Here is a 57,671-nt window from a genome sequence, read left to right as displayed (position 1 = left end):
CTGTCAGTATTTTCGCCAAGCGAACCTGTCTTCTTTCTGAACACTAAAGCAAAATTTGGAACCGAAGATGCATCGGCGACCGAAAATGTGTACGAAGATAAATTCAGATTGGTTAGTGATCCGGAGTCATCTTTGATATAAACGACCAAAGTTGAGTCTTTCTCCGGCAACGTAATCGTATAATCGCCTTTAGCGGGAACACTAACCTGCAGGGGAATTTCCACTGAATTGCCGGTAAATGGAAGCATGTTGATCCCTAGCCCCAAAGAACTTCCTTCCGCAAAAGTATTCAGTACAATGTTCGAGCCGTTTGACGTCGCAGACCAGTTTGGAGAATCTTCCACTTCCACCTGAGACGCATGAGCATTCGGATGGAACAGTACATATGTATTTCCTGCTTTATTGTTTCCGGAGGCATGCAAATGAAACAACATAGGTTTTGATGTGTCAGCCGTTATCTGAGGGGCGTCTGAGAAACTCTTTACTTTTAGCGGATTTGAACTGGATGCCAGTTGTTTGAATTGAATATTTCCAATATTGGCTCCGTTTTTAATAAAACATCCGGCAAAGGGGGCAAGTCCCCTGGTGTAAAAGCTGGTAAGAGGGATAATGTCATAAGTATCAATGTCTGTATCGTAAGTATAAACCCCTCCTCCATATGCGTTCACCGACGGATCTGTAGTACCGCTGCTGTTTAATGGCCAATAGTTGCTGGTACTATACTCAATGGTTGCAATTTGAGGAAATGGATTAGATATAAAGTTCCACCCCCAATCGAACCATGACGTATTTGCGTTGGTATCATATTCCAGTGTTCTGCTAAATATATCTCCATTGGAAAATGTAACAGCACCAGCAGATGGGAAGATAACAATATTTCCATAATAAGGATCGCCGTCCACAATTTTATTATTTAACTGAAGCGCATATCCTGTTCCCCTGTGCATTGTACTGTTTGATGTATTCAGTCTTGTTGTCCATGCACTTTTATTAGCTCCATAGTCGGCTCTGGTTTTTTCGGTATAGGGTTCGATCCTGGCTGTATTTTCAATTATAGCTCCATCAATATTATTGACATTAACGTCATAGGGTACACCAAAGAATGTCCAGGCCTGACTTCCATCAGGTCTTAGTTTCTTGAACTTACGCATATAAAAAGCTTTGTTCGCAGTCAAAGAGCCTGAAGCTGCACAGGTTATTATTGGCGATGTTGTGTTATCATCGTATATAGTAAGGATTGATGGTGTAATTGTTCCTGATATGTTCAATGTGGTTCCCGGATTAAGCATAACTTCCGAATTATTCAGATCAGACAGGCTTGCCGCAGTACCATCAGAATATTTCGTAATTGATCCTCCACTACCATTCACCTTGTATCCATCCCATTTCTGGAAAGCTCCAATATCAATAGATGTTCCATTCTTGCGAGGATTCCCGTTTGCATCCTTAGTGGTAGGGTTAGAACTTGCCAATCCTTTCCCCAAACATGGTGAAATCAGCAGTAGAGAATAGTCGCCATTTGCAGGATCTTTGAAATTGGGAGAACGATGATACAGCTCAAAATTATGAGTTGTTGCCGTATTCGCATTCCAGATATTACTTGTATATCCACTGGCATAATTTGAACTGGCAGCGCTGTAAGTTATGTTTGGAAGAGTACCGGCGACATTGTCCGAATTATTCCACAAAACAGTATTGGTGACTGTCGCAGTTGCTGAACCTGAATTGATCGCAACACCGGCATTATTAGCAATGGTAGCATTTATAAGATTGGCATTACCGGAAAGGTTAATTCCACACACCTTGGTAGCCGTATTATCTGTGTTGTCTGCAATTACAACATTGTAAGCTGTACCCGCAAGATTCAGACCACTGGTCGCATTTCCTCTGATCTTACAATTTTGAATAATGGCATTTGCCGGAATCGTAGCCGTGTAGTAACTTACGCCTCCAGTCGTCCCCGTCAAAGTAAATCCGTCTATAATTGCATTGTTTGCAGTCGTGTTATAACTGATCAACGCGTTGCTTATATTGTTACCTGATAAAACCGGAGTGTTATTCAAGAGAACACGGCCATTTATTTTGGTTGCAATGTCACCATAATTCGAAGGTTCCGTGCCTGAAGTTCCCGAGAATCCACCATATATTGACATGTTATCTTTTAGTATGAATAAGGCGTCTGCTCCGGTAGATGAGGAACCACTCGCATTCCTTGATGGCGTGTAATTTCCGGAACCCTTCGCAACCCATATCTGAGGATAATCGTTAGAATCGCACTGATCCAATGCAGCCTGAAGCGTTTTATAAGGAGTCGTCCAGTTACGCCCATTAGCATTGGCGTTTGCTGATGCATTATTAACATAATAGATTCTGGGTGCTTGTTCGTAACAGCCCAAATCTGGAGTAGCATCACGAAATACCCCGCGAATATCCATCCCATTTACCAATGAATAATTAGTCACAGATCCGGAACCTTTATTTATCAAAGCAGACCCTGAGGCCAGTCGAAAATCTTCGCTACCGGAAGTCACATTAACAAACCCAGCAGGATTCGTCCCGGAACCTAACGTAAAGCTATTTGCACCGGTTCCTGTGTAACCATTAGGCCAGGCATTGTAGTTTTCTGTTGTCGTTCCAGCCTGAAAAGTAACAGCATTTCCCCAAACAACGTTATTGTATAAATAAGTAGTGGCTGATTCTGTAGCAAACATCTGAATCCCGGATGCACTTGTATTTGGTGATGTATTATTTGCTATAGTATTATTTATTATATAATTAGGATTTGTACCGCTATATGCAGCAAGTGCGATCGCACCACCACCCATGTTTGCACTATTTTTATATATCAGACAGTTTACTATCTTAGCTCCACTATAATGAATATTAATAGCTCCACCTGCTGCCCAGGTACCGCTAACGGAGTTGTTTCGAATGATGCAGTTATACAATGCCCCACCGTACATTTCAGCACCAGCCCCATCATTGGTATTACTATCTGTACACTTATTGTTTTCAATAATACAATGATTAAGTGTTGCATTAGGAACTAAAAACGCACCCGCACCACAATCGTCATCACCACCTCCGTTATTAGTGGCCATTTTTGCTCCCGTTATAGTAAATCCATCCCAAGTCGTGGATGTTGTAAATCCTGATCCTAACCCAAGAAGTGGGGTAACAGAATAGGCCGGTCCAACAACTCTGACATCAGTATTTCCATTCAACGTTGTTGTATAAAGAGAACTTCCGGATGTCAATGTAACACGATCATTGAATCCTGCACTATTGTTATCTGTTGTATTATTTTCCGGGAATGCACCATAGACGCTAACTCCATCCCGCATTACAAAGGCATTCGCCCATCCATTCCAATTACCTGATGAATAGGTCGCATAATCTCCGTTTGTGTAGTATCGGGAATAGCTACCGGCAGCCACATAAACCGGCAATAGTGCCGGTAATCCAGATGAAGTTTCGACAGCCTGTTGGATATAAGGCATAGCATTCGACCATGTTGTGCCATCTTGGGTTCCGTATCCATTTTGACGAACATAAACGGCATCTTTATATGCTGCTCCTGTAAGCGATATTGTTTTATCTGCAGCTCCGGAAGATGATAATGTGACAGTGGCCACCACACTGGACTGTATGGCTACCGGAACATATCGCACATAGAGCGTTCCTCCTGCAGTTGTCAGGCTAGTATTATTCCCCCACGTTGAGTTATCATTACTAACCTGATAATTAGAAGGAGCCGAGATGGTTATGCTCGCCGTCAGTTTTTTCGTAGTAACAACAAATGACTGTGAAGAAGAATTGTACCCTACGACGCCAGAAAATGAAGCACTTGTTGGGGCAACCAGTATTGTAGGAACGGTAGCTGCAAGCACAAAGTAACGGTTGGAACCAATAGGATCCGAATTTGAAACACTATAGGTTGATCCTGTACCATTAAGACTGACATATGTACCGCTAAGAAGCGCACTGCCGGCAATGGCATTATTAGGAGTAATGGCTGTCTGACGGGTTGCAGCGACAGAGCTACCCGTAAAATTAGAACCGGTAACCAATGACCAATACTCTGTATTACTAATCGCAGTAATTGTGGTGCCGTCAGCGAGGCCTCCACACCCGGCATTAAATGCTTGTACCTGAGCGGAAGATGTCCCCGATGTTATTGGATTTACCAATACAAAGGGCAGGTAGGTCGTATTTCCAATCGGAAACATATACGTTGATCCGGAAGTGAGATTTGCCGGTAGCACCCATTTTATCGGGCCATTTACATATGATGCCGTAGAACCACCCGCAATTGCAGTAGTCGCTGTATTGGCAATAGTTAGAAGATTGCTTGTGGTCGTTGATAAAACTCCACTACTTAAGGACAATGTGTTACTTACTGTAACAGCTCCCTGTAAAGCTTTCGCTCCACCGCCTGAAATAGTCAGGCTTTGATAATTGGGTGATGCAAACACCTGCTGAGTTCCAGCACCTGTATATCCGTAATTTACTATACTATTATAGCTATCAGTAGTCAAAGTTCCGATACTGTTGTTTTGCCCTTTTAAGTTAAGTATATGAGCTTGTTGGGTCATATCAATTGTTCCGGTACCGGATAAATTTCCTGATACGGTTACCGTTTTAACCGGCCAGTTTGTAAAAACAAGAGAACCATTGTCAATCAACTGACCTCCGATGGTCGTTGTTGTTCCTGTAAATCCTAAGCTCAAAGTTGTGTTAGCGTTAATGGTCAAATTACCATTGACAGTCAAATCTCCTGAAGCAACACATGCCATTCCTGAATTACATGCGATTATTAAGTTACCATAGTTTGGAGATGAAGAGAAACTATTATGGTATCCTCCATAATATATGACAGTACTTGTTGGGTCTAAGGAAATGTGCGCTTTGGTGAAGTTTGTTGGAAAATCGGTTGTATCCCATTGTCCATTACGACCAATAGTGAGAGTCGTTCCCGGATCCATAGTCATTGTACCGGTTGAGTTGCCTGTTATTTGGTATTGGTCACAATTTAACGTTGTTCCGGATGTCAGCACTGAGAGATTGCCCGAAACTGTCACGTTACTGCTCAGGGTAACACCGGCAGGATTGGTTACCGTGAGATTATTGGCATTGGCAAGCAAGGTGCCGGTAACTTGAGCAGATGTTCCATCAAAAATATAATTGGCAGATGCATTCAAATTCTTCGTGGTAGTGGCAGATGGTATGGTTCCGTTTACCCCGTTAGTGTTTGCGGTAATTAAAGTACCGCCTGAATTGAGGTTAAATTGCGTTGCTCCTGACGTCGTTCCAGTATCAGTAATAGTGTAAGATCCGACATCAAGAGTGCCATTTACTGTTATTTGCCCATAAAAGCCGGAAGAATTGGATCCATTTAATGTTATGTTTGAAAGCAATTGAACATTGCTCCCCGGATTAATGGTATATGTTGTCCAGGTTGCTGCATCAGAGGTCGGCATATTCAACGTTTGATTGGTTCCGTTAAATATAAAGTTTCCATTAGGAGCTCCACTCCCGGTGGTAGTTATTGAATTTGAACCGGCAGTGTTACTAAAATTACCGCTTACTGAAACATTTGAAGTTCCGAAAGTCCCCTTATTAAAATCGAAAACTCCTCCGGTTTGAATATAATTACCGCCTATGGTTAAGGAATAAGCTGTCGAACTATTAAGAGTAAACGTTCCGGCATTTAAGGTAAAGTCACCATTAACTATCAGATTATTAACAAATGACGGGTTGCCGGTTTGCCCTGTACAGTTCCATGTAAAGTTCCCAAATGATTGCGACAAGCCTAAAGGAATCGTACTTGTTATACCTGTCATTAAGCAGGTTGAACTTACATCCCATGTGGCCGTAGGGATTGTTCCTCCGTTTTGGGCATGCTGATATATAGCACCCGTTTGAAAAAGTAGCTTAGATGCGGTAGTGCAGGTGACAGTTCCGCTATTATTGATTGACCCATTTACAGTTGTTACTACATTCGTCCCGTTCGTAGTAAACGTTCTACCACTTCCAACATTCAACGTCCCGTTAATCGTTGCAGTACTATTATTTGCGAGCGTAATATTTATATTCGTAATGGTCAACACAGCTCCACTTGCAACTAAGAAATCCACCCCTGTATTACCACCTAATGTAAACGTTCGCGTAGTTCCTACTAACGTGACACTTCCCTGATTGATAGAGAGAGAATTGTATGAGATATTTCCCGGCAAGGACGAAAATGTGATAGTCCCGGCTGTGTTAAAAACAACATCATCGTTAGTCGCTGGTACACCACTGGGAAGCCAGTTGGATGCCGTATTCCAATTTTTATTTGTACCGGTTCCGCCATTCCATGTTTTTGTGGCAGCACTTATAGTAGACGATGTAATAAGCAGAATGAGTAATACACATACCACGTGTAGATTGCTTTTTATATTTGAATTTCTTTGGCCCATAAGAAAGTATTTTTCTCGCAAGGATTAAAGAGTTTAAAATTTGAATCTTTTATGGTTGACCGAAAAAAAGCATTTATTCAGATACAAAACCCCATAAAGACACAAAGTTATGAATAAAAGTGATTTATAGCTAATAATCTTTGATCTGTTAACTAAATTTTAATTTATTCACACTCAAACCAAAACATCTAAAAATGAGACTGATATAAAAACTACACACATGAATTAGCACGAAGCATTAATATGTTGTTAAATAATAAGTAAGCAATCTATCCAATGCTACTAAAGTTAGGTGGCACGAAGTGTTTTTAGTGATATCTACAGAATTGAATAGATTGAATTTTAGTTAAAAAGAAGCGTTTCTATTTATATTTTTTAATCAAAAGCAAAAACAAGACAAATAGTGTCATTGTTTTAAATAAACTCAGATTGGCATTTAAAACAGAAGAAACACCTATTGACTAGTTATGAACTTATTATCGCCACAAAAAGTCAGATTTTCATAAAAAAAATCGCAGGTGATAACAAGCCAGGGAATCGTAAAAAAGCCGCCTATTCATAATAGAAATAGACGGCTTTTCGAAGTTTCGTATCCGATACTGTTGCTTATTGGCAAACTATCTTTTTGTTTATCGTTCCTTGATCTGCAATGATTTTCATAATATAAGAACCGGCAGCCGGCAGATTAAATTGAATAGAAGTTCCGCTATTTGTAAACGCTTGGATAAGTTGACCCTGCATTGTAAAAACATATATCTTATTAAGATTCTGATTGCTTATGACGGTAATCGTTTCTTTGTTTTGAGAAACAAGGATATCTGAATTTAACGGAGATCCACTTTGAGGTGCAGCAACCTTGCTACGATCAAACAACAACGTGTAATTAAGTGTAGTTTCTTTGTCTGTTGTGATCGTAAATGTATCTTTGTCAAGGTTATGTTCCGTTCCATTTGATTCAATAATCTTGACGGAGGTAGAATCGTCGCCTTCCGGCAATGATAGGGTGTATGATCCGCCTTCCGGTATTGTTACAGATACCGGCACTTCCATCCTGGTTCCGATAAATGGCATGGCATTCACAGCTAAAGCGGTAGAACTCCCGTTCGCGTTTGTGGCAATACCCAATGAATTTGTATTAACATCTTCCAACGACGGCGTATCCTCATTATCGACGCCTTCCGAATGCGTTCCGTTGGCAAAAATGACATAGGCCGTGCTACGCCCGTTTTGATTTGCAATTTGCAACCTGAATACGCTTTTACTATCTGGTTGTTTGAACTGGCTGACCCGCATCGGAGAACTCAGTGGTGAAGTTTGCAACTGACATTGTGTATTAACACTAGCTTTAATGAAAGCCGTACTAAATGCAGAAAGTCCCTGTGCATTGAAATTGTTTAGCAAAATTACGTCGTACATGTTGTATTCAGGCAGATACATATAAACCGGCGTAAAGTCACTATTCGATGGCCAATAGCCGGGATTGTCGGCAAAGGTAGCCGTTTGATAGAATGGATTGGCAACAAAGTTCCACCCTTCTTCTCCCCAACCATGAGTCAACACCGTCCTGGTTATCGGGATCGAAATAATATTGGGCGAATCAGTTATTATGGTACCTTTTTGTGCCGGTACAATAAGCGTGTTGCAAACTAAATTGTTAGGAACTTTTGAATTTACTGCAGCCATATAACCCCGTCCGGAAACAAAATAACTTAAAGAATTGTTGGTCCAGTCTGTTCCCAGATAAGGTTTCCAGGCATCTTTTGTCATTCCGGTACGGGCGCGAGTTGGTTCGTCGTATTGCTCTATTCTGACGCTGTTTTCTATTTTCATACCGTCCAGCTTGTCAAGTTTGAATGACGTGAATGGGATGCCGAATGGATTCCACATCAAAGTAATCCCATTTGAACAATATTTTGTAAACGAGCGGACATACAGTATACTATCGGCAGTCATTGTTCCTTTTACTAAAGGTGCCTTGATATTGTTGTCCTGCAACATTAGCAATTTTGGCGTAGGTGAATAGCCGGTTACATCCAGAGTAGCCGCAGGCGTTACCAACACTTCTGATCCTGTCAAAGATGAGATGGTTGGAATGGTTAGCGACGAACGAAAATAAGCAAATGCATTGTTGCCTGTCACAATAATGCCGTCGCTAGGCTGTTTTTGATACGCTCCCATGTCAATAGTGGTGGTACTGCCGTAATAGTAACGATCTTTTCCCCTAACGTCTATTCCTGTCGTATTTTGTGTAATATCTCCCATATCCAGACAAGGAGAAATAAGCGACAACTCATAGTTATACTTTCCAGGTTCCTTAAAATTGGGAGATCTGTGATACAGATCAATGTTATTATTGCTTTTTCCAAACGTGACCCATTTTCCGCCCAAATCAGGAGCACCGGATAATGCTGAATATTTGACGACTATTTTAGCCGTATCGCCGGAAGCATAGAAATTGCTACTGTTTCCCCAAAGGATCGAATTCGTCACTATTGGTTTCAGAGTACCACTAACTGCAATTGCCGGGCCGCTGTTGTATGCGATAGTCGCATTAACCAACTTGGCTGTATCTGCCATGGCAACGACGGCGTTGGTTACATTGTTGTTGTTTGCGATCAGAATATTTACCGCTTTTGACCTATTGAACAGATTCAATGCATTATTATTGCCTTTCAACACAGCATTTAACAACCACCCTTTCCCGGGAATTGTAGCTGCATATCCGGACGTTGTGCAGCCTGTCAGAGAGAAACCATCCCAGGTCGTATATTTCTTATAATCGACAGAGTCAGGAGCCAAAACAGAACGGGTAGCGCTTCCATTCAAAACTGAATATCCGCTGGCAAAGCGCGTGTCCATACCAGCATACCCATTGTTTAAAGTGCTATCTTCTTTGAAACTTCCGTAAACATCTACCCCTCCGGACATTCTGAAGTTTTCGCCGGTAGCATACGGATATGATGCATTGTAATTATAATTGCCGGCAGCAACACATACCAAAAATTTTGGTGTTTGCATTTTTGCCTTCTCAACAGCATATTGTACAGTCTTGAATGCTTTAGCCCATGTTTTTCCATCATGATACAGTCCGGTTCCATCTGTTCCATCATCTACTCCGCTATAGGCTCTGACAAAATAGGCTTTTGTCTGATTTATATGAACAAAGTACGGTTTGATTCTCCCGGCTCCATCGGTAGCCTGATAATTATAATTTCCGTTTAAGATAGGAATCATTGTCTCAACGCCACTGGAAGTGTTAAAAGCTAAAGCCCCTTTATCTCCGCCTCTTGGGTTACCATCCCATGTTAAATATGCGCTTGTTATCGGAGATGTCGTTAGTGGAGCCGTGATTGCATTTGCCACATTGATACTTTTATCCGGATCGGTAAAGAATTCAGGTGTTGAGGATAAAGAAGACCATGCTGTTTGTTCTGCTGTTGGAGTTAGTGCCGGGACCGTAATCGCAGGAGAAGTAGAGGTGTAACCACCACTCCCGGTCTTAAAGCTTGTCAGTTCGGGATAATATCCGTTAGTAAACGTCCAAACACCTGTTCCGTAATCAGCATTGTCGAGATATCCAGATACAACAGAAGCTGTAGTAATTTCGCTGGTAGACAACCCATAAAGGCTGTATTTTTGATTATCCTGTCCTGAACCTCTCCCAATACCTACCGTTGTTCCGGTGCCCTGTATATCAAAGTAGCAATGGATAAATGTGGGATTCCCATTTGTAGAACCGACAAACCCTCCGTTTTTAGTAAATCCATACACACTGCCGGTAGCAAAGCAATTTACTACATTTGATTTATTGCTTATATTACCGACGAATGCTCCGCCATATCCACCAGTTGTTGTATTATAATTATAGAACAAAACAGGTCCTGTTGCGTAGCAGTTAACGATATCACCGGTAAATGACGGACTATCTCCGTCCATTGAGCCAATAAATCCGCCGCAATATCCGGTGGACGTTACATATCCGGTCGAGTAGCAATTGATGAATGTTGTAGCAGAAGAGCTGGTTTTGTAGATACTACCAACAAATCCACCGGCCACACTGGCAGCTCCCGGGCTTAAAACGTTACAGGAAGAAAAGCTGTTCTTCACCACTCCGTCCTGCGAATAACCAATTAAGCCACCCGCATAATTTACATTGGCTGTGACGCTACCATTAACCGCAGAACAATTGATTATGGAAATATTATCTCCAGTGCAACCAACCAGACTACCTGCATAAGATGACCCCAAAACAGCAACTCCGGATAAAAAAGTATTCGAAATAGAAGCATTATTTCCGATATATCCGAATAAACCAGCATAACTGTTTGCCGAATTATTGACATTCAGGTTGTAGACTGTGCGTGACTGACCATTGAAATTGCCCAAAAACGGACGGCTGTTATTACCGATTGGTGTCCAGCTATAGTTGGCAAGATTCAGATCGTCTCCTAAAACGATTGTGTAACCGGCAAAAGAATTGCCTCCATTTACCTGATCGGCGAGCCATGCAAGCTCTCTACATCGAGTAATCGTATAAGTATTTCCACTTAAGGCGGGAGCGGGGCCTCTTTGACTACCATTCCAGGTATCAAGAGCAAGACAGTCAATATTGCAAAGAAAGATAGATAAAACTAACAATAAGCCTTGCAATTTATATCTTGTAGAAAAAGTAAAATTTCCCATAAATATTCAATTTAGAAAGTTGAATTATATGTTCTTTTCGATAAACGTTAAAAACACTATTAGCATAACAAAGATATAATGTGATTGCTAAAAAGGTGTTGCAAATAAGCTATTTAACGTTTAAAACAACAAAAGAGTCTCTCGAGTTAAACAATTCATAATTTCATTTTAACCCGACTGACCCTTTTGCAAATTAAAAAAATTATTGTTCAATTTTCAGGGTTAATGCTTCACTACAATTCGGGAAAAAGTTCCTTTTTCGGTCGTAACTTTTACAAGATAGGCTCCCGGAAATGGCAACTGAAACTGAAAATTAGTGCCGCAATTCGCCATAGCACGAATCAATTGTTGATTCATGCGGAATAAATATACCCGCAATAGAGGATCTTTGCTGGTAATAACTACTTTACCATTGCTCTCGTAGATGTGTATTCCCCATTTTTCTAACACATCCTCTTTGTCGTGGCTTTCGTCTTTTTTCTCAAATATCAGTTTGTAGCTAAACGAACCCGTAGAATCTATATTGGCACTATAATTCCCTTTGGAAATATTGTGCGAAGTACCGGCCGGATCAACGAGGTAAACCGTCTTAAATTTGCTACTTTCCTGCAAAGAAAACGTGTAGCTTCCTTTTTGCTGAATAGTAACACTAAGGGGTATTTCCATTGATGTTCCTGTAAATGGCAGCGTATTTACTGAAAGCGCAAGATCACTGCCTGTCGCATAAGTACTCATTTGAATACTATTTCCAGACAGGCCTCCCATTGTGGGCGCATCTTCGATGGCTGCAGCTTCTGCACGAGCGCTGTCATTAAAAATCACATATGTGTTGTATTTCAAATTATTCCCTTCAAGGTGTAATCTGAATACTTCTGGCTTAGTTTCGGATGTTGTCGAAAATGGGAACGCTCTTGTGCGTAAAGGAGCTGTCCCATTCCCGCTTGTACTGATTTCTGCGGTTGAAGTTGTTGTTGCCGTGCCGTATGTCTGAATAAAAAAGGTTCCATAGGCAGACAATCCATTGTCGGTATAGTACGACGATACGGTAGGTATTACATCGTAAGTATCCTGATCTGCAATGTAGAGCCAAATAGAGCCGGATGTGTACGGATTTGCATTCCACAATGGTACTGAACCGAATTTTGCCGTACGTGCAAATGGGTTTGCTATCAGGTTCCATCCTTTGTCATACCAGGGACGTGACGTCTCAGTATAGCTGACAGGATCCGTTAATGTTGCTGCGGCATCCGAGATTGTAGATCCTTTCTGAGCCGGAACAATAAGGGTAGTACTTACAGGTTGATCCGGCACTTTGGCATTTAATGATGCGGCATACCCTCTGCCGGGCACGAACCATTTCAGATTTGGATCTGTCAGGTTGGTACCCATGTAGGGCTTCCATGCCGATTTGTTCGCCCCGTTAATGGCACGAATGGATTCGGTATATTGGTCGGACCTTACGCTATTTTCGATTTTCAACCCATCAATACTATCCAACCGTGCCGATGTAAAAGGAAAGCCCATAAAAGTCCAGTAAGCGAGTCCGCTCGATCTGTATTTTGTCAGCTTTCGGAGATACAAAGTAGAGTCGGCCTTAATGCTTCCATTATAAATAATTGGAGCCGTAGTGTTGTCGTCCTGAATAAAAAGCACTTTAGGCTTAACAGTTGTAGAGCCTCCCAAATTAATCACCGAAACGGGTTTTGCCAACACTTCCTGCCCCGTAAGATTAGAAAGAGAAGGTGTGCCAGAAGCCCTGAAATAAGAAAACGTATTGGTCCCGCTGTTTGCATAAATACCATCACCGGATTGTTTCTGAATTGCACCCATATCAATTTTTCCACCATAACTTCTGGGCTGCCCGTACACGTCAATCGGCTGACTGTTAGCCGAAAGCAATCCGGCATCAAGACAGGGAGAAATGAGTTGAAGCTCATAATTTCCTTTGCGTTTTTTGAAGTTGGGAGACCTGTGAAACAAATTTATGTTACCTGTTCCGTTTGAGAAAGATATCCATTTATTAAGAGGAGTATCGTTGGAGGCAGAGGCTGTAGACAAAGCCGTGTAAGTAGCCGTTATTTTTGCTGTATCGGCAAGCGCATCAAAGTTTGCCTTATTTCCCCATATAATCGAGTTAGTAAGCGTTGCGGAGCCCGTTCCTCCCGGAATAGAAATAGCGTAGCTTCCATTATTGGCTATTGTTGCGTTGGTAACTATCGCATTAGTTCCTCTTAATGTAACTGCATTACCGACATTGTCGGTGAGCAACGCATTGGATACGGAGGATGCCGTCCCTGCCGACAATGCATCTCCCAAATTGGAAATGATTTGGCAATTGCGAAGAGTAGCGCTGTCAGGTAGGGAAACGGCGCTGCTACCAGCAACTGTTCCGCTTATGGTAAAACCATCAATGGTTGCCCCCGCCCATGTTGGACTACCGGTGCCGTTTATATATGTTTCGGTAGCTGCCGGATTGTAACTTACAATTGAAGTGGCATTTAGGCTTAACAGTCGTACCTTGTTTGTGATGAGATCTGTTCGCTGTGTTGGTTTTGTGAAAATTTCGTTGTAATTACCGGGAAATTCCGATGCTTGTGTCCCCGTAAATCCACCGATAAGAGACAGGTTAGTTCTTAAAATGAACGTTGCCGTCGCATCAGAGACATTCGCTCCTGTCGCATTTTTAGTTGGAATAAATCCGGTGCTGCTTTTTGCAACCCAAACCTGAGGAAAGTCATACTGGTCATATTGATCCAATCCAAATTGCAATGACGCGTAAGGATATGTCCAGTTTCTGCCTCTGCATTTCTCATCCAGTTTATTGCCGGCAGCATCATTCACATAAAAAATACGGGGAGTTACTTCATAACAACCGATATCAGGAACTCCTGAGCCTGAATTTTTCCGGTATAAATCCCGTAAATCAGAAGTGGGAGGTGTTGGCGCTCCGACGGGGTATCCTACTGGAACAATGGCAGTTCCATTATTGCAAAGAGTTGAAAAATTGCCCTGTAGTCTGTAGTCTGCAACCGGATCTGATGTGCCGGGATTGACAAAATATGGTGCATTGGAGGAACCTGTGTTGGTCGTTCCGAATAAAAACGAGCCTGTACCTAATGATCCGGCAGCAGTGTTAGCGTTTTTAGGAGGAATATACCCGGATTTGAATGTATTGTATGCCTCTCTGAACGGTGGGTATGTTGAACTGCTTGCTGCGCTTGTAAGCCCATCCCACAAAGCATTGTTGTAAACATAACACCTTATGGTTGTATAGTCTCCGTTATCATCGGCTGCTGCCGAAGCATATTTGATACGCAGACCCGGACCATCAGTAGATGAATTATTGGCAATGGTATTATTGACAATATAACTTGGGACGTAAGTGCCGGTGTTCATTTTGACCAAAGAAAGATTGATCGCGCCACCTTTTTCTGCGGTGTTGTCATAAATCAAACAATTGATGACTTTGGCATTACCCCGAATCATTCGTATGGCACCTCCAGAACAATTGCCGGAACCATCAAAATATGCCTTATTATGACGGATAATGCAATTCAAAAGATTTCCGCCTCCAAGCATAAGTGCGCCGGCACCGTCATCTTTTGGTCCTCCGGCAATGTTGTTTTCTATTATACAATGACTTATGATGCTATTATTGACCATAAATACTCCGGCACCACAACACTCATCATATTGAGTAGCTGTAGCCGAAGGACGTATCATGTTTGCTCCGGTTATGGTAAATCCGTCCCATGTGGTTGAATTCGTAAATCCTGTCAAAAGAGCAGCGTCATAATTAACCGCGCCACTGTTCCAGACTAATGAATAAAGAGGTCCTAAAACCCTTTGCTTGTCTCCTCCATGAAGAACTGTAGCATAATTGGGGTCGTTTGAAAGCAGCAGCCTATCCTGAAATCCGGCACTATTATTGTCGGCAGTTCTGTATTCACGAAATCCACCATAGACATCAACACCATCTCTCATCAAAAAATTATTCGACCACTCATACCATAAGTACCCCGTAGATGAAGTGTATGTCTGATAACCATCTGTCAGATCATAACCTGAGTCATGATAATAATCACCGGCCGCCACGCAAACCATACCCTTCGGTGTTTGAGCATTGGCTGTTTCAACGGCTTTTTGAACAGTCGCAAATGCCTGAGACCATGAAAGTCCCGTATTGCTATTATTTCCATTATAAGCACGTACATAGTAGATTGGCCTAGGCTGAACGACTACAGTTGTATACGATTTGCATCCGGAGATATCTTTTGCATAAACGGTATAGGTCCCTGCCGACAGTCCACTAAAAGTATTTCCCGACTGGTAAGTTATATCATCCAAACTGTATGTATAGGAAGTTCCGCCGGCAGCAGTAGCGGTTATGGTTCCTGTGCTTCCACCTGAATAGGTAGCTGTCGCAGATGCCGATACCGTTATCCATGTAAATATAATTTGTCCATTAGCTCCAAAACCACCATTTCTGGTTGAACTCGAGGTTCTATATGCTCCACCGCCGCCACCACCGGGAATACTACCCGAGCTACCATCACCCTGCGTACTGCTACGACCACTTCCTCCGGCGCCACCACCTGTAGGTGCCGTTGCTCCTGTTGCACCAGATGCACTATTTCCGTTTGATGCATTTCCGGCAGAAGAGCCACCGCCACCGCCGTATGTTCCGCTACCAGCAGCACCAGAGCCGCCATTGTATCTGACAGTTCCAACACCGCTACTTGCAGCTCCTCCGTTTGCTCCCGACGTTGAGTTATCAACAACACTATTACCTCCTTTTGCCAACAAGGTTAAAGCATCTATGAAGTACGAATCGCCACCGGAAGATGTTGAAGTTGCGCCTGCTCCAACTACGTAATTATAATTATAACCAGGAGTTACGGAAATAATACTTTGGCTATAGGCTCCACCGCCGCCTCCGCCTCCACTCCCGTTAGTTGTTCTGGAACCGCCTTTGCCTCCACCGCCCCAAGCTTCCACTTTGAGGGATGTAACTCCTGTTGGCACTGTAAAACTACCACTGGATGTGAATGTTTGAGTGGTTTGAGCAAAAACAGCTGGACATACCGTTAGAAATATAAAACAAACCGCCAAACATACAGACGTATATATGCTTGTGCGTGTCATCTTACTCTGAAAATCCCTACCGGGAATGTCCGGTTTTGTTTCTGTCTTTGAAACATTATCGGAGCTTACTTTTTGTGGAAAACGTGGTTTAGAACTTTGTTGACCGAAGATCTGGGACATGTTTTTTTGGTGCATAAGTATAGTGTTATATTCACGGATTATCAGTATTAGTATGGCGCTCCTGTTTTGGTTCAGAAAAAAGAGTGCTAAAATTGCAAACAGAATAAAACTTTGGTGAATTCTTCTCAGATCTGGTTGGTGAATAGGCCCATAAAATAAATTAGCAAGAATCTGCCTGAGCTATTCAGAAGAAAATGATGTAGCTGCTTTAAAGCGAAGTTGCACTTTAAATAGATTTTGCAAATGTATGCGATTCTTAATATACAGGCAAATTTAATAATATTAATACAACACATTGAATAGTTAATACATGTTAATATATACGGTCATTTATTCAAAAACCCAGAAATTGTCAAATCACAACAAGAAGAGATGACACCATGAGATGCCGTGTCAGAGGTATTCTGAAAAATTCGACAACTCATTTCGTCATCAACAAAACAAATTTATTTCTCAATTCCAAAATGAATCACTATCTTTGCGGGCTCAAAAGTAAAACTCAACTAAATTAATTATAACACAACAATGAAAGCAGGAATTCATCCGGAAAGCTATCGACCCGTAGCGTTCAGAGATATGTCGAATGGCGATACATTTATCACCCGCTCGACTATTGCTACGAAAGAAACCGTTGAAATTGACGGGGTAACTTATCCTTTGGTAAAGCTCGAAATCTCTAGTTCTTCACACCCGTTCTATACCGGCAAACAAAAGCTGGTGGATACAGCAGGTCGTGTGGACAAGTTTATGAACCGTTACCAAAAGCACTTGGAAAACAAGAAGAAATAAGTTCGTCACTTTCATATTTAAACCTTACAAAGCCGTTTCAATCCAATTTGGGTTGGTACGGCTTTTTTGCTGACTACCTTAATCCGGGAAAGGCTTTCAAATTGCGCTAATTTGCTAACTTTGCATCACATCTCCGTTCTCTAAAAAAATCAATATCGATATGAAGTGGTTAAAATGGATTCGTGTTATTCTGGCTATCGTCCTGACGATACCTGTTTTTTTGTTGTTTATCGACTTTTTTCATCTTTTGCCACATGATGCGGCAAAACTGGCGCACCTTCAGTTAGTACCGGCGCTACTGGGTGGATTTTGGGGCGCTGCACTTTTTGTAGTTCTGCTGACGCTGATTTTCGGACGTTTGTACTGTTCGGTTATTTGTCCGGCCGGGGTGTTACAGGATGTATTTAACCGACTCACATCAAGAGGAGTAAAAAAGAACCGTGCAAAACGTTATTTCAAATACACAAAACCAAACAACTGGCTACGCTATTCTATTCTGGTTCTTACGGTAGTCGCGTTTGCAGTAGGTAGTTCATTCCTTGTAATACTACTCGATCCGTATAGCAACATAGGTCGTATGATGACCGACCTGGTTCGCCCGGCCTTGATTCCGCTCAACAACCTGATGGTGCCGGCTAACGCATCCGACAACAATTTTTTCCACCATATCAATTCTCTTGGTTTTGCTTTAGTTCCGGTAGCTATTGCAACCCTCTTTCTGATTACAATTGCCGTAATGTCGCTTTGGCGAGGACGCTTGTATTGCAACACGATTTGTCCCGTGGGAACATTCCTCGGTCTCTTTTCCCGTTTTGCTCCTTTCAAAGTGGTGGTAGACCATTCTGCATGTAATCACTGTGGCGTTTGTGCCCGTTCGTGCAAATCGCAATGTATCGACTCAAAAAACAGCGCAATCGATCATTCGCGTTGTGTTGATTGTTTCAATTGCCTTTCAACCTGCTCGCAGAGCGCTCTTAGCTATCGGTTTCAGTTGCCTGCAAAGAAAGCCGATACTGTTTCAGACACAGTCAAAAACAGTTCCCGTCGCAACTTCCTGATTGCAGGAGCAACTGCAGTAGCCACGGCTCCTGTTGCCATTGCACAAAACAAACTGGGGGTAAAGAAGGCTGAACCGATTATGCCTCCGGGTGCCGGAACGCGCGACAATTTCAATACAAAATGTACGGCTTGTCACCTGTGCGTGTCGGAGTGCCCCACACAAGTATTGCATCCAACAGCATTCGACTACGGTATCATGGGTATGATGCAGCCGAAAATGGCATTTAATAAAGGATTTTGCCAACCCGATTGTACGCATTGCTCCAACGTCTGTCCCTCGGGCGCACTTGTTCCGTTGACCCGTGAGCAAAAGCACATAACCCAGGTGGGCATTGCGCATTTTACACAGACCAGTTGTATCGTTTACAAGGAACATACCGACTGCGGTGCCTGTTCTGAACATTGTCCGACACAGGCAGTAAGCATGGTTGCCTATGTAGACGGTCTGCGAATCCCACATGTGGAGGATGCAATATGTGTAGGATGCGGCGGTTGTGAATATATTTGCCCGGCAACGCCGAAAGCGATAGTGGTTCACGCTAACATTGACCAGAAAATAGCAAAGCCCATTCCCAAAGGAGAAGCCAAAGAACAAAAGATAGAAAGTTTCGGCTTTTAATCTGTACTTTTAATAAGAAAAAACAAAGTGACCCTGAAAGTTTTTCACCTGACTTTTGGGGTCATTCCTTTTTCGCCCTGACAAACTTTTTATACCTTCCCGCACTCATGGTTTTCTACATATTATAACGTACCTTTGATTTATCAATTAATCACAACAGAATTTTCTGCAATTATCACACAAACAAGCCTTCTCTCTGAATTCTCAGGAATAGGCTCATAACACATATAAGAATGAAGGACAAAACTCCTAAAACCGAAGGCCGGATGCGAAAAGCTGACCTCAAACGCTCCGTTACCAATTTATTTAACCAGGAACCCAACCGTTCATTCAATTACAAACAGGTTTCTCATATACTGGGACTGACCAAGACTCCCCTGAAACAAATGGCCACCGAAATCCTAAGCGAACTTTCGGACAACGGCACCCTCATTGAGATTGAAAGAGGGAAATTCCGACTCAATATCAGAGGTGGAAATATCACCGGAACTATCGACCGCACATCGCGTAAAACTTACCTGATACCCGACGACGGCGGAGCTCCTATTTTCATTTCGGAACGAAACCTCAATCGCGCCATGGACAAGGACTATGTAAAGGCATTTCTCTATGCCGGACGTAAAGGTCGTCAGCCCGAAGCCGAAGTATTGGAAGTGGTAAAGCGTGCCAAAGAAACCTTTGTGGGGGTACTCGATATTACGGGATCTTACGCTTTTTTGGTCGTTAATAAGAAATATCTGTCGAATGATATTTTCATTCCCGCCGACAAGCTAAAAGGGGGAAAGAACGGACAAAAGGCATTGGTTAAAATGGTTCGCTGGGAGGAACAAGACAAGAATCCGGTGGGAGAAGTCATTGATATTCTTGGAGATCAGGGCGACAATAACACCGAAATGCACGCCATTCTGGCCGAATTCGGATTACCATACAAATATCCGGAAAAAGTAGAAGCAGAGGCCGAAAAGATCGATGCCGGAATCACAGCAGAGGAGATTGCCAAACGTATTGATTGCCGCGACATCGTCACCTTCACCATCGACCCGCGCGATGCCAAGGACTTTGACGACGCCCTATCGTTGCGCAAACTCGATAATGGATTCTGGGAAGTGGGAATCCACATCGCCGACGTAACACATTACGTGAAGCCCAAAACTATCATCAACGAAGAAGCCGAAAACCGCGCAACTTCTATCTATTTAGTCGACCGCACGATACCGATGTTACCCGAAAAGCTCTCTAACGGGCTCTGTTCATTACGCCCTAACGAGGAAAAACTCACTTACTCTGTGTTGGTACAAATGGACGACGAGGCGAATATTCATGATTACAAAATCGGGCGTACCGTTATCGAATCCGACCGGCGCTTTACCTACGAAGAGGCGCAGCAGATTATAGAAACCGGCGAGGGCGATTACAAAGAAGAAATGTTGCAACTCGACAAGCTGGCAAAAATATTACGTGAACGCCGTTTCAAAGCTGGAGCCATCGCTTTCGACCGGGTAGAAGTGCGCTTCGAGATCGACGAAAAAGGCAAACCTACCAGCGTATTCTTCAAAGAAGCGAAAGACTCCAATAAACTGGTGGAAGAATTTATGCTATTGGCCAACAAAACAGTGGCTACACATATCGGCAAACCCGGCAAAGGGCGCAAGGGAAAAACCTTTGTTTACCGTATCCACGACGAGCCGAACCCCGAAAAATTACAAAATTTCGCGCAGTTCATCCACCGCTTCGGGTACAAACTGAAGACGTCGGGCAAAAAGAGCGAAGTATCGTCCGCTGTCAACCACTTACTGGACGAGGTACAGGGCAAAAAAGAGCAAAACCTGATTGAAACGCTGGCTGTACGCTCAATGGCAAAGGCCGTTTACAGTACCGAAAATATCGGGCACTACGGACTGGCTTTCGACTACTATACTCACTTCACTTCGCCTATCCGTCGTTATCCAGATATGATGGTGCATCGCCTGCTGACCCGTTATGCCGAAGATAAACCGAGCGTGAATGCTTCGGAATGGGAAGGACGCTGCCAGCACAGCAGCGATATGGAACAACTGGCCGCCAATGCCGAACGTGCTTCCATCAAATACAAACAGGTGGAATTTATGAGCGAACGGCTTGGACAGGTATTCGACGGGGTGATCTCCGGCGTAAGTGAATGGGGCATTTACGTGGAACTGAACGAAAACAAGTGCGAGGGCATGATTCCCATCCGCGATCTGGACGACGATTTCTATATCTTCGACGAAAAAAACTATTGTCTTGAAGGACATCGTTTCCGTAAAAAATTCCAGTTAGGCGATGCCATCACCGTGCAGGTAGCCCGCGCTAACCTCGACAAAAAACAGCTCGATTTTGCTCTGGTACACGAAGGTGAAGAAAAACCTACCGTCTCAACCACCTATCCTTCGGCACGCAAAGAGAGCAGAAGCAAGGGAAAAAGTAGCGGAACAAAGAAAGGGGGAAGAAGGAGAAGGTAAAATTAAAGTTGAACTATGAACATTATACCATGACAATTGAGATTGTTTCATATTACCACGGATTATCAGATGCTTTGCGTCTAAATCTAACAAGCAATATTATAAACAGTTCCAAATCTGATTTATTATTGTTTAGTGGGCATACTATCGGATTTGTAAATGATATCGAAGTTCTAAAAGATCTAATCACCAACAAGACAATTGAAGTTGTCTTCGAATTAGAAAATATTAATACGGATAAAATTCGCAATTGTCTTTATCGCATCACAAAAGGACAGTTAATAAACCTCTATACAAATCAAATTCTAACACAATCTTCCGACATAGAGGGCAACTATCAATTAGCAGATAGGCTTTTACATGAATTTGAAACCAATAGAACTTTTAGTATAAATGGAATTTCTGTCTTGATAATTCAATGCGGAGAAATAAATATTTTAAAAAACATACAAAGTGAAGACAATCGAGTTGAATTTAGGTTATCAGACGATAAATCCTTACTTGAAAGATTCAATGACATCTTAAGCAAAACAAAAATCATACTAAACCCAATTCATACTCCAATGGGAAACCAAGGAAAGATGTTAAAAAGAAGAGAATTTTTATCTCAGAATAAACGGTATTACTTTTCTTCATGTAACACAAAGGAAAATTCGCATAATATAGATATCAAGAGTCTTCAATATGCTTTTTTTAATAGTACGTTACTGACTAATGTTGATATACAAAGAACTGAATATTCAATAAGTAGAATTTACGAGATTTAAATTAACTGATCAAGCAAATAATTTCCACCAAAATCAGCACAAAAAGAACAAATTTCACTCTACAAAATATCAGAATAACACAATTTTCCAAACATAAAAAATTCAACCATTAAGGCATTGAACATTCAGATTTATCTTTATGTTCAATGCCTTAATGGCAAAATAGCCTAATCTATGCGAGCGCGAATTGCCGCTTTCCCTCCCACTCTGCCGGCTGCCACGAGCCGTTGATCAGTTGATGAACGGAGGTAATACCAGCGGCTTTCAGAGCCTGATAGGCAGGAACAAAGCCTTCGAGAATATTGGTAGGATAATGACAATCGGAATTGACAACAACCGGAATGTCGAGTTCTTTGAGCAGAGGAAAAAACTGTATATCAGGATAAGTAAATCCTTTCACCACGAGCGATTTTGTATTGATCTCCACAATCATCCCCTTCTCTTTTATCAGCATGAGCAAATCGCCCACCAGATTAAGGTAGTGCGGGTCACGAATGGAAAACTCCGGACATTTCGAAGCGTTGAGAGCGATCTTGTCCATATGCCCCACAATCTGAAAACCGCCTTTTGCGACCATTGCACGACTTGCTTCAAAGAAACGGTGGACTAATGCCCACACATCACCATCGTATCCGGTTTGCAGTCCGTGATTGAATTTGTCGAAACTGCCATCTATCGACATAAACGAACCGTCGGGCAGGCGATCGAGGTAATGTACCGAACCGATCAGATAATCCAGATCATCGACTGGATAAAAAACATCCTGCACTTCGAACACTCCGTGAATATAATCCATTTCAAGACCAAGAAAGAGTTCGATTTGACCGGCATATTTCTCTTTGAACCGCCTGAATTCGGCTTTGTATTCGGGCAAATCGTCGGCACGCATGTTCCAAAACGTATCGAATGGCAGCGGAGCATGTGACGAGAATCCGTACCGTTTTAACCCTTTGGCAATGGCAAAATGCACGAATTCTTCCATCGAGCTGCGACCGTCGCAAAAATTGCAATGACTGTGATAATTGGATAAGAACATGAGGGCGATTTACGATTTCATCATTTACGATTTACGATTGAAATCTGCTAAAAAATAACATTTTAGCGTTCATCATAAATTCCAATAGCAATCCTAAAGATAATATTGATTTGTCATTGCAAAATTAGCATTTTTACCGCATAGTGCCGAAATAAGGACATTCCTCTCTCCTCATAAAGAATTTTAATTCAGTCCGCTGATTTTAGGAATACTGCACGACTTCTTGCAACCATATTGCGTTTCAGAACAACAATTACAGGCAAAAATAGCTACCTTTGCTCTTTGATCTGCGAGACCCAATCTCACATCGCAAACGACTAAACTGTAAATAAAACAACGTGTTACAAAAAGAATTCGACATCATCGTAAAAACCTTCCAGGGACTGGAAGAAGTTCTGGCAAAAGAACTAACCGAACTTGGAGCCAACAATATTGAATTGCAACGCCGTGCCGTAAAATGCACCGGCGACCTCAAACTCCTTTATCAGGCAAATTTCCGTTTACGTACCGCATCGCGGATTTTAGTACCAATAGCCACCTTCAAAGCAAACAACCCCGACGAGGTTTACGAGTTAGTTAAGCGACTCAACTGGTCGCAATACATGGATGTGAACACCTCATTCGTTATTGATTCGACGGTCTATTCCGACGACTTCCGTCACTCAAAGTTCGTCTCCTACAGGGTGAAAGATGCCATTGCCGACTATTTTATGGAACGCTTCAAGAAAAGACCTTCCGTACAACTCACTAATCCAGACTTATACATCAACATTCATATAGCGCAAAACAACTGTACGCTTTCACTGGACAGTTCAGGAGAGTCGTTGCACAAGCGCGGCTACCGGAGCGACCAGACCGAAGCTCCGCTCAACGAAGCGTTGGCTGCCGGAATGATTCTGCTTTCGGGCTGGCAGGGCGAAACCGACTTTATCGACCCCATGTGCGGATCGGGTACGCTGCTGATCGAAGCGGCTCTTATTGCTCTGAACATTGCACCGGGCATCTACCGAAACAGCTTTGCATTCGAAAAATGGAAGAACTTCGACGAAGAGCTTTTTGACAATATTTACAACGATGACAGCGGCGAACGACCTTTCACCCATACTATTTATGGATCCGACATGTCGATGCGCGCTATCCGTATTGCCGAAGCAAACGTAAAAAGCGCAGGTCTTTCAAAATACATCAAGCTTGAAGTAAAGCCGATGCAAGATATTGAAGAACCCAAAGAACCGGCATTGGTTCTTTTCAACCCGCCTTACGGAGAACGTCTGGTAACCGAAGACCTGATCGGGTTATACGAAATGATTGGTCGCATATTGAAACATAAATTTTCAGGCATGACAGCCTGGATCATCAGTTCCAACTTCGAATGTTTGGCGAAAATCGGGTTAAAACCTTCAAAAAGGATCAATCTGCTTAACGGTGCGCTACCCTGCGAATTCCGATGCTACGAATTATTCTCCGGGAAGCGGGATAAATTCTTACAAGATAACATCGCCCGGTAAGTTGATCATGAATTCTGACCTGAAATCCGATTCCGAAAACCACTTTTTAATTGAAAAAATCACACAAACCTACGATTAATCATGTCTATTCCCCATTTTTCCAAAATCATATTCCGGCAGGCAGAAAAATATCAGGATCGCAACGTGTTCTTCACGCGCGACAACGAAACTAAAACATGGAACCCTATTACGTGGAAGCACTTTGCCGATCAGGTAACAAAAGCTTCCCGTTCGCTGATTACTATAAACACAAAACGGGGAGACCGAATAGGTATCTACACGCAAAATATGGCGGAGAGTTTTTATGTAGACTTTGCCAATTTTGGAGTAGGAGCCATTTCTGTCCCAATGTTCGCCACATCCTCCATTTCTCAGATTGCATATATCATCAACGATGCCGGAATAGAAACCCTCTTTGTGGGAGAACAAACCCAATACGACAATGCACTGAAAGCAGCAGACAATTGCCCGGGATTGGAACGAATCATTGTGTTCGATCCAACCGTAAATCTCCATAACAATGGGTTGGCATTCTACTACAAAGACTTTATTGACCTCGGCAGTGCCAAACATGATAAAGAGATTGCCGAACGACAGGCACAAGCCTCTCCCGACGACATCGCCATTATCATGTACACTTCGGGTACCACCGGAGAACCCAAAGGCGTTATCCTGAACCACTCCAATTTTCTGGAAGCCATGCGCATTCACGATCTGGCGCTTCCTACTTTCAGTGAGAATGATCGTTCCATCGCATTCCTTCCTCTTTCTCATATATTTGAAAGAGCCTGGTGCTACTACTGCCTCTACCGGGGAGCTGTCATCTATATCAACCTGCGACCACAGGAAATTCAAACCGCAATCCGCGAAGTGCGCCCCACTGTCATGTGTAGCGTTCCCCGCTTTTGGGAAAAAGTTTACATCGGCGTCAAAGAACAAATCGATTCGTTCAAACCGTACATGAAAGGTATTGTAACATGGGCGCTGGCTTTAGGTGAAATTTACAACCTGAATTATCTGCGTCAGGAGAAAAAACCGCCTTTGTTCCTGAAACTAAAATACAAGCTGGTTGACAAACTGATTTTCTCAAAAGTAAAGAAAACCGTAGGAATAGAAAACGCCAACTTCTTCCCGACTGCCGGAGCCGCTCTCGAAGATGGCATCAATGTTTTTCTGCGCAGTATGGGAATTCCCATTATAATCGGTTACGGACTAACAGAAAGTACCGCTACTGTATGTTGTTTCCGCCCTACCCGTTATGTGATAGGCTCTGCCGGGAAAATCATGGATGGACTGGAAGTCCGCATTGGCGAGGACAATGAAATTCAGTTGAAAGGCAAAACCATCACCCAAGGCTATTACAAGAAACCTGAGGCCACGGAGGCCGCTTTCATCGACGGCTGGTTCAGAACAGGTGATGCCGGAAAAATCGATAACGAAGGTAACATCACGCTGGTGGAACGCATCAAAGATCTCTTCAAAACGTCGAACGGGAAATACATTGCGCCACAGCAAATCGAGATGAAACTGGGGACAAGCAAATATGTCGATCAGGCAGCTGTGATCGGCGACCAACGCAATTATGTGACTGCAATCATAGTTCCGGCTTTGCCTGAAGTTGAAAAACTGGCTTCAGAACGCAACATCCACTATAAGCTAATTGATGAATTACTGACTCACCATGACATTGTCACTTTCTACCAGAATCTTATAGATTCCCTGCAACAGGAAATGGCGTCATATGAGAAAATCAAAAAGTTCACGCTTATCAAAAAAGGGTTCACCATCGAATCGGGAGAAATGACCTCCACCCTGAAATTGCGCCGTGCCGTGATCATGCAAAACTACCGGAAGCTGATTGACGAAATGTACAAATAGAGAGCAAAGAACCAAGAGCAAAGAATAAAGACTTGTATCTATCAAAACAGTCCAATCATTAATTGTTAATTATTAACCATTAATCACTTATGATCGTTCAGAAAATTTGTGCTGCCTTAGAAGATTTTGCCCCGCTGGCGTTACAGGAAAGCTATGACAATGCAGGTCTGCAGGTCGGCAAACGCACCGATACTATCAATGGTGTTTTGCTCTGCATCGACATTACCGAAGAGGTTATAGATGAAGCCATCAAACACAGCTGCAACCTGATTATCTCTCACCACCCGCTCATCTTCAAAGGATTGAAAAGGCTAACCGGAGACGATTATGTGCAACGTTGTGTAATCAAGGCCATTCAAAACGATATTGCCATCTATTCTGCCCACACGAATCTTGACAGTGTGGTGGAAGGGGTTAACGGGCGCATTGCGCAAAAGATCGGTCTGACCGACTGCCGAATTCTGGCTCCGGAAGAAGGACGACTATTGAAACTCGTCACATTCGTTCCTGTCGCGGAAGTCGATAAAGTACGCGTGGCTCTTTTTGCTGCCGGAGCGGGACAAATCGGCAATTACGATTCGTGCAGCTACAACAGCGAAGGATTCGGCACATTCAGAGCAGGCGAAGAGAGCAATCCTTTTGTAGGCAAAATCAACGAGCTGCACCACGAACCGGAAATTCGCCTCGAAGTGATAGTCCCTACAAATCTCAGGTTCAATGTTCAACAAGCTTTAATTGCTGCTCATCCGTACGAAGAACCAGCTTTCGACTGGATTCCACTGGCCAACGAATGGCAGCAAACCGGAATGGGAATGATCGGTGAACTGCCACAACCAGAAGACGAAACCGAATTTTTGAAACGACTAAAAACTACGTTCAATGCAGGAGCCATCCGGCATACACGCTTGCGGAGAAAACAGGTGAAAAAGGTTGCTGTTTGCGGAGGTTCGGGTGCTTCATTGCTGAGCACGGCGATTCGGGCAAAAGCAGATATTTTTGTTTCTGCCGACTTCAAGTACCACGATTTCTTCGGAGCCGAAAACCGGATTGTAGTGGCCGACATAGGTCATTATGAATCAGAGCAATTCACAAAAGAGATATTTTTTGAGCAAATACAAAAAAAATTGCCTACATTTGCAGTCCGTTTCGCAGAGTGCAATACAAATCCTGTAAACTATTTGTAAGTAAGCACTTTCGGATTCCAAGCGAGTCCCGGACAGCAGGAAAATCAAGAAAAAACGGCACAATAAAACGTAAAATTGTAAATTCAATACCGTTATGGCTACAGAAGCAAAAAGCGAAAAAGAAATTTCAGTCGAAGAAAAATTGAAAGCTCTGTATGAATTGCAAACAGTTGCAACAGAAATCGACAAAATCAAGACTTTGCGTGGTGAATTACCCCTTGAAGTTCAGGATTTGGAAGACGAGATTGCAGGTTTGCAGACCCGTATAGACAACTACACCACTGAAGTACAAGACCTTCAGAAACAAGTAGCTGCCCACAAGGTTGAAATCACGGAAGCCAAAACGAAAATCGATAAATACACCGAACAACAGGATAATGTCCGCAACAACCGCGAATACGACTTCCTGTCGAAAGAAATTGAATTCCAGACTTTGGAAATCGAATTGAGCGAAAAAAGAATCCGTGATGCGCAGGCATCAATCACTTACAAAAACGAGGAGATTGCAAAAGCCACCGAACTTTTGAACGAAAGAAACATAGACCTCAACCAGAAAAAGAGCGAGCTCGACGAAATTGTTTCTGAAACCAAACAGGAAGAAGAAAAATTGCGTGAACGCGCAAAAGAAATCGAAGGCATGATCGAACCGCGATTGCTGACAGCTTTCAAACGCATTCGCAAAAACGTTCGCAACGGTCTTTCCGTGGTAACTATTCAGCGTGACGCTTGTGGTGGTTGTTTCAATAAAATTCCGCCCCAACGACAAATGGAAATTCGTCTTCGCAAAAAAGTTATCGTATGTGAGTATTGCGGACGAATCTTAGTGGATCCTGAAATAGATACCCCTTCAGAACCAATGGAATAAACGAATTTTATTCAACTTCAACATAACGCAAGCCTTGCATCCGTATATCTCTTTCAGATATCGATGTAAGGCTTTTGTTTTATTATAAATGCAATAACAATGAAGACAATAGAAGAAATATTTTTGAACAGAACCTCGGTAAGACGTTACGAACGCAAACCAATTGAACCCGAAAAACTGGAGTTCATTTACAAGGCAATCCAGAATACACCAACCAGCTACAACGGCCAACAATTTTCGGTTATTTCCATCACCGATCAGGACATGAAACTAAGGCTTTACGAACTGATTGGACAAAAACAGATAAAAACATCGGCTGTATTTATGGTGTTTTGCGTGGACTTCCACAAACTACAGCAATTTGCAGAAGCCACCGACACGGAATTTCCCCGCTTTCAGGACACAATGGATGGATTTATGGTAGGCGTAATCGACGCTGCTTTAGCCATGGAGAATGCAGTAATTGCAGCCGAATCGCTGGGATTAGGATCTTGCTGCATCGGTTATACCCGTACGGCAGCCCCGGCTGAACTGGCAAAAATACTTCAACTACCCGAAGGAGTATGTGTTATTTGCGGCTTATCAATCGGATATCCGTCGGAGCAGCCCGACCTGAAACCCAAAATGCCCTTATCGCTGGTAATTCATGAAAACCACTACCGGACAGACGATATCAAGCCTGAGCTATTGGCTTACAATGAAGAAGTGACGGCATACAATGCCGTGCGTGCCGGCGATAAAACCACCAACGACTGGGGAAAACACATCCTTGATTACCATACCATTGCACTAAAGTATGACATGGAAAGTTATGTACGCAAACAAGGATTTAAGATTTATTCAGACGGTCAAAATAAACAATAAAAGACTGATCTTAACAAAGAAAAGTAATATCTTTGCAAAACAAAGCATAATTCGAATGAATTATGCTTTGTTCATTTTAAGGCTACACTAATCAACCAATAATCTATATGAGAAAACTTCTACTTATTTTACTTACCTGCATTGTATCTATACCACAACTATTTGCTATTCCTGCTTTTCCTTACCCCATCAAGTACACACAACCCGATGGTAGTGAAATTACTATTCAGCTTAAGGGTGATGAAAGAGTACATTGGGCCGAAACCGGAGACGGATTCACACTGCTCAGCAATGGTAAAAATGGATGGGAATATGCCATTGCCGATTCTCAGGGCAACTTAAAAAAGTCGGGTATAATTGCGCATGAAACAAACAAAAGAACAACGAAAGAGGCATTGTTTGTAAAAAGTCTTTCTAAGAAGCTCCGTTTCAGTAAAAGCCAAATAAGTATACTTAAATCAGTATGGGAAGCCAAAACAGGAGAAGAACAACTTATCGGCACCGGATCTTTTTTCAAGGGCACAACTCCCAATACACCTGTCTCTACAAAAGGAGTTAACAGAGTATTCACACCACGGGGTACGAAAAAACTTCTCATGATCCTTATCCAGTACCCAGACTTACACTTCACTTATACAAAGCAAAATTTTTACGACTTAATGAATACCCAGAATTATAATCTGGAAGGTGCGCATGGTTCTGTAAGAGATTATTTTCTGGAGCAATCGTATGGACAATTTGACATACAAACTGACGTCGTAGGTATTTACACCGCAAAAAACAATATGGAATATTACGGGACTGATGCAGCTGATGGCACTCACGATCCTCATGCGGATGAATTAATGCTGGAGGCCGTTCAGGATGCGGATGCGGATGTCGATTTCTCCCAATACGATAACGATGGAGATGGATCCGTTGATGGTGTCTACATTGTGTATGCGGGATACGGACAAGCCTCCAGTGGTATTGCCAATACTATCTGGCCCCATGCAGGTGGCATTGCTGGACAAACTTTTGACGGCAAAACCGTATCCAAATATTCATGTTCCAATGAATTGAATTATAATGGATCTACAAAACCCGGCACTATAACTACTATCGGTGTAATTTGCCATGAATTCGGTCATGTATGCGGTGCTCCGGATTATTATGACACGGACTATGCCACAAACGGCAACTTTCCCGGAACCGGCTATTGGGATGTGATGTGTTATGGAGTTTATAATGGCACGCCAAGCGGAAGCCAACCTGCGCATCAGAATCCTTTTGAGAAAGTGCGTAATGGCTGGATTACGCCCGTGACATTAACCGGAGCAACATCTTTGTCCATACCGGATATTACATCGAACCGTTCCATTTATATCTATAACACAACTACTCCGGGCGAATATTTTATGCTGGAAAATCGTCAGCAAAACGGGTTTAATGCTGCTTGTCCCGGACATGGATTGCTAATCTATAAATTCAGTCAGACTTATTGGAATACCCATGCCAACAATGCGGCCCCACAAGGATACTACGTCGTAAGCGCCAATTGCACTTCATCTCCCACTACAAGCTCCGATCCGTCTACTTATGGGACAGTAAACAGTGCTTCGTGTCCTTTCCCTGGAACAGGCAGTAAGGCTTCATTTACTGATGCAACAACCCCAAGTGCACAATCCTGGGCTGGAGCAAACACAGGCTATCCCCTGACCAATATCGCAGAAAACAGTAGTGTGATCACATTGTGCTTCAATGGTTGCCCCTCAGTCAATTCTATTCAGAGCTTTAAAGCTATTGGCGCCAGTTCCACGCAAATCAACCTTTCGTGGCTCAACAGCACCAAAGTAATTATTGCGCGGAATACCACAAATACATTTGGAAGCCCTGTCACTGGCACGACCTATTCTGTTGGAAATACGCTAACTGGAGGTGGCGACATAGTCTTTGCAGGAACAGCCTCATCGTTTAGCGACAACTCCGGCTTATCGGCTTCAACGACCTATTATTATCAAATATGGGCTACGGACGTATCAGCAAATTTTTCGTTAGCAAGCGCAGCCAATGCATCTACAACATGTTCGGCACTATCACAACCTCTATTTTCAGAAGGCTTTGAAGGTGGAGTTATACCGGGATGCTGGACACAAGAATATGTTTCTAACACATACAACTGGACAATTGCTACCAAGTCTGGCTATTCAAGCACTCCGGCGGCAGCTCATAGCGGCAGCAAACTGGCTCTGTTTTATGATGGCGCCTGGAAATCACCTGTTTCAAGACTGATTACACCTCCGCTCGATTTATCTGATGCGGCTAAGCCAACGCTCAAATTCTGGCACACACAAGCCAAATCAAACTCTAATCAGGATATTTTGTACGTGTATTATCGCACGTCTGCCACAGCCGATTGGGTGTTACTGCAACAATACAATGGAAACATTCAAAACTGGACTTTGGAAAGCATGAATCTTCCAAATCCATCATCAACATATTACATCGCTTTCGAAGGACATGCGGCTAATGGATGTGGTATTTGCTTAGACGATGTGGAAGTCTGGAAAGATGGCGGCACAAACAAATGGATCGGCATAACAAGTACCGACTGGTTTACAGCGTCCAACTGGTCGGCTGGGGTTATACCTACCTCTACAAATGATGTGGAAATTCCGTCAGGAACACCTTACAGTCCTATCATCTCAACAACAGGAGCTGTTTGTAACAACATCACGATTGACATCAGTGCTACGGTAGAAATGGGCTCTAGTAGTACCAATGATTTAACTATCAGTGGCTCCATTACAAATAACGGCATATTATCGGCTACATCCACGAACAGTACGATTAACATAGCCGGTGACTGGACTAACAATGGCATATTTAATTATGGAACAAGCAGTGCTGGCTGTACTGTTATTTTTAACGGAACAAATGATTTACAAACAATTGGTGGAACGACATCAAGTACGGGATTCTATAATATGGTAGTCAACAAAGGGTCACAAGGTAGGATTCTTGAGGTTAAATCTGTGATAACTCTTAATAATACTACATCTTCCGGAACTACCCCATTAAACCTTTCCAGCGGGACGTTCAAACTTTCCAGTGCTTCTACAATCACGCCATTTAATGCAACGCCAACAATTCAGTCCTCGGCATGTTTATGGAATAATGGCGGCACAATTAATCCAACTGCAAAAAATATATTTTTATATGGAAGCTTTAGGAATAGCGCAGGGGTAACAAACTTTGGCAATGTGTATAGTTTGAACGGAATGAATTTTACGATTGAAGGCGGAATAGTGAATATCTCCGGTTATTTGGGACCTCAAAATGGATCAGGAACCCCAACTGTTACATACAATCAGTCAGGAGGAATACTTAATTTGAATGTTGCAGTCTCATATATTCCATTTAACATTAATACTACAACTTCAACATTCAATATGAGCGGAGGTACTATTGCTATTCAAAAAGCATCTACAACAGCATCAGATTATCAAAACCTTGCCGGAACAAACAATGTTGTAACCGGAGGTATGCTGCAAATAGGCAATGGATCAACAGCGACAAACCAAACCATTCATATCAATAGCACGGCACCTATCTATAACTTGACGGTAAATTCTTACAATGCTCCAACAGCTCAATTGGTAACCAATCCACTTACGGTTTTAGGTGATGTGACTATCGGTTCTGGCGCAAAACTCGACCTGAATTCGTTGAACCTTTCAGTAGGTGGCAACTGGACAAATAACGGAGGAAATTTAACTGCTACACCTACAGGAACTATTACTTTCAATGGTTCTAACGCACAAAGCATTGGAGGAAGTGCAGCAACTACATTTAACAATTTATCTCTCAGCGGCACGAGCGAAAAGAGTGTCATTTTATTGTTGAATAACGTGGATGCTACAGTTGATGGAGCACTCACCTTTACATACGGAGTTATCACCACAGGCAACAACAAACTGATTATTCCTGCCTCGGGTAGTGTGTCAAGGACTTCCGGACACGTGAATGGAAATCTGCAAAAGAACGTTTCAACAGGGACTGCCGTAACGCAAACTTACGAAATTGGTGATGCTACAAACTATACTCCGGCATCTGTTTCCTTCGCCAATGTTTCAACCGCAGGAACCCTTACCGGTAGCACTACAGCAGGTGATCATCCTCAAATTGGCTCTTCAACTCTCGATCCTGACAAGAGTATTAACCGGTACTGGACTCTGACAAACAACGGCATTGGCTTCACCACTTATGATGCTACTTTCAATTTTGTATCAAACGATTTGGATGCTTCGGCAAATACATCAAATGTTATTGGTGGAAACTATGCTTCAGCTACATGGTCTTCCCCTGCTCCAAATGTGGGCACAAAAACTACCACATCAACCCAATTATTAGGGCTTAACTCTTTTGGAGACTTCGCATTTGCAGAAAAGAAAGTTGCGACCGGGATTGCTGACGTAAGCTCTGACAAATCTGTTCTTGTGTACAGAAACACGCTGAACCAGATTGTGGTTAGCATTGCAAGCGACGACCCAAGTGAAGCTTTGATATCCGTTTACAACTCAACAGGGCAAACAATTGCAAGAAAGAGAAGTGCTCAAGCTGTTACGGTTCTGGATGCTCATTTACAAGCTGGCGTATATATGGTAGCTATACAAAAATCAGGTAAAGTTCTGCTAAAGAAAATTGTAATCAATTAGTCATTACAAATCGATACCTATTCTGACGGGCATTACCAAATTCAAGCAGCGGCATTTCAAGATAACTGAATTGCCGCTGCTTTGTTTTCAGACCATCAACCTGACAGCTGACGGACATTCATTCTATTTTCTAAACAGTTTATCATTAACGCTGCTATCCCCATCTACACTTTTTAGTTGAATTTTGTATCTTTGCAAAACGAATTTTAATAACAAACGCCCGTGAAAACTCTCATAGCTCCATCTATTCTTTCGGTTGATTTCAACAACCTGCAACAATCGATCGATATTGTTAACCGTAGTGAAGCAGACTGGCTGCATCTTGACGTGATGGATGGCGTTTTTGTCCCCAACCTGTCTTTTGGGTTTCCGGTCATTGAATCGGTTGCCAAAATCACTCAAAAGCCGATGGACGCTCACCTGATGGTGATCGAACCCGACAAATACATCGACCGTCTGCGTGATCTTGGTGTAAGCCGCATTACAGTGCATTATGAAGCTTGTCCTCACTTACACAGAACTGTTCAGGCAATCAAAAAGGCAGGAATGAAGGCCGGGGTTTCTCTCAATCCGCACACACCTGTCACTCTTCTTGAAGAAATCATCGACGATTTGGATTTGGTGCTTATTATGAGTGTCAATCCCGGATACGGAGGTCAATCATTTATCGAAAACAGTTGTCCAAAGATTGAGAAATTACGTCAACTCATTGACACCAAAAGGGCATCTGCACTGATTCAGGTCGACGGAGGCGTAAATTTTGAGACCGGCAGACGTTTGGTCGATAGCGGAGCACATGTATTGGTAGCCGGCAGCTTTGTCTTTTCGGCAAAAGACCCGATAGATACCATTAACAAACTCAAGCAACTCTGAGCACGGTTCCTTTGAACCTATAAAAAAAAGCCACAATCACATGTAGTACATTTGATTGTGGCTTTTTGATTATCTATAAAATTAGTGCTAGATCTTTTGCTCCGGTTGTTGTTCCCGCGGCTTTCGGTCGAAGAATGGGTTCTTGGAAGAGGCACTCACCGGAATCGCATATATCGAGTGACAATCGGGTAAATAACCCAGTTCTTTTATTGCAAACCCTACAGAAAACATTATTCGGGTATCGACCCTCAAATCGGCAGCTGTAGCCACTGCAGAACCAACCGCTATCCCAAGGTCAACCATATTGATTGCGCAAGGCATGGCGTCATTCTGCAATTTTTCGACACAGGTCGGAACTCCGCAGTAACCGCAATTAAGCCCCTGAACCTGGGTACGGGTTCCAATCAAAACAATCACATCGGCCTGAAGTATGTTTTCCGAATCCCGGAACATAAATTTCAGTCCCGTTTCTACCCCTTTCGCATAGGTAAGTTCCGACAACCTGCGAATATCTTCTTCGCCGGTAACCGAAGCTATTTCTATAATATCAACACCCTTCCCTTTTGGCGCCGTTCGTGCAGCTGTCATCATCTGACGGGCTACCGAAATCAGGTGTTCTTTGCGGCTTTCACGTTCATTAATCACCATATCCGTACTGTTTAATCTTCGGAATAAGTATAATCAGAGCCCTCTCGTTGCAACACAAGTGCTGAACGTGCAGGAATATAAAGCTTCAGCCATTCTTTATTATGCGATGCATGAACGGGATCGTACAGCGACAAATGCTCCACCGTATCGTCAGACAAGCCAAAGCCTCCGAATTTTTTTGCATCAGTATCAAGAATGATCTTATATTTACCCGGTTGAACCAGCATACCGTAATCGGTATATGAATTTGTGGGATGGAAATTAAAGACAAACAACAGATTACCTCTTTGATATGCCAATACCTGATCGTTGCTCTTATCCCAAAGTTGGAAAATAGGAGCAAGATTAAATCCGGGAACAGATCGGATAAGATCCATCATCGCCTTATCAAAATCGCCCAGATAGTGATACATCAATTTGGTATTATCGACGAGGCTCCACTGGCGGCGGGCATATTTATGAGACCAGCCGTTTCCGGACCGCGGAAAATCAATCCACTCCGGATGGCCGAATTCGTTACCCATAAAGTTAAGATATGCCCCGTTTATAGTTGTCGCAGTAATGAGACGAATCATTTTGTGCAATGCAATTCCTCTGTCAACCTTAAACGTAGTGTCTCCTTTTTGCATATGCCAGTACATGTCCGAATCGATCAAACGGAAGATGATGGTTTTATCACCCACCAGCGCCTGATCGTGACTTTCGGCATAGCTTACGGTTTTCTCTCCAAAACGACGGTTGGTCAATTCCCAGAAGATATGACCGGGCTTCCAGTCTTCATCCTTCTTTTCTTTAATCGTTTTAATCCAGAAATCGGGAATTCCCATTGCCATCCGATAGTCAAAACCTATTCCCCCATCATGGAAAGATGCAGCCAGTTCCGGCATACCGCTCATCTCTTCGGCAATAGTAACTGCAAATGGATTCACCTGATGAATCACACGATTAGCCAGCGTCAAATAACAAATAGCATTATCATCCTGATGTCCGTTGTAATAGTCGGCATAATTCGTGAAGGATTCTCCCAGACCATGGCTATAATAAAGCATAGAAGTAACCCCATCGAAACGGAAACCATCGAAATGGTATTCTTCGAGCCAATATTTGCAATTGGAAAGTAAAAAATGCAGCACTTCGTTCTTCCCATAATCAAAACAAAGCGAATCCCATGCCGGGTGTTCTCTTTTTGCATCCGCGTAAAAATACTGATCGGGAGTGCCATCAAAACGACCCAAGCCTTCTACTTCATTTTTTACTGCATGAGAATGGACAATATCCATAATCACGGAAATACCCATGGAATGAGCCTCATCTATCAGTGCCTTCAGCTCTTCAGGAGTCCCGAAACGCGAAGATGCCGCAAAAAAGCTGGACACATGATATCCGAAAGACCCGTAATAGGGATGTTCCTGTACGGCCATAATCTGAATACAGTTGTATCCCATTTTGGCAATACGGGGCAAAATGCTTTCTCGAAAAGAGTTATATGTAGAAACCTTTTCGGCTTCCCCCGACATGCCAATGTGACATTCGTATATCAGAAGAGGATCGGTTGTCGGTTTAAAGTCGGTTATTTTGAATTTGTAACGAAATTCAGGACTCCATACCTGTGCACTAAAAACTTTGGTTTCCTCATCCTGCACAACACGTTGCGCCCATGCAGGAATACGTTCTCCGCTACCACCATTCCAGTGAACGATGAGTTTATAAAGATCTCCATGCTTCACTGCTTTAGCCGGCAACTGTAGTTCCCAAACACCATTTTCCGTTTTCTGCAACTGATATTCGGGGCTCTGTTTCCAACCATTAAAGTCGCCAACCATAAAAATAGCAGTAGCATTAGGCGCCCATTCGCGGAAGACCCATCCTTGTTCGGTACGATGCAAGCCGAAAAAGAGATAACCGGTAGCAAAATCAGACAAATTTATTTTACCTCCAGTCAATTCTTTCTCTTTATCAACAGCATGCTGATGCCGGCCTTCCAAAGCTGCCGAATAAGGTTCAAGCCAAGGATCATTTTCTATGATTTTCAGTTTCTGCATGGAATTGTATTTTGAACTCAACATTAAAATAGTTGTATAGTCGTTAGTTTCCGACTACACTAAAACCTTGATAACTAACTTACGGATAGCCCCTTCACCAATACAGGGAGCATGACCGTCGTGTGGAAAGAAAGCAACAAACTGACCAGGTTCCACTTTAACATACGCAGAAGGTTTGTCTGTAAAGAAAGTTATATCTTTTGTTTCGTTATAGCCATCGGGCGAGTTCTTGCAATCGCCGGCAGGAAGGAATCCCATCGTTTCCGGAGCCGTCAACGGCAACTGAATATCAATATATTTTTCATGAGTTTCAATACGCGCTGCCTCCGGTGTTTTACCGGTAATATCTGACACAGAAATAAACAGTTTATCTCCATCGAGAACAATTTTACCCGCCGGAGCCTGTGTTAAATCATTTTGTTTTACATATTCAAATGCCTGATGAAAAAGTGGATGCAGAGCTTCATATTGAGCGCTGTCTGCCAAAGATGCTAAAATCATATCGTAGTTTTTGTTTCGTCATGGCAAGCATGACAAATAAGGGTTAATTACAATTCTTCCAAATTAACTGTGTTACAAAAATAGCATCTTTGAGTTACAACTGCAAGCCTAAAGAAAGACAATAATCTCAAATTTTCAATCAAATAGCACTTTATATTTCAATTTGCATTTTCATACCCCCTTTAAAAATACCCTCCAACAAACAAATAACCCTATATTTTCCGACTGAACATCAAAAAATATAGGGTTATTTTACAAATTAAGGGTAAAAACAGGAAGACTACCCCAAATTCAGCACCTCATCCACCGTAAAATTCAAAAAGCGATGCAAGGGCTGAAGATACTTATAATATTCGATCAATTGTGGCACAATTTCCTGCTGCGAATAGAATTCGTCGGGGATATTTCGCCCAAACGCGTAATGCTTATACTTGAGCAACTCACCGTGAGGCCAGTCTTTCGGGAAGCCAAGCGGCACTTTCTTCAGTTTATCGTCTTCACCATACATATCGGGAAATACGGAGGCAAAAGGTTCACCCGTGATTTCGAGCCACTCGTCGATGTTTTCGTAAATCGCCATTCGCAAAGCCTTCAGCACATCGGCTTCGGGCATGTAAACACCGCCACTGATAAACGAGTTACCCGGTTCGAGGTGTAAATAATAGCCTGCCCGAGGGCTTTTACGCCCGCCTTTGGAGGCCATGTAAGCTCCAAAGTGCGATTTATACGGCGTCTTGTCTGGCGAAAAACGGGTATCACGATAAAGGCGGAAAATGCAATTTTTGGCATCCAGCCCCTTTATTTCGGGATCGAAAGTAGCGATTCCTTCGATAACTTCCTGCGTTAGTTTTTCAAAATCTTTTTGCAGTTCCTTGCAGTAATCCTTCTGCGTGGCAAACCACTCACGGCTATTATTATCCCTCAACTGCGTGAGAAATTGTAGTATTTCGGCTGTTCTCATCGTTTCTTTATTTATGATTGAAAAACAAAGGTAGAAAAAAAACAAAGAGAATGGAATGTATTGTTCTCTTTCCGTCCTCACGACAGCTCAGCAGAATCATGCTAAAGTTTCCAGGTCAACGATAAGTTAAGAATACGTCCTTCAATGGGTGCCCAGAGTTGCCGCATCTGCGGATTGTCAATGGTGCCGTCAAAGATGGGTTCGTAGCGACTTTGACGTACATTCATCAAGTTTTCACCATTGAGCACCGCCGTAAGATGACCCGTCGAGTATCTAAGCATGGCTGCCATAATATAGTAGGCTTTCACCGACTGATAATCCTGATTGATTTGTCCGGCCACCAGCGAGTTTTCGAGACCCACACTCCAGTTTTTACTAAGTTCGTACATCATCGTGTTCGACAGGTTATGCCGCGGCGTACAGATAGGTTGCTGGTGATCGCCGTTGTAGAGCTTATTGACATGCGTATAAACATAACTGAGGTAAATCTCCCAGTCATCCACGGTCAGTCGCATATAGGTTTGCGCACCGAGAGTTCGCAGGGCTTTATGAGCATTGTAAAGCACCACCCCCGGAAATCCTGACAGGCTGTCGACCGGAGAGTTGATAAACGAGGCAAAAAAGGCCTGATTCAGGTTGAGCGTTACATCGCCGATGCGTTTCTGAAAATTGACATCAGCATTCACCCCGTGCGAGCGTTCCGGCTTCAGCCCCGACACGAAAGTCAGGCGGTTCAAATCTTGTTCCAGATCGAGATAGTTGAGTGGATTGGGCGTCATATAACCCAGTCCACCGTTGACACGCGCCGTCCACACCTTGCTGAACTTGTACATCACCGAAAGGCGGGGCAACACAAACCAACCGTATTTGTTCTGATGGTCTGCCCGCAAACCGCTTTCGATGGTGAGCGCCGGCATCGGATTGTAAGTGTTTTGCACAAAACCGCCAAGGGTGTTGTAGGAATAACCATTGAGAAGAATCTGAGCCGAACGGTTGTGAAACTGATCGCCGTTAAAATTAGCTCCGACCACCCAGTTCATTTTGTCGAACTGACGAAAATAGGAGAGCTCCGAATAGTAGAGCAATTGATTTGCATTGAAATTATACCCGCGGGTATCAATTGTTTGGTCGAGATTACTGCCGCTCGCTTTTACGGTAATATTGCTGGTCGACGACAGGTTGTTCACATATTTAGCCGTCATGCTATGCCGGTCGGACTGCGTTCCCACATGATAGTAGGCTCCGTTGCCCGACGAAAGGTAGCGCATGTCCCCACCCTTGCGATTATCGAACGTTCCGGTATAATCCACGGTTAACGTGGAGCGCGGATCGAGGTAAAACTGGAATTTCGGATGAATCACCGTGCTGCGCACCCTTGACGATTCGCTCAGTCCGTCACCATTCACATCCGTCGCCTGCCGCCATGTTTGACCTGCAAACAGGGTATATCCGAACGTTTTATATTTCTTCGCCAGATAAACATTCAGGTTGGTTTCGTGTAGTGAAGTCTCGTTGATAGTGGCGCTCAGCTCCTGTTGAGGCATAGGATCTTTGCTCACTAAGTTAATAATACCACCAATAGCATCGCCACCGTACAGGGTAGAACAGGAACCTTTGATGATTTCAATCTGTTTCAGGTCAAGCGGCGGCACCTGCATAATGCCGAAATTGCCCGACAAACCACCGTAAAGCGGCAGTCCGTCTTTCAGCAACTGCGTGTAACGACCGTTCAGTCCCTGAATGCGGGCGTATGTATTGCCCGAAGCGGCGCTCACCTCCTGCATCTGAATTCCGGCTATATCGCCAAGCAAGCTCGAAATATTGCCCGGCATAATGCCATTTTCCTCCTGCGTATCTTCCAGTCCCAGTACTTCAATCCGGGTTGGAATGGCCTCGATGCGCGAATTGGTACGCACCGAAGTAACAGTTACCTCGTCGAGATGTTCCGATGCAGGTTGCAAAAATACCTCCTGCCGACCAGGCTTGTCCACTTTCACTTCCTCTATTTCGTAGCCCACATACTGGACCTTAAGTGATGCCGGCAATGCGCCGGAAATATTCAGCGTCGCAACACCCTTTCCATCGGTTACAGCACCCGTCGATGTACCTGACACCGTCACGGCCGCCCCGATTAACGTCTCCTTCGTTTGCGCATCCTTCACGCTCACCGACACCTGTTGTTGTGCAAAAAGGGCGCACTGGCACACCAGGCCAAACAGTAACAATAACTTCTTCATCAATTTGAACTATTTAGAAAATTTGATGCCACAAAATTAGAATACGACTTTGGAGAAAATTGGAAATTTCCGGTCAAAACGACCCATTTCACAAAAATACTGTAATTATCGCAAGGAGAGGGTTAAGCAATGTACGCCTTCAAGGCAAGTATAATCGATCGACAAAGAAGAGACTTTGCAAATTTCGGCCACAATAGACAAGCCCAATCCGCTGGAATCTTTTGTAACGCCCTCTTTGGCAAAACGCGAGAACAGGCTTTGGGAATCACCCTGCAACATCTTTCCGGTATTTCTGAAAATCAGCTTCGAAGCCTGTGACGTAACGTGGATGAATCCGTCATCGATATTATGCTTGATGGCATTTCCCAACAGGTTGGTCACCAGCAGATCGGCCAGCATGGGATTCATATTTACCGCAAAAGGTGTTTGCAAATCACGAACCACCGCAATATTGCGAAGCGCCAGCAACTCATCCAGCTCGTCCAACCGCTCTGCAACCAAAGCGCTCAGATCAATGCCTCGTTTTTCAACAAACTGGTTGTTTTCGATTTTGGAAAGCAACAGCAACGTCTGCCCCAACTTCGACACCCGCGAGGCTGCGTCATAAGCCGTTTGCACCTGCCTGCGATGGTCTTCGGATAAACTCCGGTCGGTTAGTAATGTTTCCAGCTTCGATTTCACCACAGCCAGTGGCGTCTGCATTTCGTGCGATGCATTCTCTGAAAACTCTTTCAGGTTGGCATAGTCATCCGTCATTTTCCGCATCATTTGGTTTAGCACGTTGTTCATCTGATCAAACTCATCAATCGTCGACGAGGGCAATCCCTTGTCTGTTTTTTGATCCACTTTGAAGTCCTTCAATTCTTTCAACGTCCGATAAAAAGGATTCCAGATGGTAGCCGACAATTTACGGTTCAGGAAGTAAAGCGCCAGAATGATGAGCACAAAAGTGCCCAGCATAAACCAGAACGCTACCCCCACAAAATCGTCGGCTTCCAGATGCGACAACACCAGCGTAACCTTGTATGTGTTCCCATTCACCCTGTCCGGAAAAACCAGTTTACGAGCCGGCACCATGCTTTTTTCGCTCGCGGCATAAATGGTAGTATCCGAAAACTGTCTTTCGGTGCTTTGCTCGTTCGAGGGCTGTATGTCGATAGTTTGATCGGGAGAGTGAAAAGGAAGAGCTATTTTGTTCTGATGCAACGAAGATTGCACGGTTTCGGCCCGGTTCGAGAGTATCTCGTCGATATTAAAATCGATTACAGCCGTAAGGATAAAGTAAAGTCCGCACCCCGCCACCACAAAAACAAGCAGCAGTAACGTGATAAATCGCCGGTTTATTTTCGCCTGTAACTTCATCCTTTTCCCGTTTGAAACATATAACCAATGCCGTACACGTTTTTAAAATAATCGACGCCCGTTTTTTCGAGCAACTTCCGACGTAAATTTTTGATTTGCGAGTAGACGAAATCGAAGGTATCAGCGGCATCAGCAAAATCGCCCCACAGATGTTCGGCAATTGATTCTTTGGTCAATACCCGATTGGAATTTGCCGCAAAAAAGGCCAGTAAATCGAACTCCTTTTTGGTAAGCGCAACCGCTTCGTTGTCAAAGAAAACCTGACGGGATTCAGGGAGTATTCTCAACCGTTCAATATTCACCTCAATTTTACCGTCGTACTTTACCCGTCGCAGAATCGATTTAATACGCGCATTTAGTTCTGCCAGATGAAACGGCTTGGCAAGATAGTCATCCGCCCCCAATTCGAGGCCGGCAACCTTATCGTCCAGTGAGTTTCGAGCCGAAAGTACAAGCACACCGGTAGTCGGGGCTATCCTTTTGATTTCGCTAATCAGCTGCAATCCACTTCCGTCAGGCAACCCAATATCGACCAGCACACAATCATACTCGTAGTCGGACACCTTATTCAGAGCCACATTGAGCCGGGTTGCCTGTTCGCACTGGTAACCTTCCTCTTCGAGAAAACTCACAATAGTTTCCCTCAGTCCGTCTTCATCTTCAACAACTAATAACTTCATTGCGTTGCAAAGGTAAGATTCAATTTTGGAGAAAATTAGAATTTATCGGAAATTCTACCCGTAAAGCAAAGAAGCCCCTGTAAAAACAGAGGCTTCCCGGATCACACCAAAGAATATTATTACACATTCACCAATACTCCGGCTTTGAACCAGCGCCTCCCGATTTACAAATGCACCCATTATTAATATAAATATTAATTTTATTTAATGTGCTTTTTGGTAAAAATATATACATATATTTGTGTCGCATCCTACCAACACGATTCTAACCTTAAGAGAAATAACGATTTCTCCCTTCTGAGGCAAATTCACAATTCCATTACACTCAACCGTTTTCCCATATACCATTAAATTTTCAAATCTTATTATCTTATGAAAACACCTGCAATTATTTTTTTATCTCTGATTGTTTGCCTCAGTTGCGCAGCACAAAATCCCGCAATTAAAAAGGCTCAGCTATTCCTAAATCAAAAAACCATTGGCTATGATTGTTTCCACATAACAACAGAAGGCCACGCAACTACAGATAAGGATACTCTGTTCATAAAACAGTATGAGAAATATGCCTTTATGAAAAACAGTGTAGACACCCTCACCGGATATAATTTTATTGCAAAAGACAGTCTTATGCACCCTACCTTTCATGTTATTGTTCAACCCTGGTACTGCTACGACGGAAATTTCTTCCACCTAAAAACAAAAACACCTTCTGACACTACATATTCTAAAAGTGAGATAAATTCCAATGCTAAAGAAATAATACAAGCTGTGATCCAAGGACAATTACCCGCAATACTACAAATGCTTCAGAGCGAACATCTACAGGCATTATCCGACACCTTAATTAACAGAGAACCCTGTTTTCAGTTTACATTGACCGAAGAAAAAACGCCCAAATTTTTATGTTTATCAAAAAAGACTTTTCTGCCGGTAATGACAAAAATAATAATCAATCCTACCCAACCTTTTATCCAAGAATACTATTATTCAAATTTTGTTACCGGAATTAAATTGGATGCTTCCGACTTTACAGAAAACACCAAACACAGCAAAACAACCAAGAAAGTTGGGTTAGGAGACACCCTACCATCCTTTCAGTTCAAATATTTAGAGGGTAAACATATACAAATGACAAGCTCTAAAAAAATAAAAGTAATCTATTTATCAATGATACGATGCGGTTACTGCCTACAGGCACTTCCTCACGTCGAAAGCGTATATAACAAATTAAAGAGCAGACAAGATGTGAATTTCTTTGTGTGTTATCCGCTTGATTCAAAAGAACAGCTAAAAAAATATGCCCTGACAAAAAAAATAAAAATACCTATTGTTTATTCAGCCGGGGAAGAAAAAAATGAAAAACTCAAATCTAAAATAGCAACAACTTTATCCCTAACAATGCCTTCGGTACTATTTCTAAATTCCGACAACAAGATTGTTGATATTGTTTCAGGATTTAGCAACCGCTTCGAAGATTTGATTTACACTAAATTGTCCGCATTAACGAAGAAATAAGAGCAAACGGTTACTTCCGCCAAACTACGAAAGTAATTTGGCGGAAGTAATTTTGCATTACACACCCACCGACACTCCTACTTTGAACCAGCGCCCGGGTTGGGGCAGGTTACCAAAGTCGAAATAGGTTGTGTTGAACAGATTGGTTGCCTCTGCAAAGAGCTGGTAATACTTTGCTTTCCATTGTAACTTCAGATCGCACAACAGATAGGCATTAAAATTTGTCTCCTTATTTGTAGCTACATTCACGTAAGTTCCTGCCCGATCGTTGAGACTCAGCTGCCATGCAGCCGACAGTTTGCCGATAATCGGTTGCGAAATACGCATCTTGGCCTGATGACGCAGGTAGTCGGTAGAATAGGACGAAACGTACTGATTGCTTGCTTTCGAAACATGCAGGTAAGTATAATCGAGGTGGATGTTCTCGAGCCATCGCCATGCCGGACGGTAATCGACCGCAACTTCGCTACCGAGCGAATTGACATCGGTCAGGTTCTCGCTATGCCACACCAACTCGTTGGGCAGGCGCACCCAGTCGATAATGTTGTGACCGTAACGTTTGAAACCAGCCACACGCACCGTCCATTTATCGGGCGTCCACAACAAATGCACATCCACATTGAAGGCATCTTCCGGTTTCAAATTGGGATTACCATGTTGTGTGGTGCTCTGATAATAGAGATCGGTAAAGGTTGGCATCCGGTAAGAGTTGTGCAACCACGTACCCAACGTCAGTTTGGGAGTGACTGCATAGTCAACATTGCCGCCTGCATAGAAATGAAAACCGTAATCGTCATTGCCGCTTCCCATCGCACCAAGGCTGACAGTCCATTGTTTCCACTCTTTCACCTGCTTTACAGACACGCTACCGATGCGGCGTTCGGCAGACTTTGTAAATACGTTTGCATCTGAATAGGGATCGAAATGCGGAGCAGAAATGGGGGTTCCCAACGTGTTACTGAAAATATGTTCAGAGCGTAAGTCTCCAGCCAGCGAGGTGACCCCGCCCCACCACGAGTAACTGGCCTGTGCCGAAATACCCATCACGTCGGTAAGGTGATAGTTGGGTGAAACGTACCACGGCGGAGCAGGCACACCCTCGCGAAAGAGGGCGAACATGTCGTGATGGCGACGATAATAGCCCGAGGCCATCAGCTTCCAGTGGCGGGTTTGTTTTTTATATTGCAACGAAGCAATCAGAGAACGGGTCTCTTCGTACTGATCGACATATTTCGGAGAATAAAACGTGTTGGCTCCGAAATCTTTCGACTGCACACCCAGCTGCAACGAAAACTGTCCGATGCGGTTGTCGATAAACCGCACATCGGTATATGCGTTGAAAATTTTAAAATCAGAGTCGTGGGCAAAACCGTCACTGCGTGTGCCGTTGACAGCTGCCATTACGCGCCATGGGCCGGTATTGAGATAGCCCGCAGTGCTTCCCTGCCGGTAACCGAAGTCGCCGCCGGAGATTTGCGCGTTGAATCCGTTATGAATAATTTGTTTGGTGACAATATTGATAGCGCCACTGAAAGCAATAGCTCCTGCCGTCCAGGCACCCGGTCCGTAGAGAATCTCCACGCGGTCTATCAAATTAATGTCTAAAGGAATGTCTAAATTGAAGTGTCCCGTTTGGGGATCGGTGAAGTTGACACCGTTGAGAAGGATGGCGGTTTGATCGAAGGTTCCGCCGCGAAGACTAATATCGGCCTGTACATTTTCAGTTCCGCGGGTACGCAGGTCGACTCCCTGAACGTAGCGCAACAGGCCCTGAACGTTTTGTACCGCCGCTTGCTCAATCTCTTTGCGGGTAAGCACTGCAACTACTTTCACCAACTGTTGGGTTGTCGGTGGCAGATCGCTGTTAATTTGCACCTCTTCCAGCTGAAACACCGGATCGGGAGCCGTTTTGACATTTTCCTGTGCCACGGCTTTCTGATTGGCCATTGTGAGCATGGCTGCGCCAAGCACACCGATTTTCACTGTAACACTTAAACTGTTGAACACTGCGTAAGGTGTTCTTGCCCATCGTCGGAAACAGGGCAGACACCGTTCTTTCTGCATTTTCTTCATTTGTAAATTATTAAGTTAAACAATACCGCCGGATCTGTTTGCCGGCGTTTTTCTATTCATTCAGCATTTTCTTCACATATTCGGGAGGCTCTGGCGCACCCATCAGAAAGTCGCCTCTTTTGTTGAGCGACAACGCCCAGCGATCGAGCCACGAACTGCCGAAAGTGCCGTACACCGTCACCGGAATTTTATAGGCCGGGTCTTTCAACACCTTGTCGATAGGCTGAAAATCGTATCCGTTTTTTCGAAAGATCGCAATGATATCATTCAGGTATTCGGAGTTCAGCATACTGGCATGAAGCAAAATTACCTGATTCATCGGCCGTCCGAACAAACCGATCGATTCTTTTTCGAAGTGCTTTATATCCTGATCGATGTAAACAAGGTAATCACTCACTATTTTCTTCATCAAAGCCGCATCTTTCTTTTGTTTGGCCTTATAATAAGCATAGGCAAACGCATAATCTTCGCTGTCGATGGTGATGGGAGCTGTAGTATAACCGTGTTCAGTCAGGAAATTAGCCAGCGAGTCGGCGCGGGCTTTGGTCGTTCCCACGTGCAGGTAGGGATGGCGGAAATATTTTTTCTTCTGCCCGTATTTTTTGAGCAGCTCCTTCGTGATAATTTCGCCTTTCAGTATATCGTGAGAAAATGCTTTGAATGATTCCGTGTTGTAATCAGGATGAGAGAACGTGTGATTACCGAGCATCAAACCGTTGCCGAGCCATTTATCGAGAAGGTGAATCTGGAACGCCATTGGCTTATTGACGTAGTTGTAGAGCTTATTTTCGTTTACAAACCCGATAGCCGGCACCTTATTTTTCTTCAGAGAAACAATCAGGTTATCCATAATCCGTTGCTGGACCACTGTATCGTACGGGCCGTAATCGACCACCGGCAGGTCGTCAATAGAAATACACACATGCTTTTTCTGCCCAAAAGCAATCACACTCGCAAAAATCAACAGCAACAATAATCGGGATCTCATACTCTTTATTTTAGGAAGAGACAAAGATACAAAAGTTAAAAGTAACTTTATGCAAAAAAGAGGTAAGCAACAATAATTGCAGCAATGGCTCCGGCAAGGTCGGCAATGAGCCCTGCCGAGATGGCATAACGAGTTTTGGTCACACCTACCGAACCGAAATAAAGAGCCACAATATAGAAGGTGGTATCGGCAGCACCCTGAAAAATACAGGAAAGATGTCCGGCAAACGAGTCGGGGCCATACGTTTTCATGGTTTCCACCATCAGCGCCTTAGCACCGCTACCGCTCAACGGCTTCATAAAAGCATTGGGCAATGCTGCCACAAAATCGGTATTTAACCCCATCAAATGAAACAGGCTGGCAATTCCATTAATGATCATATCCATTGCACCCGAAGCACGGAAAGCTCCGATGGCCACCAACATCCCGACCAGATACGGAATCGTTTTAACGGCCGTTTCAAATCCCTGCTTGGCGCCTTCAATAAACGCTTCGTAAACATTGACTTTCCGCACCAGACCTCCGATAAGAAACGTTGCAATAATCAAAAGCAAAAGAGAATTACCGGTAATACTGGAAGCTACCGACATTTGCTGACTATCCAAACGTGAAAAGCCATAAACAATCAACCCTATGATAAACGTAATTGCCCCCAACCATCCAATAACAGTACGATTGAGTAAATTGAGGCGTTGACGGATGCCAACATACAAAATTGCAGTAAGAGTAGAAACGTAAGTAGCAATCAGGACCGGAACAAGAATATCGGCAGGATTAACTGCACCCAAAATGGCACGCTGAGCAATAATATTGATCGGAAGAAGGGTGAGACCTGCCGTGTTCAATGCCAGAAACATAATCTGCGCATTCGAGGCGGTTTCTTTGTTGGGATTCAGTTCCTGCAGGCTTTGCATCGCTTTCAGTCCGATAGGCGTAGCTGCATTGTCGAGCCCCAGCATATTGGCCGAATAATTCATCACCAACTGACCACTGGCCGGATGTCCTTTCGGAATTTCAGGATAAAGCTTTGAGAAGAACGGTCCCACAATGCGGGACACAAAACGGATGGCTCCTGCCTTTTCTCCTATATTCATCAGTCCAAGCCACAATGTCATCACACCCGCCAAAGGCAGAGCAATATCCATCACCGAGAACTTGGCCATCTCGAAAGTCGACTTCACCACTTTCTCAAAAATGGCAAAATCGCCGGTAAAAATAAACTGAAGAGTAGCGACGAGAAACGCAATGAGGAAAAATCCAATCCAGATATAATTGAGCATGAGGAAATAATATTCTGATTACAATTCAACTCACAAACAAAGCTTTCCGATAGCAATTTATCGTCAAAATGAGCACTTTGCTTATACTCCTGCAAATGTAACGATTGTTTTTTGATGTAACAAGCCAAAGAAACAACCCCATTTTTCGATAAAAACGTTTCTCCCGACAGTTACTCCTCAAATTTTTGCAAAAGATGTTTGATATTGAATAAAATGTACGTATGTTTGTGATTATCAAAAACCTTAAAGCTACAGATTATGATAGACCTCTCAACCACTTATATGGGATTGAAACTCCGCAATCCGATTATTGCCGGCAGTTCCGGCCTGATGAACAATGTTGAATATCTGAAAGAACTCGAAGAAGCCGGAGCCGGAGCTGTCGTCCTCAAGTCGATTTTTGAGGAACAGATCCGCCACGAGTCAGAGAGTTTCCTGCAATCCGACCACGAAAAAGTGCGTGAATGGAAGAGTACGTTTAACGAAGCCGTTCAGCAACACCCCTACGCGTACGAAGAAGCCGAAGCGTATGTCAACAGCTTTGCCAAAGAGCACACGTTGGAACGATACCTCGCTTTTGTGGCAAAAGCCAAACAAACGTTGAGTATCCCGGTAATTGCCAGCATTCACTGTGTTTCGCAATACGACTGGAGCTATTTTGCCAAGCGCATCCAGGAAGCCGGAGCCGATGCCCTCGAACTGAATATTTATGTTCTCCCGTCGGACATCAACCGTAGCGGCGCCGAAAACGAACAGGTCTATTTCGATGTTGCGGAACAGGTAAAACAGCAGATCACCATCCCGTTTTCTCTCAAAATAGGGTACTATTTCTCGAGCGTGGTGCACACCATCACCAAACTGAGCGAATCGGGCGCTTCCGGTCTGGTATTGTTCAACCGGCCCTATCACCCCGACATAGATATCCGCGAGCTGGAAATTTCCACCGGACAGGTTTGTACCACCTTCGACGACTACCTGCACACTCTGCGCTGGGTGGCAATTTTGTCAGGAATGGTAAAATGTGACATCTGCGCATCCACCGGCATCCACAGTTACGACGTTGTTATTAAGCAGATACTGGCAGGTGCTTCGGCCATCCAAATTGCTTCGGCGTTGTACAAACAAGGCCCCGACGTGATTCCGGGCATGTTGAAAGGCATCAAAACATGGATGGAAATTCACAATTTCGAAACCATCGACCAGTTCAAGGGAATGTTTAGTCAGAAAAACATTGAAAATCCGGCAGCATTCGAGCGGGTACAGTTTATGAAGCTCTACTCCAGAATAGAATAAAATGATTTAGCACACGGAAGACACAGAATTAACGGGCAATCACAGCGTTCATCCTTTTATTCAGTAGACATTATATCGATTAAGTGTATATAAATCTCAATTGCCGACCTCTCCTCCCAACCTCCTCCCCCAAGGGGAGGAGGAGCAAGATCGTGAAATATTTAGAATTCAATTCATTTTGCAGATTTTCCCCCTCTCTTCGGGAGAGGGGTCAGGGGGGAGGTCAAATGCGAAAATTAAGAAATGAATTAACCGGTATAATGTATAGTGTCTTCGGTGCTATTTTTTATCTCTTCGTATTTACCAGATAAATACCAGTCAAGGCAATCAACGCTCCGATCATTTCTCTGAGCGACATAAATTCGCCCAACACCGGAATGGAAAAGATAGCCGTCAGGATCGACTGGCTAAGGAGCGTAACGGAAGCCACCGTTGGTTTGATATAGGCCAGCGCAAAGTTGATGGCCAGCCAACCCAGCATTTGCGGCACTATACCCAATGCCACCAACGACCACCACGTCGGTGCCGAAAATCCCCACATAGGCACCCGGGTAAACAAACATAGCACACCGAGCGCCACCGTACTGGAAACCATTGACAACATGGTAAACGAGAAAGTATCCAGCGTGTTGCGCCCTTTTCGCGTTGTCAGCAAATAGGCTCCGTAAAACATACTAGCTGCAATGGAAAGAAAATTACCGAACGAGAAATCGGATGCCGAGAATTTATCCAGTCCCACCACAATACTTACTCCGATTAGCGTAATAGCTGTTCCGGTCCAGAATATGCGACCCGGCCGCTCTTTCAGAATAAATACCGCTCCAAAACCCACCCAGACCGGAGCCATATTACCCAGCAGAGTTGAAATGGATGCTTTTGTGAGCATAATAGAGGTGTTCCACAATGCAATATCGCAAGCAAAGAAGAGTCCGCACAGTAGCGCAATTTTTACGCCGTGCCAGTCGGTTACCGGTTTGCGAAATCGCATCCATAAAGGCAAAATAGCCACCAGTCCGAAAACCATACGGTAAAATGCAGAACCAAAGCCGCTGATACCGGCTAGTTTAAAAAATATAGCCGACCACGCAATGCAAAGCACGCCGAAAAACAGGAGAAAATAATTGAACCAGGGACGGTGAGCGTATTGTGAAAGCATGCGAAGGAATATATTTTTCAGTTGCAGGATACAGGTACAAAAATACGGTAATTTGCCGATATATTTGAACCTGAACACACGCTTCTATTTACTTCCCTTTTCTGCCTGAATAGAAACCAACCGAAAATTTATCTATTTTTGTGACCCAAAATTACACTGATAAATATTCAATGAAGAAATTACTATTACTGACATTCGTCATACTGTTTACGGTTCAGACCGGTTGGTCGCAAAAATGGTCGGTACGCTTTGCCGACTCGGAAATGAAACGCTTCCCGCAGGCCTGGCAACTCGACTACGGCAAAGGACTTTACTTCGGGTACACGCAAGGCCTCGGCACATTAGCGTTCTACAAACTCTGGAAAGCTACCGGCGATAAAAAATACTACAACTATGTGTACCAATGGCTCGACACCATTGTGAATGCGCAAGGCAAAATTCATCTCTACGAACCCAAAACCTACAATATTGACTTCATCAATTCGGGCAAGACATTGATGGCAATGTGGAAAGAGACGAAACTGCCTAAATTCAAAATTGCTCTCGACACGTTACGGGAACAGATGAAAAGCCAACCCCGTACCGACGAAGGGGTTTTCTTCCATAAAAAAATATATCAACACCAGATCTGGCTCGACGGACTCTACATGGGCGATCCGTTTTTAGCTGAATATGCCGTCACTTTCAAAGAGCCGAAGCTGCTCGACGATGCCCTCAACCAGATTCTGATCGGAGCAAAGCGTACCTATGATGCCAAAACCGGGCTCTACTACCATGCCTACGACGAAAGTCGCCAGCAACAGTGGGCTGACAAGAAAACCGGTCATTCACCCAATTTCTGGGGTCGCAGCATTGGTTGGTTCTATATGGCCGTGGTCGATATTCTCGATTTTGTACCCAGAAATCACCCAAAACGGGCACAGCTCATTGCCATTGCCAAAGGGCTGGCCGACACGCTGCCAAAATATCAGGACAAAGACGGGCTCTGGTATCAGGTGGTCGATCAACCCACCCGCGCAGGCAATTACGCCGAAGCATCCGCCTCGAGTATGTACATGTACGCCATCGCCAAAGCGGTCAACAAAGGATATATCGCTCCGAAATACAAAGCAGTTGCGCTAAAAGCTTTCGACGGCATTACCCGCAAGTTGATTAAAACCAATGCAGATGGAACACTCTCACTAACGCAATGCTGCGCGGTAGCAGGATTGGGAGGAAAACCGTATCGTGATGGAAGTTACGAATATTACATCCACGAAAAAATCCGCGATAACGACGCAAAAGCTACCGGTCCGTTTATCATGGGTTGTATCGAACTGGGCAAGTAGGTTGTATATTTGTGCCTGGGATCACATTGTTTTTGAATTAACCGGCACAAAGTAAATAGTAGATATTCACATTATACTAACATTGCAATCCAATCGTTCTTTGCCTGCGGCAGGCCTTACTTTTTGGCGCAAAAAGTAAGCAAAAAACATTGACGGAAAGAACTCGCTCGCTCGGCCATGAACCATTTTCTCATTGCCAAACGTCTGTAAGTGGTCTACTCACTCAAACAGCTTTCCGTCGGTTTGGCATTCTTAGATTACCCTTCGGGGCTGGTTGTTCTATAGTTTATAAAAACAATCTGTCCTATTCTTAAATATCTTGCTCATGCAGATTGGAGCGGCCTTGTCCGGTGAGCCAAAAAACAAGTGAAGCGACGCAAAAATCGTCCTTGTTTGATGTTTCTGACGAGAGGAGGAAACGAGTTTGGGCGATTTAGCTTCGCTGATTTTCAATTGCGTCGGTGAACGCCAGTTTTTTGAGCGAAGCGGGCATAGCCTTGAATTTTTTATTTACTTTTTGTTTCAAGACAAAAAGTAAAAGGGAATATAAAATTTTGATCCATAGAAAATTAACGGCACATATTAGCTAAGCTCAAATATTTTAACTTCATAATACAAGCTAAACAACAAGGCTTGCGAAAGTTGAATTAATCCCAAGATAACTGACTCAAATGAAACCTGCTATTTATCTTTCAATATTTTGCCTTATGACACTTTTCGGATGCAAATCAACAGCACCGTTGCACACAATAGAGCAACTCGACATAAAACGATATAGCGGAACCTGGTACGAAATTGCCCGAATTACCCATCGTTTTGAAAAAGGACTGGAAAAAGTTTCGGCCACTTACACCTTGCGCAACGATGGAAAAATCACGGTATTGAATCAGGGAATAAAAGTCTCCGATCCCGGAGTGGTCAAAACAGCCAAAGGAGTAGCCTGGATACCCGACCCATCGAAACCAGCACAGCTGAAAGTCTCGTTTTTCTGGCCGTTTGCTGGCAACTACTGGATTATTGATCTTGACGCCGACTATCAACATGCTTTGATCGGCGATCCGTCCCGAAAATACCTGTGGATATTGTCGCGCACCAAAACAATGGATGCCGCGACTTACAACCGGCTCACCGACATTGCTGCAAAGGCAGGATTCGACATCAGCAAGCTCGATCGGATTCGTCAATAATCAAGCTCCTGAAATTCAAAGAAAAGAATTTCAGAATTTGTTGCAGAAGCAAAAACAAAGTCGTAACTTTGCGCCGTCAAATTTTCAAAATATACATTCATGTCTTATTTAACAGCAGAAAAAAAACAAGAAATCTTTGGCAAGTACGGAAAGTCGAATACTGACACTGGGTCTCCTGAAGCTCAGATAGCATTATTTTCATACCGTATCAGCTCGTTGACCGAACACTTGAAGATCAACGCAAAAGATTATAGCACTGAAAGAGCTTTGGTTATGTTGGTAGGAAAACGTCGTCGTTTGCTCGACTACTTGAAGAGCAAAGATATCGAACGTTACCGTAGCATCATCAAAGAATTGGGTATCAGAAAATAAGTGCTACCTAAACGGATTAAAAAGCTATCTCTTGCAGATAGCTTTTTTCTTTTTAAAGAACCGGAATGACAATATATCTACGCCTTGTGCGTTAACCAACTGTCAACGGTTCGTTGTGCCAGCCTTGCCAAACTTGACATCTTTTAATACTACCGGCAGGGATCGAACCATCAAAAATGCCTATTTTTGCTTGTAAATAAATATTCCCCATGAAGAAAATCACCTTGCTATGTGTAGGGTTTACATCCCTACTGAGCCTCCAGGCTCAACAGACATACACGTACAGTAACCCTGCACGCGCCTTCCAGGAGGGCAAAGAGCAATATCTGCAACAACAGTTCTCAGCCTCTGAACATAGTCTGCAAACATATCTGCAAACAGCAGACCCTTCTGACAAGAGTAAAATTCAGGAAGCAGAATACTTTATTGCCGCTAACGCATACGAACTGAGACAATCCGATGCCACAGATCTTCTGACGGCTTATGTTGAAAAATATCCGGGCACATCGATGCTTAACAATGTGAAATTTCGCTTAGGAATCTTACTGTTCGAACAAAAGCAATATACAGCAGCCATCAAGGAACTAGACAAAGTCAGCATCAAAAAGCTCAACACTTCCGATGAGAATTTATATCATTTTGCACTGGGATACTGCTACACTGCCGTCAATGAATTTACCAAGGCGCGCGATCAGTTCAAACCATTGATCGGCGTTGAAAAATATGACAAGACAGCCAACTACTATTACGGATACAGCGAATATGCGCTGGGCAATTACGACACTGCCCTGCCTTATTTCGAAACCATCCAGAATCAACCGGAATTTTCACCCCTGGCGCCTTACTACATCATCCAGATTTATGCCAAACAGAAAGAATACGACAAGGTAAAATCGTATGGAAAAAGCATCCTAGAAATCAACCCCAATAACCCGAAAAACGGAGAAGTGTACCGCATCATGGGCGAATGCGCTTACCGCGATCAGGATTACAAACTGGCGGCAACCGATTTTTCCAGAGCCTTTACAACGGACAAACAACTTTCACGCACTTCGTTCTACATGTGGGGAATGTCGTGCATGCAATCCGGAGCCTACGATCAGGCTGTAATGCCTTTAACAAAAGTAGCCGGCGAAACCGATGCACTCGGTCAGAATGCATATCTGGCTCTCGGGAATGCCTATACGAAGACAAACGACCGTCTGAAAGCTCAAATGGCCTATGCCAATGCCGGCAAACTGACCTTTGACAAAGGAGCTCAGGAAGAAGCTTTATACAATTATGCACTTTCTACTTATGAATCAAACGCTCATTTCGGAGAAACTGTAAAAGCCTTCGACAATTTCCTTAGCATTTTCCCAAATTCAAAATATGCTGACGAAATCAATAGCCGTCTTGCAACTGCTTTGATTCAGTCAAAAGACTATACGGCGGCCTTAAACGCAATCAACAAACTCAAAACCAGCAATGTGCAGGTCATCTCCGCAAAAGAAAACATACTGTTCCATTTAGGTGTTGAGCAATTTGACAAAAAGAATTATCCGGGAGCCATTGCTAACCTGACAGAAGCTCTGGCAGTCACATCACACCGTCCGTCATTAGTTCAGATTTACTTCTGGAGAGGAGAAAGCTATTACCGTGCCGGCGAATATGCAAAGGCAGAAAGCGATTTCAACACATATCAGGACGATCCGAGAAGTAGCCGGGATGCCAATTTCCATTTGTCATACTACGATCTTGCTTACTGCAAATTCATTTCCCACGACTACAAGCAGAGTTTGCTTGCCTTCATGCGTTTTGCAGGAGGAGAACACGAAGCAATGTCGCCGACATACATCGATGCGCTTATCCGTATCGGCGATTGCTATTACATGACCCGCGACTTCATCAACGCTCATAAATATTATGCGCAGGTGGTTGCCAAAGGGAAAGCCGGTAGCGACTATGCAGAATATCAAATTGCATTTATCTACGGACTCCAGAAAAATTATCGCGGCAAAATCACTGAGCTGAACAAGCTAATTGAAAACTTCCCGACCTCGAATTACGCTGCCAACGCTTACTATGAGATTGGCCGGTCATATATCATCATCGAACAATATGACAAAGCGATAGAAACTTACAATACACTGATTAAGAAGTATCCGAATAGTGAGTTCACCCGCAAAGCAGCTCTTGAAATCGGATTGGCATACTCCAATACCAGCAACAAGAAAGAAGCCTTAACTGCCTACAAGCAGGTGGTAAACAGCTACCCTGGCAGTTCGGAAGCTAAAGTGGCCATGGAGAACATCGAAAATCTCTACGTCGATCAGTCGGATGCAGAAGGCTATGTAAGTTATCGCCGATCGTTGGGCAAAAGCACCGACATTACTGCGGTAATGGAAGATTCGCTGGTATACACCACTGCCGAAAAGGTTTATCTGAACGGCAAACTTCCCGAGGCTGCCACTTTGTTTTCCAATTATCTGGCAAAATATTGTCCTCAGGGCAACTATTGCATCAAAGCCACCTATTATCTGGCCGACAGTTACATGCAACAGCAGAAAACAGACGAAGCTCTGACCAACTATAAAAAACTGACAGAAATTCAGGGTAACCCATACATGGAACAAGCGCTGGCTCAATGCGCATCCATCACCTACGACAAAAAGGATTACGCCGCATCTCTCAACTTTTTCAAAACACTGGAAGCAACAACGTCCAACAAAGAATATCAGGAAGCGGCCAGTCTCGGAGTGCTCAGATGCAGTCACCTCACTAACGATTACGGAAGTACAATCAAGAGTGCGAACCGGATACTCAACAACAACCTGTCGTCTTCTGACATGTCGACTGAAGCACGCTTCTACAGAGCAAAAGCCTATCTGGCAATCAACAAATCCGACAGCGCTTTCAACGATTTGACGGTACTTTCGAAAAATGTGCGTACTGTTTTTGGAGCCGAAGCCAAATACGAGCTGGCTAACTATTATTTCCAGAAACAAGACCTGAAAAAATCGGAAGCCGAAGTGATGAGT

Annotated in this window: 31 protein-coding genes and 1 pseudogene (2 of these 32 cut by a window edge); 17 read left to right on the top strand and 15 right to left on the bottom strand. The window is 43.5% G+C overall.

Going from position 1 to position 57,671, the window contains the following annotated elements; genetic code table 11:
• The 3 genes from F8N35_RS02965 to F8N35_RS02955 all read right to left on the bottom strand — a co-directional run.
• Window positions 1-6,461: the 5' portion of a right-handed parallel beta-helix repeat-containing protein gene (locus F8N35_RS02965; protein WP_293049856.1), read on the bottom strand. 217 nt of this gene lie to the left of the window's left edge; the window shows 6,461 of its 6,678 coding nt (coding positions 1-6,461); its start codon is at window positions 6,459-6,461; the stop codon falls past the left edge of the window.
• A gap of 606 nt (window positions 6,462-7,067) precedes the next feature.
• On the bottom strand, window positions 7,068-11,144 hold the full coding sequence (locus F8N35_RS02960; RefSeq protein ID WP_293049855.1) for a T9SS type A sorting domain-containing protein: 4,077 nt from the start codon (window positions 11,142-11,144) through the stop codon (window positions 7,068-7,070).
• Window positions 11,145-11,366: 222 nt separating this feature from the next.
• Window positions 11,367-16,409: a hypothetical protein gene (locus tag F8N35_RS02955; RefSeq protein WP_293049854.1), complete on the bottom strand. Its 5,043-nt coding sequence runs from the start codon at window positions 16,407-16,409 to the stop codon at window positions 11,367-11,369.
• Window positions 16,410-16,934: 525 nt separating this feature from the next.
• Between F8N35_RS02955 and F8N35_RS02950 the strand changes: the two genes are divergently transcribed.
• The 4 genes from F8N35_RS02950 to F8N35_RS02935 all read left to right on the top strand — a co-directional run bounded on the left by F8N35_RS02950 (window position 16,935) and on the right by F8N35_RS02935 (window position 22,123).
• Window positions 16,935-17,198 (top strand): type B 50S ribosomal protein L31, encoded by a 264-nt coding sequence (locus F8N35_RS02950; protein ID WP_068700992.1) that lies wholly within the window; start codon window positions 16,935-16,937, stop codon window positions 17,196-17,198.
• 160 nt (window positions 17,199-17,358) lie between these two features.
• Window positions 17,359-18,876 (top strand): 4Fe-4S binding protein, encoded by a 1,518-nt coding sequence (locus F8N35_RS02945; RefSeq protein WP_293049853.1) that lies wholly within the window; start codon window positions 17,359-17,361, stop codon window positions 18,874-18,876.
• A gap of 233 nt (window positions 18,877-19,109) precedes the next feature.
• Complete coding sequence (gene rnr / locus F8N35_RS02940) at window positions 19,110-21,356, top strand: ribonuclease R (RefSeq protein ID WP_293049852.1); 2,247 nt, start codon at window positions 19,110-19,112, stop codon at window positions 21,354-21,356.
• A 29-nt stretch (window positions 21,357-21,385) separates the two neighbouring features.
• Window positions 21,386-22,123: a hypothetical protein gene (locus tag F8N35_RS02935; RefSeq protein WP_293049851.1), complete on the top strand. Its 738-nt coding sequence runs from the start codon at window positions 21,386-21,388 to the stop codon at window positions 22,121-22,123.
• A gap of 172 nt (window positions 22,124-22,295) precedes the next feature.
• Here the strand turns inward: F8N35_RS02935 and F8N35_RS02930 are convergent, their stop codons facing one another.
• On the bottom strand, window positions 22,296-23,159 hold the full coding sequence (locus tag F8N35_RS02930) for a histidinol-phosphatase (RefSeq protein WP_293049850.1): 864 nt from the start codon (window positions 23,157-23,159) through the stop codon (window positions 22,296-22,298).
• 359 nt (window positions 23,160-23,518) lie between these two features.
• Here F8N35_RS02930 and F8N35_RS02925 point away from each other — a divergent pair.
• From F8N35_RS02925 to rpe, 7 genes and pseudogenes are all read left to right on the top strand, one after another.
• Window positions 23,519-24,655: pseudogene (locus F8N35_RS02925) on the top strand (THUMP domain-containing protein); the annotation flags it as partial.
• 93 nt (window positions 24,656-24,748) lie between these two features.
• Window positions 24,749-26,545 (top strand): long-chain fatty acid--CoA ligase, encoded by a 1,797-nt coding sequence (locus F8N35_RS02920; RefSeq protein ID WP_293049849.1) that lies wholly within the window; start codon window positions 24,749-24,751, stop codon window positions 26,543-26,545.
• An 89-nt stretch (window positions 26,546-26,634) separates the two neighbouring features.
• A complete protein-coding gene (locus tag F8N35_RS02915) occupies window positions 26,635-27,729 on the top strand; it encodes a Nif3-like dinuclear metal center hexameric protein (protein WP_293049848.1) in 1,095 nt (364 codons plus the stop codon).
• Window positions 27,730-27,823: 94 nt separating this feature from the next.
• Window positions 27,824-28,594: a C4-type zinc ribbon domain-containing protein gene (locus F8N35_RS02910; protein ID WP_293049847.1), complete on the top strand. Its 771-nt coding sequence runs from the start codon at window positions 27,824-27,826 to the stop codon at window positions 28,592-28,594.
• Between the two features lie 99 nt (window positions 28,595-28,693).
• Window positions 28,694-29,458 (top strand): nitroreductase family protein, encoded by a 765-nt coding sequence (locus tag F8N35_RS02905; protein WP_293049846.1) that lies wholly within the window; start codon window positions 28,694-28,696, stop codon window positions 29,456-29,458.
• A gap of 107 nt (window positions 29,459-29,565) precedes the next feature.
• Window positions 29,566-34,155 (top strand): M6 family metalloprotease domain-containing protein, encoded by a 4,590-nt coding sequence (locus F8N35_RS02900; protein ID WP_293049845.1) that lies wholly within the window; start codon window positions 29,566-29,568, stop codon window positions 34,153-34,155.
• A 222-nt stretch (window positions 34,156-34,377) separates the two neighbouring features.
• The gene (gene rpe, locus F8N35_RS02895; protein ID WP_293049844.1) at window positions 34,378-35,028 is read left to right on the top strand and encodes a ribulose-phosphate 3-epimerase; all 651 of its coding nucleotides are present in this window, start codon (window positions 34,378-34,380) and stop codon (window positions 35,026-35,028) included.
• 87 nt (window positions 35,029-35,115) lie between these two features.
• Here rpe and F8N35_RS02890 read toward each other — a convergent pair whose 3' ends face one another.
• From F8N35_RS02890 to F8N35_RS02860, 7 genes are all read right to left on the bottom strand, one after another.
• Window positions 35,116-35,676: a DUF2148 domain-containing protein gene (locus tag F8N35_RS02890; RefSeq protein ID WP_293049843.1), complete on the bottom strand. Its 561-nt coding sequence runs from the start codon at window positions 35,674-35,676 to the stop codon at window positions 35,116-35,118.
• An 11-nt stretch (window positions 35,677-35,687) separates the two neighbouring features.
• Window positions 35,688-37,718 carry an alpha amylase C-terminal domain-containing protein gene (locus F8N35_RS02885; RefSeq protein WP_293049842.1) on the bottom strand — a complete coding sequence of 677 codons (2,031 nt, stop codon included), beginning with the start codon at window positions 37,716-37,718 and terminating at the stop codon, window positions 35,688-35,690.
• Window positions 37,719-37,772: 54 nt separating this feature from the next.
• The gene (locus F8N35_RS02880) at window positions 37,773-38,219 is read right to left on the bottom strand and encodes a YhcH/YjgK/YiaL family protein (protein ID WP_293049841.1); all 447 of its coding nucleotides are present in this window, start codon (window positions 38,217-38,219) and stop codon (window positions 37,773-37,775) included.
• A 280-nt stretch (window positions 38,220-38,499) separates the two neighbouring features.
• A complete protein-coding gene (locus F8N35_RS02875; protein WP_293049840.1) occupies window positions 38,500-39,180 on the bottom strand; it encodes a DUF2461 domain-containing protein in 681 nt (226 codons plus the stop codon).
• A 101-nt stretch (window positions 39,181-39,281) separates the two neighbouring features.
• Entirely contained in the window at window positions 39,282-41,417 is a 2,136-nt protein-coding gene (locus tag F8N35_RS02870; protein ID WP_293049839.1) for a TonB-dependent receptor, read from the bottom strand.
• 105 nt (window positions 41,418-41,522) lie between these two features.
• The gene (locus F8N35_RS02865; protein ID WP_293049838.1) at window positions 41,523-42,779 is read right to left on the bottom strand and encodes a HAMP domain-containing sensor histidine kinase; all 1,257 of its coding nucleotides are present in this window, start codon (window positions 42,777-42,779) and stop codon (window positions 41,523-41,525) included.
• Window positions 42,776-43,459, bottom strand: coding sequence for a response regulator transcription factor (locus tag F8N35_RS02860; RefSeq protein WP_293049837.1), 684 nt, complete (start codon window positions 43,457-43,459; stop codon window positions 42,776-42,778). The genes F8N35_RS02865 and F8N35_RS02860 overlap by 4 nt, the downstream gene beginning before the upstream one ends.
• Window positions 43,460-43,831: 372 nt before the next feature.
• Between F8N35_RS02860 and F8N35_RS02855 the strand changes: the two genes are divergently transcribed.
• Window positions 43,832-44,974, top strand: a complete 1,143-nt coding sequence (locus F8N35_RS02855; RefSeq protein WP_293049836.1) for a redoxin family protein — start codon at window positions 43,832-43,834, stop codon at window positions 44,972-44,974.
• Window positions 44,975-45,031: 57 nt separating this feature from the next.
• Here F8N35_RS02855 and F8N35_RS02850 read toward each other — a convergent pair whose 3' ends face one another.
• Genes F8N35_RS02850 through F8N35_RS02840 form a run of 3 tightly spaced genes read right to left on the bottom strand, consistent with a single transcriptional unit; the run spans window position 45,032 to window position 49,315 of the window.
• Complete coding sequence (locus F8N35_RS02850) at window positions 45,032-47,047, bottom strand: TonB-dependent receptor (RefSeq protein WP_293049835.1); 2,016 nt, start codon at window positions 47,045-47,047, stop codon at window positions 45,032-45,034.
• A gap of 52 nt (window positions 47,048-47,099) precedes the next feature.
• Window positions 47,100-48,035, bottom strand: a complete 936-nt coding sequence (locus F8N35_RS02845) for a polysaccharide deacetylase family protein (RefSeq protein ID WP_293049834.1) — start codon at window positions 48,033-48,035, stop codon at window positions 47,100-47,102.
• Between the two features lie 47 nt (window positions 48,036-48,082).
• On the bottom strand, window positions 48,083-49,315 hold the full coding sequence (locus tag F8N35_RS02840) for a nucleoside recognition domain-containing protein (RefSeq protein ID WP_293049833.1): 1,233 nt from the start codon (window positions 49,313-49,315) through the stop codon (window positions 48,083-48,085).
• 258 nt (window positions 49,316-49,573) lie between these two features.
• Here F8N35_RS02840 and F8N35_RS02835 point away from each other — a divergent pair, with 258 nt between their 5' ends.
• Window positions 49,574-50,608 carry a dihydroorotate dehydrogenase-like protein gene (locus tag F8N35_RS02835; RefSeq protein ID WP_293049832.1) on the top strand — a complete coding sequence of 345 codons (1,035 nt, stop codon included), beginning with the start codon at window positions 49,574-49,576 and terminating at the stop codon, window positions 50,606-50,608.
• A gap of 286 nt (window positions 50,609-50,894) precedes the next feature.
• Here F8N35_RS02835 and F8N35_RS02830 read toward each other — a convergent pair whose 3' ends face one another.
• Entirely contained in the window at window positions 50,895-51,764 is an 870-nt protein-coding gene (locus tag F8N35_RS02830) for a DMT family transporter (RefSeq protein ID WP_293049831.1), read from the bottom strand.
• A 170-nt stretch (window positions 51,765-51,934) separates the two neighbouring features.
• Here F8N35_RS02830 and F8N35_RS02825 point away from each other — a divergent pair, with 170 nt between their 5' ends.
• From F8N35_RS02825 to F8N35_RS02810, 4 genes are all read left to right on the top strand, one after another.
• Window positions 51,935-53,092, top strand: a complete 1,158-nt coding sequence (locus F8N35_RS02825; RefSeq protein ID WP_363928359.1) for a glycoside hydrolase family 88 protein — start codon at window positions 51,935-51,937, stop codon at window positions 53,090-53,092.
• Window positions 53,093-53,799: 707 nt separating this feature from the next.
• Entirely contained in the window at window positions 53,800-54,279 is a 480-nt protein-coding gene (locus F8N35_RS02820) for a lipocalin family protein (RefSeq protein ID WP_293049830.1), read from the top strand.
• Between the two features lie 99 nt (window positions 54,280-54,378).
• A complete protein-coding gene (gene rpsO / locus F8N35_RS02815) occupies window positions 54,379-54,651 on the top strand; it encodes a 30S ribosomal protein S15 (protein ID WP_068701013.1) in 273 nt (90 codons plus the stop codon).
• Between the two features lie 209 nt (window positions 54,652-54,860).
• A protein-coding gene (locus tag F8N35_RS02810) for a tetratricopeptide repeat protein (RefSeq protein WP_293049829.1) crosses the window boundary here: on the top strand, window positions 54,861-57,671 show its 5' portion. It continues 204 nt past the right edge of the window; 2,811 of the gene's 3,015 nt are visible here — the first part of the coding sequence; its start codon is at window positions 54,861-54,863; the stop codon falls past the right edge of the window.

Source organism: Paludibacter sp. (assembly GCF_009712605.1).
Taxonomy (GTDB): domain Bacteria; phylum Bacteroidota; class Bacteroidia; order Bacteroidales; family Paludibacteraceae; genus Microbacter.
This window is presented reverse-complemented; position numbering and strand designations above follow the sequence as displayed.

Bases quoted from the DNA above. Each gene is read 5' to 3' on its own strand.
- F8N35_RS02960 (WP_293049855.1), bottom strand. From the start codon at position 11,144: ATGGGAAATTTTACTTTTTCTACAAGATATAAATTGCAAGGCTTATTG.
- F8N35_RS02955 (WP_293049854.1), bottom strand. From the start codon at position 16,409: ATGTCCCAGATCTTCGGTCAACAAAGTTCTAAACCACGTTTTCCACAA.
- F8N35_RS02950 (WP_068700992.1), top strand. From the start codon at position 16,935: ATGAAAGCAGGAATTCATCCGGAAAGCTATCGACCCGTAGCGTTCAGA.
- F8N35_RS02945 (WP_293049853.1), top strand. From the start codon at position 17,359: ATGAAGTGGTTAAAATGGATTCGTGTTATTCTGGCTATCGTCCTGACG.
- rnr (WP_293049852.1), top strand. From the start codon at position 19,110: ATGAAGGACAAAACTCCTAAAACCGAAGGCCGGATGCGAAAAGCTGAC.
- F8N35_RS02935 (WP_293049851.1), top strand. From the start codon at position 21,386: ATGACAATTGAGATTGTTTCATATTACCACGGATTATCAGATGCTTTG.
- F8N35_RS02930 (WP_293049850.1), bottom strand. From the start codon at position 23,159: ATGTTCTTATCCAATTATCACAGTCATTGCAATTTTTGCGACGGTCGC.
- F8N35_RS02920 (WP_293049849.1), top strand. From the start codon at position 24,749: ATGTCTATTCCCCATTTTTCCAAAATCATATTCCGGCAGGCAGAAAAA.
- F8N35_RS02915 (WP_293049848.1), top strand. From the start codon at position 26,635: ATGATCGTTCAGAAAATTTGTGCTGCCTTAGAAGATTTTGCCCCGCTG.
- F8N35_RS02910 (WP_293049847.1), top strand. From the start codon at position 27,824: ATGGCTACAGAAGCAAAAAGCGAAAAAGAAATTTCAGTCGAAGAAAAA.
- F8N35_RS02905 (WP_293049846.1), top strand. From the start codon at position 28,694: ATGAAGACAATAGAAGAAATATTTTTGAACAGAACCTCGGTAAGACGT.
- F8N35_RS02900 (WP_293049845.1), top strand. From the start codon at position 29,566: ATGAGAAAACTTCTACTTATTTTACTTACCTGCATTGTATCTATACCA.
- F8N35_RS02890 (WP_293049843.1), bottom strand. From the start codon at position 35,676: ATGGTGATTAATGAACGTGAAAGCCGCAAAGAACACCTGATTTCGGTA.
- F8N35_RS02885 (WP_293049842.1), bottom strand. From the start codon at position 37,718: ATGCAGAAACTGAAAATCATAGAAAATGATCCTTGGCTTGAACCTTAT.
- F8N35_RS02880 (WP_293049841.1), bottom strand. From the start codon at position 38,219: ATGATTTTAGCATCTTTGGCAGACAGCGCTCAATATGAAGCTCTGCAT.
- F8N35_RS02875 (WP_293049840.1), bottom strand. From the start codon at position 39,180: ATGAGAACAGCCGAAATACTACAATTTCTCACGCAGTTGAGGGATAAT.
- F8N35_RS02870 (WP_293049839.1), bottom strand. From the start codon at position 41,417: ATGAAGAAGTTATTGTTACTGTTTGGCCTGGTGTGCCAGTGCGCCCTT.
- F8N35_RS02865 (WP_293049838.1), bottom strand. From the start codon at position 42,779: ATGAAGTTACAGGCGAAAATAAACCGGCGATTTATCACGTTACTGCTG.
- F8N35_RS02860 (WP_293049837.1), bottom strand. From the start codon at position 43,459: ATGAAGTTATTAGTTGTTGAAGATGAAGACGGACTGAGGGAAACTATT.
- F8N35_RS02855 (WP_293049836.1), top strand. From the start codon at position 43,832: ATGAAAACACCTGCAATTATTTTTTTATCTCTGATTGTTTGCCTCAGT.
- F8N35_RS02850 (WP_293049835.1), bottom strand. From the start codon at position 47,047: ATGAAGAAAATGCAGAAAGAACGGTGTCTGCCCTGTTTCCGACGATGG.
- F8N35_RS02845 (WP_293049834.1), bottom strand. From the start codon at position 48,035: ATGAGATCCCGATTATTGTTGCTGTTGATTTTTGCGAGTGTGATTGCT.
- F8N35_RS02840 (WP_293049833.1), bottom strand. From the start codon at position 49,315: ATGCTCAATTATATCTGGATTGGATTTTTCCTCATTGCGTTTCTCGTC.
- F8N35_RS02835 (WP_293049832.1), top strand. From the start codon at position 49,574: ATGATAGACCTCTCAACCACTTATATGGGATTGAAACTCCGCAATCCG.
- F8N35_RS02830 (WP_293049831.1), bottom strand. From the start codon at position 51,764: ATGCTTTCACAATACGCTCACCGTCCCTGGTTCAATTATTTTCTCCTG.
- F8N35_RS02825 (WP_363928359.1), top strand. From the start codon at position 51,935: ATGAAGAAATTACTATTACTGACATTCGTCATACTGTTTACGGTTCAG.
- F8N35_RS02820 (WP_293049830.1), top strand. From the start codon at position 53,800: ATGACACTTTTCGGATGCAAATCAACAGCACCGTTGCACACAATAGAG.
- rpsO (WP_068701013.1), top strand. From the start codon at position 54,379: ATGTCTTATTTAACAGCAGAAAAAAAACAAGAAATCTTTGGCAAGTAC.